General features: G+C 64.7%; 53 protein-coding genes (2 of these 53 cut by a window edge). 20 read left to right on the top strand and 33 right to left on the bottom strand.

Annotation, left to right across the window (positions count from 1 at the left end; translation table 11 throughout):
* A protein-coding gene (ygfZ, locus tag ACS5NL_RS16720) for a CAF17-like 4Fe-4S cluster assembly/insertion protein YgfZ (protein WP_439355009.1) crosses the window boundary here: on the bottom strand, nt 1-857 show its 5' portion. 79 nt of this gene lie to the left of the window's left edge; the window shows 857 of its 936 coding nt (coding positions 1-857); the start codon lies at nt 855-857; the stop codon falls past the left edge of the window.
* Between the two features lie 104 nt (nt 858-961).
* Between ygfZ and mltG the strand changes: the two genes are divergently transcribed.
* The 9 genes from mltG (at nt 962) to ACS5NL_RS16675 (ending at nt 9,194) form a co-directional block, all read left to right on the top strand.
* Nucleotides 962-1,972: an endolytic transglycosylase MltG gene (gene mltG / locus ACS5NL_RS16715; RefSeq protein ID WP_439355007.1), complete on the top strand. Its 1,011-nt coding sequence runs from the start codon at nt 962-964 to the stop codon at nt 1,970-1,972.
* Between the two features lie 7 nt (nt 1,973-1,979).
* Nucleotides 1,980-2,669, top strand: coding sequence for a dTMP kinase (tmk, locus tag ACS5NL_RS16710; protein ID WP_439355006.1), 690 nt, complete (start codon nt 1,980-1,982; stop codon nt 2,667-2,669).
* A complete protein-coding gene (locus tag ACS5NL_RS16705; protein ID WP_439355005.1) occupies nt 2,666-3,700 on the top strand; it encodes a DNA polymerase III delta subunit-related protein in 1,035 nt (344 codons plus the stop codon). The genes tmk and ACS5NL_RS16705 overlap by 4 nt, the downstream gene beginning before the upstream one ends.
* Nucleotides 3,701-3,743: 43 nt before the next feature.
* Nucleotides 3,744-4,115 (top strand): PilZ domain-containing protein, encoded by a 372-nt coding sequence (locus tag ACS5NL_RS16700; RefSeq protein ID WP_411364466.1) that lies wholly within the window; start codon nt 3,744-3,746, stop codon nt 4,113-4,115.
* Nucleotides 4,116-4,178: 63 nt separating this feature from the next.
* Nucleotides 4,179-4,988 carry a TatD family hydrolase gene (locus tag ACS5NL_RS16695; protein ID WP_439355004.1) on the top strand — a complete coding sequence of 270 codons (810 nt, stop codon included), beginning with the start codon at nt 4,179-4,181 and terminating at the stop codon, nt 4,986-4,988.
* A 38-nt stretch (nt 4,989-5,026) separates the two neighbouring features.
* Nucleotides 5,027-5,659: an ankyrin repeat domain-containing protein gene (locus ACS5NL_RS16690; RefSeq protein WP_439355003.1), complete on the top strand. Its 633-nt coding sequence runs from the start codon at nt 5,027-5,029 to the stop codon at nt 5,657-5,659.
* Nucleotides 5,660-5,763: 104 nt separating this feature from the next.
* Entirely contained in the window at nt 5,764-6,252 is a 489-nt protein-coding gene (locus ACS5NL_RS16685; protein WP_439355001.1) for a tripartite tricarboxylate transporter TctB family protein, read from the top strand.
* A gap of 13 nt (nt 6,253-6,265) precedes the next feature.
* Nucleotides 6,266-7,777 carry a tripartite tricarboxylate transporter permease gene (locus ACS5NL_RS16680; RefSeq protein ID WP_439354999.1) on the top strand — a complete coding sequence of 504 codons (1,512 nt, stop codon included), beginning with the start codon at nt 6,266-6,268 and terminating at the stop codon, nt 7,775-7,777.
* Between the two features lie 145 nt (nt 7,778-7,922).
* Nucleotides 7,923-9,194 carry a putative Na+/H+ antiporter gene (locus ACS5NL_RS16675; RefSeq protein ID WP_439354998.1) on the top strand — a complete coding sequence of 424 codons (1,272 nt, stop codon included), beginning with the start codon at nt 7,923-7,925 and terminating at the stop codon, nt 9,192-9,194.
* A 44-nt stretch (nt 9,195-9,238) separates the two neighbouring features.
* Here the strand turns inward: ACS5NL_RS16675 and ACS5NL_RS16670 are convergent, their stop codons facing one another.
* Nucleotides 9,239-9,679: a hypothetical protein gene (locus tag ACS5NL_RS16670; RefSeq protein WP_439354997.1), complete on the bottom strand. Its 441-nt coding sequence runs from the start codon at nt 9,677-9,679 to the stop codon at nt 9,239-9,241.
* Between the two features lie 336 nt (nt 9,680-10,015).
* Here ACS5NL_RS16670 and ACS5NL_RS16665 point away from each other — a divergent pair, with 336 nt between their 5' ends.
* From ACS5NL_RS16665 to ACS5NL_RS16640, 6 genes are all read left to right on the top strand, one after another.
* Nucleotides 10,016-10,885 carry a transporter substrate-binding domain-containing protein gene (locus ACS5NL_RS16665; protein ID WP_439354996.1) on the top strand — a complete coding sequence of 290 codons (870 nt, stop codon included), beginning with the start codon at nt 10,016-10,018 and terminating at the stop codon, nt 10,883-10,885.
* 29 nt (nt 10,886-10,914) lie between these two features.
* The gene (locus ACS5NL_RS16660; protein WP_439354995.1) at nt 10,915-11,616 is read left to right on the top strand and encodes an ABC transporter permease; all 702 of its coding nucleotides are present in this window, start codon (nt 10,915-10,917) and stop codon (nt 11,614-11,616) included.
* Nucleotides 11,616-12,332, top strand: a complete 717-nt coding sequence (locus ACS5NL_RS16655) for an ABC transporter permease (RefSeq protein ID WP_439354994.1) — start codon at nt 11,616-11,618, stop codon at nt 12,330-12,332. The genes ACS5NL_RS16660 and ACS5NL_RS16655 overlap by 1 nt, the downstream gene beginning before the upstream one ends.
* 21 nt (nt 12,333-12,353) lie before the next feature.
* Nucleotides 12,354-13,475: a succinylglutamate desuccinylase/aspartoacylase family protein gene (locus tag ACS5NL_RS16650; protein ID WP_439354993.1), complete on the top strand. Its 1,122-nt coding sequence runs from the start codon at nt 12,354-12,356 to the stop codon at nt 13,473-13,475.
* A 16-nt stretch (nt 13,476-13,491) separates the two neighbouring features.
* Nucleotides 13,492-14,259, top strand: coding sequence for an ABC transporter ATP-binding protein (locus tag ACS5NL_RS16645; protein WP_439354992.1), 768 nt, complete (start codon nt 13,492-13,494; stop codon nt 14,257-14,259).
* 130 nt (nt 14,260-14,389) lie between these two features.
* Nucleotides 14,390-15,274 carry a hypothetical protein gene (locus ACS5NL_RS16640; RefSeq protein WP_439354991.1) on the top strand — a complete coding sequence of 295 codons (885 nt, stop codon included), beginning with the start codon at nt 14,390-14,392 and terminating at the stop codon, nt 15,272-15,274.
* A gap of 18 nt (nt 15,275-15,292) precedes the next feature.
* On the opposite strand, the gene ACS5NL_RS16635 is transcribed toward ACS5NL_RS16640, so the two are convergent.
* Nucleotides 15,293-17,767, bottom strand: coding sequence for a penicillin acylase family protein (locus ACS5NL_RS16635; protein WP_439354990.1), 2,475 nt, complete (start codon nt 17,765-17,767; stop codon nt 15,293-15,295).
* Between the two features lie 81 nt (nt 17,768-17,848).
* Entirely contained in the window at nt 17,849-18,793 is a 945-nt protein-coding gene (locus ACS5NL_RS16630; RefSeq protein ID WP_439354989.1) for an FHA domain-containing protein, read from the bottom strand.
* A gap of 378 nt (nt 18,794-19,171) precedes the next feature.
* On the opposite strand from ACS5NL_RS16630, the gene ACS5NL_RS16625 reads away from it, so the two are divergent.
* The gene (locus tag ACS5NL_RS16625) at nt 19,172-19,504 is read left to right on the top strand and encodes a hypothetical protein (protein WP_439354988.1); all 333 of its coding nucleotides are present in this window, start codon (nt 19,172-19,174) and stop codon (nt 19,502-19,504) included.
* 31 nt (nt 19,505-19,535) lie between these two features.
* Here the strand turns inward: ACS5NL_RS16625 and ACS5NL_RS16620 are convergent, their stop codons facing one another.
* The 27 genes from ACS5NL_RS16620 to ACS5NL_RS16490 form a co-directional block, all read right to left on the bottom strand.
* The gene (locus tag ACS5NL_RS16620; RefSeq protein ID WP_439354987.1) at nt 19,536-20,465 is read right to left on the bottom strand and encodes an LD-carboxypeptidase; all 930 of its coding nucleotides are present in this window, start codon (nt 20,463-20,465) and stop codon (nt 19,536-19,538) included.
* A 20-nt stretch (nt 20,466-20,485) separates the two neighbouring features.
* A complete protein-coding gene (gene tadA / locus ACS5NL_RS16615; RefSeq protein ID WP_439354986.1) occupies nt 20,486-21,859 on the bottom strand; it encodes a tRNA adenosine(34) deaminase TadA in 1,374 nt (457 codons plus the stop codon).
* A 34-nt stretch (nt 21,860-21,893) separates the two neighbouring features.
* Nucleotides 21,894-22,472 (bottom strand): 2'-5' RNA ligase family protein, encoded by a 579-nt coding sequence (locus ACS5NL_RS16610; RefSeq protein ID WP_439354985.1) that lies wholly within the window; start codon nt 22,470-22,472, stop codon nt 21,894-21,896.
* Between the two features lie 328 nt (nt 22,473-22,800).
* Complete coding sequence (locus tag ACS5NL_RS16605) at nt 22,801-24,570, bottom strand: hypothetical protein (RefSeq protein WP_015014573.1); 1,770 nt, start codon at nt 24,568-24,570, stop codon at nt 22,801-22,803.
* Between the two features lie 28 nt (nt 24,571-24,598).
* Nucleotides 24,599-26,323, bottom strand: coding sequence for a hypothetical protein (locus tag ACS5NL_RS16600; RefSeq protein ID WP_015014574.1), 1,725 nt, complete (start codon nt 26,321-26,323; stop codon nt 24,599-24,601).
* A 46-nt stretch (nt 26,324-26,369) separates the two neighbouring features.
* Nucleotides 26,370-27,461 carry a hypothetical protein gene (locus ACS5NL_RS16595; protein ID WP_043565461.1) on the bottom strand — a complete coding sequence of 364 codons (1,092 nt, stop codon included), beginning with the start codon at nt 27,459-27,461 and terminating at the stop codon, nt 26,370-26,372.
* 216 nt (nt 27,462-27,677) lie between these two features.
* Nucleotides 27,678-29,660, bottom strand: coding sequence for a DUF3732 domain-containing protein (locus ACS5NL_RS16590; RefSeq protein ID WP_015014576.1), 1,983 nt, complete (start codon nt 29,658-29,660; stop codon nt 27,678-27,680).
* Nucleotides 29,660-30,154: a three component ABC system middle component gene (locus tag ACS5NL_RS16585; RefSeq protein WP_043565464.1), complete on the bottom strand. Its 495-nt coding sequence runs from the start codon at nt 30,152-30,154 to the stop codon at nt 29,660-29,662. The genes ACS5NL_RS16590 and ACS5NL_RS16585 overlap by 1 nt, the downstream gene beginning before the upstream one ends.
* A 2-nt stretch (nt 30,155-30,156) precedes the next feature.
* On the bottom strand, nt 30,157-31,263 hold the full coding sequence (locus tag ACS5NL_RS16580; protein WP_439354984.1) for an ABC-three component system protein: 1,107 nt from the start codon (nt 31,261-31,263) through the stop codon (nt 30,157-30,159).
* 360 nt (nt 31,264-31,623) lie between these two features.
* Nucleotides 31,624-31,902: a DUF2274 domain-containing protein gene (locus tag ACS5NL_RS16575; protein WP_015014579.1), complete on the bottom strand. Its 279-nt coding sequence runs from the start codon at nt 31,900-31,902 to the stop codon at nt 31,624-31,626.
* The gene (locus tag ACS5NL_RS16570) at nt 31,899-33,161 is read right to left on the bottom strand and encodes a TraB/TrbI/VirB10 family type IV secretion system protein (protein ID WP_015014580.1); all 1,263 of its coding nucleotides are present in this window, start codon (nt 33,159-33,161) and stop codon (nt 31,899-31,901) included. Before ACS5NL_RS16570 ends, ACS5NL_RS16575 begins: the two co-directional genes overlap by 4 nt.
* 2 nt (nt 33,162-33,163) lie before the next feature.
* Complete coding sequence (gene trbG, locus ACS5NL_RS16565) at nt 33,164-34,156, bottom strand: P-type conjugative transfer protein TrbG (protein WP_015014581.1); 993 nt, start codon at nt 34,154-34,156, stop codon at nt 33,164-33,166.
* Entirely contained in the window at nt 34,153-34,857 is a 705-nt protein-coding gene (trbF, locus tag ACS5NL_RS16560; RefSeq protein WP_015014582.1) for a conjugal transfer protein TrbF, read from the bottom strand. The genes trbG and trbF overlap by 4 nt, the downstream gene beginning before the upstream one ends.
* A gap of 18 nt (nt 34,858-34,875) precedes the next feature.
* Nucleotides 34,876-36,219, bottom strand: a complete 1,344-nt coding sequence (gene trbL, locus ACS5NL_RS16555; RefSeq protein ID WP_015014583.1) for a P-type conjugative transfer protein TrbL — start codon at nt 36,217-36,219, stop codon at nt 34,876-34,878.
* Nucleotides 36,220-36,231: 12 nt separating this feature from the next.
* On the bottom strand, nt 36,232-36,960 hold the full coding sequence (gene trbJ, locus ACS5NL_RS16550) for a P-type conjugative transfer protein TrbJ (RefSeq protein ID WP_015014584.1): 729 nt from the start codon (nt 36,958-36,960) through the stop codon (nt 36,232-36,234).
* On the bottom strand, nt 36,957-39,395 hold the full coding sequence (gene trbE / locus ACS5NL_RS16545) for a conjugal transfer protein TrbE (protein ID WP_015014585.1): 2,439 nt from the start codon (nt 39,393-39,395) through the stop codon (nt 36,957-36,959). Before trbE ends, trbJ begins: the two co-directional genes overlap by 4 nt.
* A 10-nt stretch (nt 39,396-39,405) precedes the next feature.
* Entirely contained in the window at nt 39,406-39,702 is a 297-nt protein-coding gene (locus ACS5NL_RS16540) for a VirB3 family type IV secretion system protein (RefSeq protein WP_015014586.1), read from the bottom strand.
* A complete protein-coding gene (locus ACS5NL_RS16535) occupies nt 39,699-40,082 on the bottom strand; it encodes a TrbC/VirB2 family type IV secretion system protein (RefSeq protein WP_043565466.1) in 384 nt (127 codons plus the stop codon). Before ACS5NL_RS16535 ends, ACS5NL_RS16540 begins: the two co-directional genes overlap by 4 nt.
* Entirely contained in the window at nt 40,079-41,116 is a 1,038-nt protein-coding gene (gene trbB, locus ACS5NL_RS16530; protein ID WP_439354983.1) for a P-type conjugative transfer ATPase TrbB, read from the bottom strand. The genes ACS5NL_RS16535 and trbB overlap by 4 nt, the downstream gene beginning before the upstream one ends.
* The gene (locus tag ACS5NL_RS16525; RefSeq protein WP_015014589.1) at nt 41,113-41,577 is read right to left on the bottom strand and encodes a ribbon-helix-helix protein, CopG family; all 465 of its coding nucleotides are present in this window, start codon (nt 41,575-41,577) and stop codon (nt 41,113-41,115) included. Before ACS5NL_RS16525 ends, trbB begins: the two co-directional genes overlap by 4 nt.
* Nucleotides 41,574-43,574 carry a conjugal transfer protein TraG gene (locus tag ACS5NL_RS16520; RefSeq protein WP_015014590.1) on the bottom strand — a complete coding sequence of 667 codons (2,001 nt, stop codon included), beginning with the start codon at nt 43,572-43,574 and terminating at the stop codon, nt 41,574-41,576. Before ACS5NL_RS16520 ends, ACS5NL_RS16525 begins: the two co-directional genes overlap by 4 nt.
* 217 nt (nt 43,575-43,791) lie before the next feature.
* A complete protein-coding gene (locus ACS5NL_RS16515) occupies nt 43,792-44,022 on the bottom strand; it encodes an EexN family lipoprotein (protein ID WP_015014591.1) in 231 nt (76 codons plus the stop codon).
* Nucleotides 44,023-44,047: 25 nt separating this feature from the next.
* On the bottom strand, nt 44,048-44,962 hold the full coding sequence (locus ACS5NL_RS16510) for a LysR family transcriptional regulator (RefSeq protein WP_015014592.1): 915 nt from the start codon (nt 44,960-44,962) through the stop codon (nt 44,048-44,050).
* 17 nt (nt 44,963-44,979) lie between these two features.
* A complete protein-coding gene (locus ACS5NL_RS16505; protein WP_015014593.1) occupies nt 44,980-45,912 on the bottom strand; it encodes an electron transfer flavoprotein subunit alpha/FixB family protein in 933 nt (310 codons plus the stop codon).
* Complete coding sequence (locus ACS5NL_RS16500) at nt 45,913-46,662, bottom strand: electron transfer flavoprotein subunit beta/FixA family protein (protein ID WP_015014594.1); 750 nt, start codon at nt 46,660-46,662, stop codon at nt 45,913-45,915.
* A gap of 24 nt (nt 46,663-46,686) precedes the next feature.
* Nucleotides 46,687-48,468, bottom strand: a complete 1,782-nt coding sequence (locus ACS5NL_RS16495) for an acyl-CoA dehydrogenase (protein WP_108625260.1) — start codon at nt 48,466-48,468, stop codon at nt 46,687-46,689.
* 24 nt (nt 48,469-48,492) lie between these two features.
* The gene (locus ACS5NL_RS16490; protein WP_012436225.1) at nt 48,493-49,860 is read right to left on the bottom strand and encodes an MFS transporter; all 1,368 of its coding nucleotides are present in this window, start codon (nt 49,858-49,860) and stop codon (nt 48,493-48,495) included.
* A gap of 92 nt (nt 49,861-49,952) precedes the next feature.
* On the opposite strand from ACS5NL_RS16490, the gene ACS5NL_RS16485 reads away from it, so the two are divergent.
* Entirely contained in the window at nt 49,953-50,405 is a 453-nt protein-coding gene (locus tag ACS5NL_RS16485) for a transposase (protein WP_015014596.1), read from the top strand.
* A gap of 188 nt (nt 50,406-50,593) precedes the next feature.
* Here the strand turns inward: ACS5NL_RS16485 and ACS5NL_RS16480 are convergent, their stop codons facing one another.
* Nucleotides 50,594-51,643: an MBL fold metallo-hydrolase gene (locus ACS5NL_RS16480; RefSeq protein WP_015014597.1), complete on the bottom strand. Its 1,050-nt coding sequence runs from the start codon at nt 51,641-51,643 to the stop codon at nt 50,594-50,596.
* A 335-nt stretch (nt 51,644-51,978) separates the two neighbouring features.
* Entirely contained in the window at nt 51,979-53,019 is a 1,041-nt protein-coding gene (locus ACS5NL_RS16475) for an AraC family transcriptional regulator (protein WP_439354979.1), read from the bottom strand.
* A 194-nt stretch (nt 53,020-53,213) separates the two neighbouring features.
* On the opposite strand from ACS5NL_RS16475, the gene ACS5NL_RS16470 reads away from it, so the two are divergent.
* The 3 genes in view from ACS5NL_RS16470 to ACS5NL_RS16460 are tightly spaced (at most 2 nt apart) and all read left to right on the top strand, a layout consistent with a single transcriptional unit that may run on beyond the window.
* Entirely contained in the window at nt 53,214-54,359 is a 1,146-nt protein-coding gene (locus ACS5NL_RS16470; protein ID WP_015014599.1) for an acyl-CoA dehydrogenase family protein, read from the top strand.
* Nucleotides 54,360-54,361: 2 nt separating this feature from the next.
* Nucleotides 54,362-55,438: a CaiB/BaiF CoA transferase family protein gene (locus ACS5NL_RS16465; protein ID WP_015014600.1), complete on the top strand. Its 1,077-nt coding sequence runs from the start codon at nt 54,362-54,364 to the stop codon at nt 55,436-55,438.
* Nucleotides 55,435-56,786, top strand: partial view of a long-chain fatty acid--CoA ligase gene (locus ACS5NL_RS16460; RefSeq protein ID WP_015014601.1) — the 5' portion only. The gene runs 316 nt beyond the window's last position; only the first 1,352 of its 1,668 coding nucleotides appear in the window; it begins with the start codon at nt 55,435-55,437; its stop codon lies beyond the right edge, outside the window. Before ACS5NL_RS16465 ends, ACS5NL_RS16460 begins: the two co-directional genes overlap by 4 nt.

Raw genomic sequence — 56,786 nt, 5'->3', positions numbered from 1 at the left:
CCACCTTCGGTCGCGCTGATCTGCATCGAGACCATGGCGTTCCAGCGGCCATCGGGCGAGGCGGCGGCGGCCACGACCGTGCCACAGGGCTGCGACGGATCGCTGTCGTGGAACACCTCCTGGCCGGCCTGCATCGGGGCATCGCCCTGTACCGGGTAGGCGCGGCGCTTGAGCGTGCCGCGGAACTGGCTGCGCGCCACGACCTCCTGGCCGGGGTAGCAGCCCTTCTTGAAATTGACGCCGCCGACCGACTCGAGGTTGATCATCTGCGGCACGAAGGCCTCGACCACCGGCTGGCTCAGCAGCGGCACGCCGGCCACCACGTCCAGCCAGTCCCAGGTCGCGGCGTCCAGCGCCGGGCCGGTGGGCAGCGCGGCGTCGGCCGGCGCCAGCCACAGCGCACGGGCCACGGTACCCGCCGGGTAGAGGCGCACGATCTGTGCGCCATCCGCGTCGAGCTTGCTCCAGGGCACGGCCGGCAGCGCCGCCGGAACGGCATCACCCGCCAGTCCCCGGAGCTGGAAATCGGCGCTGGCATCGCTCAGCTTGACCTTGGCGCGCAGCACGAACATGGTCAGGCGCTTGAGCGTCGCGGGCAGCAGGTCGGCGTGGCAGACCAGCAGGATTTCGTCGTGCGTGCGCTTGAAGCCGATGAAGCTGGCCAGCAGACGGCCCTTGGCGGAACAGAACCCGGCCAGCCGTGCTTCGGACAGGCCCAGCAGCGAAAAATCCTGCGTGAGCTGGCCGTGCAGGAACTTCGCGGCTTCCTCTCCCTGGGCGCGGATCACGCCCAGGCGGGGCAGGGCGGCGACGCCGTGAAGGGTGTTCGGATCGATGGGGGCGAGGGGGGTGGACATGGTCGGAAGCGGGTGCCGGGGGCGCCCGGAGGGGGGTGTTCGGTCGATTATCATGCGCCGTTCCCCGACGCGCCGCCCGCGTTGCCAAGTCCTACCCTCCCGCTGTGAAACGTCTTTTCGCCTGGCTCCTGCTGGTTTCCCTCTTGCTGGCCAGCCTGGGCGGCGCAGGGGTTTGGTGGTGGCTCGACCAGCCGCTGGCGCTGCCGGCGCAGACCACCGCCGAAGCGCCGCTGGAAGTGCAGGTTCCTCCCGGATCGGCCGCCCGGGGCGTCACCGCTGCCCTGGCCGATGCCGGCGTGCAGACCTCGCCGCTGCTGCTGCAGGCCTGGTTCCGTCTCTCCGGCCGTGCGCGCGACATCAAGGCCGGCACCTACGCCCTCAAACCCGGCGCCACGCCGCGCAGCCTGCTGGACCAGCTGGTCAAGGGCGAGCAGGCGCTGCGCAGCCTGACCCTGCTCGAAGGCTGGAATTTCCGCGAGCTGATGGCTGCGGTGCGCGCCTCGCCCGACCTGACCCAGGACCTGGAAGGCCTGGACGGCGCGGCCGTGATGGCGCGCATCGGCTTCGCCGGTCGCCACCCCGAAGGCCGGTTTTTCCCCGACACCTACCGCATGGTGCGCCAGGCCACGGCCTCCAGCGTGCTGCGGCAGGCGGCGCTGGCGATGGAGCAGCGGCTGGCGCTGGCCTGGACGCAGCGCGATCCGTCGACGCCGCTGCGCTCGCCCGACGAAGCACTGATCCTGGCCAGCATCGTCGAGAAGGAAACAGGCACGGCCGCCGACCGGGCGATGGTGGGCGGCGTGTTCGCCAACCGGCTGCGCATCGGCATGCGGCTGCAGACCGATCCGACCGTGATCTATGGCCTGGGCGAGCGCTTCGACGGCAACCTGCGCCGAGCCGACCTGCTGGCCGACACGCCCTACAACAGCTACACCCGCGCCGGCCTGCCGCCGACGCCGATCGCCATGCCGGGCTGGGCCTCGCTGATGGCGGCGGTGCGGCCGGCCGACACCCGGGCGCTGTATTTCGTGGCGCGCGGCGACGGCAGCAGCCAGTTCAGCGCCACGCTGGACGAGCACAATGCGGCGGTGCGGCGGTTCCAGCTGCAGAAATGATTCCCCCATGAGCGACACCAGCGTTTCCCGCGGACTCTTCATCAGCTTCGAAGGCATCGACGGCGCCGGCAAGTCGACCCACATCGAGGGGCTGGCCAAGGCCTTCCGCGACCAGGGCCGCACCGTGACCCTGACGCGCGAACCCGGCGGCACGCCGCTGGCCGAGAAGCTGCGGGCGATGGTGCTGGGCGATGCGATGGACCCGCTGACCGAGTCGCTGCTGGTGTTTGCGGCCCGCCGCGACCACCTGACCACCGTGATCGAGCCGGCCCTGGCGCGTGGCGAGGTGGTGCTGTGCGACCGCTTCACCGACGCCACCTTCGCCTACCAGGGCGGCGGCCGCGGCTTCGACCTGGACGTTCTCTCGACGCTGGAGCGCTGGGTGCAGTCCACGCCCGCCGTCGCCAGTGGCGCCCTGCGCCAGCCCGACCTGACGGTCTGGTTCGACCTGCCGCCCGAGACGGCGGCCGCGCGACTGGCCGATGCGCGCACGCCCGACCGCTTTGAGGCCCAGCCGCTGGAGTTCTTCCGCCGCGTGGTGGGCGGTTACACCGCCCGCGCCACGGCCGATCCGGCGCGCTTTGCCCGCATCCAGGCCGACCAGACCCGCCACCAGGTCTGGCAGCAGCTGACCGCGACCTTCGTGCGGCGCGGCTGGCTGTCCATCATGGTCGCGGCCAACAGCGGACCGCAATGAGCGAATCCACCATCGAAGCCCCCTGGCTGGTGCGCCAGCGCGAGCGCCTGCTGGCGCAGCGCGGTCACGCCTGGCTGCTGCAGGGCCCCAGCGGACTCGGTCAGTACACGCTGGGCCTGTCGCTGGCGCAGGCCTGGCTGTGCCAGCAGCCGACCGCAGCGGGTGCCTGCGGCGTCTGCGACAGCTGCCACCTGATCGGCAGCCGCTCGCACCCCGACCTGGTCGTGCTGATGCCCGAGACCGAGATGCTCGAACGCGGCTGGCCGCTGTCGGAGTCGGCGCAGAAGGAAATCGACGACAAGAAACGCAAGCCCAGCAAGGAAATCCGGGTCGAAGCCATGCGCGACATGGTCGGCTTCGCGCAGCGCACCAGCGCCCGCGGGCGCGGCACGGCGGTGCTGGTCTATCCGGCCGAGCGCATGAACACGGTGACCGCCAACGCCTTGCTCAAGACGCTGGAAGAACCGGCCGGCGACACCCGTTTCGTGCTCGCCAGCGAGTCGGCGCACCAGTTGCTGCCGACCATCCGCAGCCGCTGCCAGTCGCATGTGCTGACCTGGCCATCGGAGGAAGAAGCGCTGATCTGGCTCCAGAACAGTGCACGCGATGCCGGCCTGCGCGAGTCCGGCGCCGATGAGGCAAGGGTCTGGTTGCAGGCGGCCGGTGGCCGGCCGGAGGACGCGCTGGACTGGGCGCGCACCGGGTTGACCGCCGCGCGCTGGTCACAGCTGCCGCAGGCCCTGGTCAAGGGCGACTGGTCGATGTTGGACGGCTGGCCGGCCGCGGCACAGCTGGCCACGCTGCAGAAGCTGTGTCACGACCTGATGGCGGTGGCGGCCGGCGCTTCACCGCGCTTCTTCAGTGCCGCCAGTCTGCCGCCGGCTCCGCGCTGGGGCGCGCTGGCGCGCTGGTCCAAGGCGCTGATGGAAGCGGCGCGCACGGTCGAACACCCCTACAACGCCGGCCTGATGCAGGAAGCCTGGGTCGCCGCCACGCGACAGGTGCTCACGCGCACCGCCGCGCGGGCCTGATTGGCCCCATGCACCCCCGGGTTTGCCGCTAAACTTGCCGGCCATGAGTACCAGCCCCGCCGCTTCACCCGCGTCGTCGCGCCCGAGCGTGATCCAGCTCTCCATCAAGGAGAAAGCGGCGCTTTACGCGGCCTACATTCCCCTGTTCACCGAAGGCGGCATCTTCATCCCTTCGTCGCGCGACTACCGCATCGGCGACGATGTCTATGTGCTGCTGAGCCTGCCCGACGATCCGCAGCGGTACCCGGTCGCCGGCAAGGTCGCCTGGGTCACCCCGGCAAAGGCGCAAGGCGGCCGCACGCAGGGCGTGGGCATCCGTTTCCCGGCGGACGAGAAGTCCAAGCAGCTCAAGCACAAGATCGAAGAGATCCTGGGTTCCGCACTGGCCTCCGACAAGCCGACCCAGACCATCTGACCGCACCGGGCGGTCTGACGCGGCGCAGGGCCTGGTTGCATTGCGCCGTTTTTCTTTTTTCGCATGTTCACCGACTCCCACTGCCACCTGAGTTTTCCCGAACTGTCGGCCAATCTGCCCGACATCCTGAGCGCCATGTCGCAGGCGCAGGTCGACCGTGCGCTGTGCATCTGCACCACGCTGGAAGAGTTCGAGGCGGTGCACGCACTGGCCCGCGACCACGCGATGCTCTGGTCGACGGTGGGGGTGCACCCCGACAACGAGGGTGTGACCGAGCCCTCGCTGGACGATCTGCTGGATCGAGCCGCGCGGCCCCGTGTCGTCGGCATCGGCGAGACCGGGCTCGACTATTACCGCCTCAACGGGCGCAGCATTGCCGACATGGAGTGGCAGCGCGAACGTTTCCGGGTCCACATCCGCGCCGGGCGCCAGACCGACCTGCCGCTGGTGATCCACACCCGCAGTGCGTCGGACGACACGCTGGCGATCCTGCAGGAAGAGGGCGGATTCGCCGGCGGCGGTACCCACCCCGTTTCGCGCGGCGTGTTCCATTGCTTCACCGAAACCGAAGCGGTGGCGCGGGCGGCGTTGGATCTGGGTTTCATGATCTCGTTCTCCGGCATCCTGACCTTCCGCAACGCGGCCGACCTGCGCGAGGTGGCGCGCTTCGTGCCCCTGGACCGGATGCTGATCGAAACCGACAGCCCCTACCTGGCGCCGGTGCCGTACCGCGGCAAGACCAACAATCCCGCGCTGGTGCCGTTCGTGGCCAGGCAGATTGCCGAGATCAGGGGCCTGGCGGAGGAAACGGTGGCACAAGCCACCAGCGAGAATTTCGACAGGCTCTTCACCAGGGTGGTCTCAAGTTCATGAAACACCTTAAAAATCTCAAAAACCATATTGTTCTCAGTATGGTTTTTCTGTTTTGCAATCTGGCGGCCGCCGGCACGTTCGACGACTATTTCAAGGCGGCTTCGATGGACAACGAGTCGGCCATGGTGGGTCTGGCTCTGCGGGGCTTTGACCTCAACACGCGCGACGACAACGGCGATCCGGCCCTCACGGTGGCCTTGCGGGAGGGCTCGCTCAAGGTCGCCAATTTCCTGCTGACCCAGCGCTCGGTCAAGGTGGAGCTGCGCAACACCGCCGGCGAGAGTCCGCTGATGATTGCGGCCATCAAGGGGCATTTGGACATCGCAAAGACCCTGATCCAGCGAGGTGCCGAGGTCAACAAGCCCGGCTGGACGCCGCTGCATTACGCCGCCTCGCGACCGGAGCCCGACAGCCTGGACATGGTGCGCCTGCTGCTGGAGCGCCATGCCTACATCGATGCCGAGTCGCCCAACAAGACGACGCCGCTGATGATGGCGGCCATGTACGGCCACGCCGACGTGGTGCGGTTGTTGGTGGAAGAGGGCGCGGACCCTTCGCTGCGCAACCAGCAGGGTCTGACCGCGGTCGACTTCGCGCGCCGGGCCGACCGCCAGGATCTGGCCGACCTGATTGCTGCGCGCCTGCGCAACGCACGCCCCGGATCGCGCTGACGCCAGCCTCGCGCCACCACGCTGCTGCGTAGGTGTAACCCACATGAATCGCCTAGCGAATGCCACGCAGAATGCCGTGTGTTTCAACTATAAGGAGACGTGTTGTGGCTTTAGCCAGTCAAAAGGACTTTTTCTCAGGGCTGATGTTCATGGCGGTCGGCGCCAGCTTCGCCTGGGGTGCCACCAGCTTTGAGGTCGGCACGGCCGCCAAGATGGGGCCGGGGTATTTCCCGCTCATGCTCGGCATCCTGCTGGCCATCCTCGGCTTGATCGTCACCGTGCGCTCGCTGTCCAAGGGTGGACCGGGCGGCGACAAGATCGGTGCCTTCGCCTGGCGACCGCTGAGCTTCGTGATCGGCGCCAACCTGGCGTTTGGCGTGCTGCTGGTTGGCCTGCCTTCCATGGGCATCCCGGCGTTCGGGCTGATCGTCGCCGTGTACGCGCTGGTGATCATCGCCAGCCTGGCGCAGCCCGGCTTCCAGCTCAAGGCCACGCTGGTCCTGGCGACCATCCTTGCCGCTGGCAGCTACCTGGCCTTCGTGAAGCTGCTGAGCCTGCAGTTCCCGGTGTGGCCGTCCTTCCTGACCCACTGAGCCCGGAGCGAACATGGATCTGATCAATAACCTGTCGCTTGGTTTCAGTGTCGCGTTCACACTGCAGAACCTGCTCTACGCCTTCGTCGGCTGCCTGCTGGGCACGCTGATCGGCGTGCTGCCCGGCATCGGCCCGGTGGCCACCATCGCCATGCTGCTGCCCGCCACCTACGGCCTGCCGCCGGTGGCCGCGCTGATCATGCTGGCCGGCATCTACTACGGCGCCCAGTACGGTGGCTCGACCACCGCCATCCTGGTGAACCTGCCCGGCGAGTCCTCGTCGGTGGTGACCGTGATCGACGGCTACCAGATGGCGCGCAAGGGCAGGGCGGGTCCCGCGCTGGCCGCCGCCGGTCTGGGATCGTTCTTCGCCGGCTGTGTCGGCACGCTGATCCTGGCCGCGTTCGCGCCGCCGCTGACCGAACTGGCGCTGAACTTCGGCCCCGCCGAGTACTTCTCCCTGATGATCGTGGGCCTGATCGGCGCCGTGGTGCTGGCCTCGGGTTCGCTGATCAAGGCGCTGTCGATGATCCTGCTGGGCCTGCTGCTGGGTCTGGTCGGCACCGACGTGAACTCCGGCGTGGCCCGTTTCTCGTTCGACATTCCCGAACTGACCGACGGCATCGGTTTCATCACGATCGCCATGGGCGTGTTCGGTTACGGCGAAATCATCAGCAACCTGTCGCAGCCGGAAGAAGACCGCGAAGTGTTCACCGGCAAGGTCGACGGGATCATGCCGACGATGGAGGACTTCAAGAACATGATTCCGGCGGTGATCCGTGGAACGGCGCTGGGTTCCGCGCTGGGCATCCTGCCCGGTGGTGGTGCGCTGCTGTCGTCGTTCGCGGCCTACACGATCGAGAAGAAGACCAAGCTCAAGCCCGGCGAAGTGCCGTTCGGCCAGGGCAACATCCGCGGCGTCGCCGCGCCGGAGTCGGCCAACAACGCCGGTTCGCAGACCTCGTTCATCCCGCTGCTGACGCTGGGCATTCCGCCCAACGCCGTGATGGCGCTGATGGTCGGTGCCATGACCATCCACAACATCCAGCCCGGCCCGCAGGTCATGACCAGCAACCCCGAGCTGTTCTGGGGCCTGATCGCCTCGATGTGGATCGGCAACCTGATGCTGGTGATCCTGAACCTGCCGCTGATCGGCATCTGGATCAAGCTGCTCACGGTGCCTTACCGCTGGCTGTTCCCGGCCATCGTGCTGTTCTGTGCCATCGGGGTCTACTCGACGAACAACAACAGCTTCGACATCTGGATGGTCGCGATCTTCGGCCTGATCGGCTACCTGTTTATCAAGCTCGGCTGTGAACCCGCGCCGCTGCTGCTGGGCCTGATCCTGGGGCCGATGATGGAAGAGTACCTGCGGCGCGCGCTGCTGATCTCTCGCGGCAACTGGTCGGTGTTCGTGACCCGTCCGCTGTCGGCCTCGCTGCTGGCGGTTGCCGTGGTCCTGCTGGTGATCGTGCTGCTGCCGTCGATCAGCAAGAAGCGGGAAGAAGCCTTCGTCGAAGACTGACGTGCCACGCTGATCCCCGAAACCCCGGTCTGGTGCCCGCCAGACCGGGGTTTTTTGCTGGATTACACTCCTTGGCGGGTGTTGGCACATTGCCTGTCAACAGGTTCATGCGTCGGTCGGGCCGCCACGCAGATCAAGGACGACCATGAACCCGACCCAGGAACCGGCGGTGCAAGTCACTGCAGCCATCCTCTTCGCCATCGCACTGATCCACACGTTCGCTGCCAGGCAGTTCGAGCGACTGGCGCACAAATACCCCCGACATGCAGGACTGTTTCACCTCCTCGGTGAGGTCGAGGTCGTGTTCGGGTTCTGGGCCATGGTGCTCGTCGCCGCCATGGCGCTGATCGCCGGTGGGGGCGGGGCGCTCGCCTATGCGGAGTCGCGCAACTATACGGAACCGCTGTTCGTGTTCGTGGTGATGGTGATCGCCGGCTCCCGGCCGGTGTTGAACACGGTGATGCAGCTCGTGCGCCTGCTCGCCCGCGCGATGCCCATGCCCACCCCGCTGGCCATGGTCTGGCTGGGCCTGACCGCGGTGCCCCTGCTGGGCTCGGTGGTGACGGAGCCGGCCGCGATGACCATCGCGGCGCTGATGCTCGCCCCGCAGATCTTCCGGCCGGACGTGCCGGAGCGCGTCAAGTACCTGGCGCTCGGCGTGCTCTTCGTCAACGTCTCCATCGGAGGCACGCTGACGTCCTACGCCGCGCCTCCGGTGTTGATGGTGGCGTCCACCTGGCAGTGGGACAGTGCCTTCATGTTTGTCACCTTTGGCTGGAAAGCGGCGCTGGCGGTGGTGGTCAATGCGACGGCCTGCGCCTTCGTGCTTCGGCGCCACGTGATCTCGGCGTCTTCGCGATCGGGCGAGACGGAGGTGAAGGCTCCGGTGCCTTGGGCGGTGATCGCCGTGCACCTGGCTCTGCTGGCGGGCGTCGTGCTGCTGGCACACCATCCGGTGGCCTTCCTGGGACTGTTCCTGATGTTCCTCGGTTTCACGCAGGCCTACGAGCGCCATCAGAGCCCGCTGATCATCAAGGAGGCTCTGCTGGTCGCCTTCTTTCTCGCGGGTCTTGTGGTCCTCGGGGGCATGCAGAGCTGGTGGCTGCAGCCCATCGTGTCGGGCCTGCAACCCCTGGCCCTGTTCCTGGGTTCTCTGGGGTTGACCGCCATCACCGACAATGCGGCCCTGACCTACCTCGGCTCGCAGATCGTGGGCATTTCCGACGGGTCGAAGTACATGCTGGTGGCCGGCGCGGTCGCCGGTGGCGGGTTGACCGTGATCGCCAATGCACCAAATCCGGCGGGGGTGGCGCTCCTGCGGAGGGGGTTTGCCGACGAATCCATCGGCGCCGGCGGCTTGCTGCTTGGCGCCGCCGGTCCTACGGCGATCGCGGCGGCGGCATTCCTCTGGCTCTGAAGGCCGATGAAGCCGCGGCCAACGCACACTGTGCAGTCAGTGCGTCATTCGCGCGTCAGCGTGATGCGCCCGTTTCGGGTGGAGGCGGGCTGCCCTGGGCATTGGCTGGCGAGCTTGCACGAGCCTCGCATCTGCTCATCGAACAGGGTGGCAAAGCAGTTCAATTGGACCTCGCAACTGCTTCGCACCTGGGCAAACGAAAACGCCAGGTCGTATCCGAACACCGTTCCGCTGATCGGCTGGCTTCCGTATTCGTTCTCGACCGTTCCCTTGACCAGATCTCCGTTCTGCTCAAGACGAAGCAGGCCCACGACCACATCGCCCGAGCTCACCCAGGAGCCGGACAAATCCACCGGAATATCGGTGGTGGGGGCCGCCGTGGACTCGTCCTGTTCCGGCTTGTCTCCGCCACCTCCGCAGGCTGCCAGGGCCGCAAGACAGAGCGCGGCAGTCACCCACCTTGCACGCAGTTTCGATGAAATCATGGGAGCCTCGACAGCAAATGACCGGGGGAACCGATGGCGCCGGCGAGGATACAGGAGAGCGGTGCTTTCGTGGATCGGTGCGGGTTCTCGGGCTGCGGGGCTTCTTTCTTGGTGAAGTCTTGATATTCCACGATGTATATTATGTTAAGTTATATAGACGGGCGGCACACAGCCTTTCGGGCGGCCCGAATGTTGCTCTGATCCACGTCAAGCCGGCCGACGCATCCGGGGAAACACCAGCTTGGTGCATCGGGCAATTGGACTGCCCAGACCTACAATGTTGCCCACCGGCGGGAGTCCAATCCGGCCACCCCATTCAACTTTTCAAGGACATTCATGAAGCATCTGTTCCTGTCCCTCAGTCTCATTGGCGCCGCCAGCCTGGTGGGTTGCGGCAAGACCGAAACGCCGGCACCGGCCGCGCCTGCTGCGCCCGCTCCCGCTGCTGCGGCACCGGCCGCCGCGCCCGCACCGGCCGGCCAATGGCCTGAGCTGCGTGTTGCCATCGACCCGACCTACAAGCCGTTCACTTACAAGACCGACGCGGGCGAACCTGCCGGTTTTGACGTCGATGTCGCCAAGGCCCTGTGCGATCAGCTCAAGAGCAAGTGTGTGTTCGTGGAGCAAGCCTGGGACGGCATGATTCCCGGCCTGCAGGCCAAGAAGTACGACGCGATCATCTCGTCGATGTCCATCACCGAAGAGCGCAAGCAGGCGGTGGACTTCACCGGCAAGTACTACAACACGCCGTCGTGCGTGGTGGTCAAGTCCGACCTGAAGCTGGGTGCCGAAGCCGCCGGCTTCAAGGGCAAGAAGATCGGCGTGCTCAAGGCTTCCACGCAAGAGAAGTACGCCATGGGTGAGCTCAAGCCCGCGGGCGCGACCATCGTTCCCTACGACGCACAGGACCAGGTCTATCTGGACATCAAGTCCGGCCGTCTGGACGGCACCGTGGCCGACGTGGTCGAAGTCAACGGCGGCTTCCTGTCGACTCCTGACGGCAAGGCCTACAGCTGCGCCGGCACCCGCATCCCGGTGGAATTCGATGCCAAGTACTTCGGCAACGGTGCTGGCGTGGCCATCCGCAAGGAAGACACCGCCCTGCGCGACGCGTTGAACGGCGCCATCAAGGCCATCCGTGACAACGGCAAGTGGAAGGAACTGGCCGACAAGCACGTTCCTGGCGTGGACATCTGGGGCTCCTGATCCCACTGGGCTGACCTTCGCGAGCGCCGATGACGACCTACCTGATCAACATCCTCCAGGGCCTTCTGGTCACCATCGGCGTCTCGCTGGGCGCCCTCGTCGTCGCCGCCGTGCTCGGCCTGGCCGGGGCGGCGGCCAAGCTTTCTCCCTATCGCTGGCTCAACTGGGTCGGCGATATCTATTCCACCGTGATCCGGGGTGTCCCGGATCTGGTCTGGATGCTGCTGCTGTATTTCGGCGGGCAGATCCTGGTCAACGACATCGCCGAACGGCTGGGCTACCGCAGCGGTCCCCAGATCAACCCCTTCGTGGCCGGCGTGCTGACCATCGGCTTCGTGTACGGCGCGTACATGACCGAAACCTTCCGCGGCGCCATCATGAGCGTGCCCAAGGGGCAATCGGAGGCCGGCTGGGCCTTCGGCATGAGTCGCTTCTACACCTTCCGGCGCATGGTGCTGCCGCAGATGGTGCGTTTCGCCTTGCCCAGCTTCACCAACAACTGGCTGGTGCTGCTCAAGGCCACGGCCCTGGTCTCGGTGATCGGTCTGGCCGACATCACCAACCTGGCCAAACAGGCTGGCGCCGCGGCGCGTGGCCAGATTCCGGGCGCGGCCATCATCTTCATGGCGTTCGCCGGCTTCCTCTATCTGCTGATTTCTTCCGTCAGTCTCTATCTCCTGCGCAAGGCCGAGACCCGCTACTCGGCGGGCGTGAAGCGGGGAGATTTCTGATGGACAAGTTTGCGATCATCTTTCAGCCGCAGAACCTGCAGCTGTACTGGACCGGTTTTCTCGCGACGATGGAGCTGCTGGCGATCAGCCTGGTGGCCGGTGGTCTGCTGACGCTGCCGCTGACCCTGATGCGGGTCTCGCGCAACCGCTGGGTGTCAGTGCCGGTCTGGCTGTTCACCTACGTGGTGCGCGGCACGCCGCTGCTGATCCAGGTCTATTTCATCTACTACGGCATCGCCCAGCTCGAATGGGTGCAGGCGCTGTGGGACACGGTCTGGCCCTGGACGCTGTTCAAGGACCCGTTCTTCTGCGCGGTGGCGGCGTTCTCGCTCAACACCTGCGCCTACACGGTCGAGATGCTGGCCGGCGCGATCAAGGAAACTCCCGCGGGCGAGATCGAAGCGGCCCAGGCGGCCGGCTTCGGCAAATGGAACATGATGTTCCGCCTGGTGCTGCCCAGCGCCCTGCGCCGCACCCTGCCCGGCTATTCCAACGAGGTCGTGATGATGCTGCACGCCACGTCGCTGGCCAGCGTGGTGCCCGCGCTGTACGACCTGACCAACGCGGCGTATGCGATCTACAAGACCTATTACCTGGCCTTCCAGCCGTTCATCGTGGTCGCGGTGCTGTATTTCATCCTGACCTTCGCCCTGGTCTACGTGTTCCGGTTGCTGGAGCGGCGTTTCCTGGCCTACCTGCGCCCGCGCACGCACTGACCCCGTTTCTCCCTTCTTCGGATGCGACAGCTCCACCACCCCCTGCTTTCTCCGTCGCTGGGCACCCAGCGCCAGATCACCAGCCTGCACTTCGGTCAGGCCGCCAATGGCCGCAAGGCCTACATCCAGTCCAGCCTGCACGCCGACGAGCTGCCGGGCATGCTGACCGCGCACAAGCTGCGTGGCCTGCTCGAAGCCGCCGAAGCCTGCGGCGAAGTTCCTGGCGAGGTGGTGCTGGTGCCGGTGTGCAACCCGATCGGCCTGGACCAGAGCCTGATGCACCACCAGCTCGGCCGCTTCGAGCTGCTGACCATGGAGAACTTCAACCGGAACTACCCGGACTTCTTCAATCTGGTCAAGGACAGGATCGCTCCCCAGCTGACACCAGACGCCGAAACCAACAAGGGCATAGTGCGCGCGGCCATGCACGCGGTGCTGCAGGAGCAGGCCGTCACCACCGAGCTGGAGAGCATGCGCCGGGTGCTGATGACCCTGTCGTGCGACGCCGATGTGGTGCTGGACCTGCATTGCGACTTCGAGGCCATTCTTCACATGTATGTCGAAGAGCCGATGCTGCCGCTGATGGAGCCGCTGGCCCGCCTGCTGGGCGCACAGACCCTGCTGTGGGCGCGTGGCTCCGGCCCGTCGATCTCGTTCGACGAAGCCCTGTCCGGTCCGTGGTGGCGGTTGCGCGACCACTTTGCCGACCAGGCGCCGATTCCGCTGGGCTGCGCCAGCACCACGGTCGAGCTGCGCAGCCAGACCGATGTGTCCGACGCGCTGGCCACCCAGGACGCGCAAGGCATCATCGGCTACCTGCGCCATGCGGGCGTGCTCGCCGGCCCGGCCCCTGCCCTGCCCGAGGCGCTGTGTGCGCCGACGCCGCTGGCGGGCACCGAATCCCTGCACGCGCCACACCCTGGCGTGGTCGACTTTGTGGCCAACGTCGGCGAGCGGGTGGCCGCCAACCAGTTGCTGGCGCGCATCGTCGATCCGCTGACACCGCGCGAAACCGAGATCCGCAGCAGCATCGACGGCATCGTCTACGCCCGCCACAACCTGCGCTGGGCCACGACCGGCATGGAAGTCTGCCGTGTCGCCGGCGACACCCCGATCCGCTTTGGCAACCTGCTGAGTCCCTGAATTCCAAGAACGCACCATGACCACCAAACTCGAAGCGATCGACATCCGCAAGAGCTACGGCTCGCACGAGGTGCTCAAGGGCATTTCCCTGACCGCCAAGGCGGGCGATGTGATCAGCATCATCGGCTCGTCCGGCTCGGGCAAGTCGACCTTCCTGCGCTGCATGAACCTGCTGGAGCGCCCGCAGCAGGGCCGCATCGTCGTGGCCGGCGAGGAAATGAAGCTGGTCACCGCCAAGGACGGCATGCTCAAGGCCGCCGACGACAAGCAGCTGCAGCGCCTGCGCGCCAAGCTGGCGATGGTGTTCCAGCACTTCAATCTCTGGTCGCACCTGACCGTGCTGGAAAACGTGATCGAGGCGCCGATGCATGTGCTCGGCAAGGGCAAGGACGAGGCCATCGCCACCGCACGCAAGTACCTGGAGAAGGTCGGGCTGCGCGATGTCGAGGGCAAGTACCCGGCCCACATGTCCGGCGGCCAGCAGCAGCGCGTGGCGATCGCGCGCGCGCTGGCGATGGAGCCCGAGGTCATGCTGTTCGACGAGCCGACCAGCGCGCTCGACCCCGAACTCGTGACCGAGGTGCTGCGCGTGATGCGCACGCTGGCCGAAGAAGGCCGCACGATGGTGGTCGTGACCCACGAAATGGGCTTCGCGCGAGAGGTCAGCAACCACGTGCTGTTCCTGCACCAGGGCCGCATCGAGGAACAGGGCAACCCGCGCGAGGTGCTGGTCAACCCGCAGTCCGAGCGGCTGTCGCAGTTCCTCTCGGGCAAGCTCAAGTAAACGAGCGCCGGCGGCGCCAATCGGGCGAACAGCGGGTTTTCCTCCCCGCTGTTGTCTTTCTTTCCGGGGTTTTGTTTGCGGGACCATTGGTGCGTCCCGGAAACATCCGCCGCCTGAAAGGAACCCCTCCATGAGCACCGTCCACACCAGCAACAGCAGCGCCTGGTCGCAAACCATGTCGTCCATGAACGGCGCCCTGTCCTCGCACCTGCAGGACAAGATGCTCAAGAAAATGGACACCGACGGCAGTGGTGGCGTGGACCAGAGCGAGTTCCAGGCCGCACTGGAAAAACTGGCCGGCAAGCTCGGCATCGAGGTCGGTGAAGGTGGTTCGGAGCTGTATGCCTCGCTGGACACCGACCAGGACGGTTCGCTCAACGGCAACGAGGTCGGCGCCATGATGCAGAGCATGCTCGGCGCCATGGGTGGCACCCAGGCATTCGTGCAGTCCCGCGGTGACGAGGCCCGGTTTGCCGAGCTCGACGCCGACGGTGACCACATGATTTCGATGGAAGAATTTGGCATCGCGCCGGCCGGCACGACCGTGGTCACGACCACCACCACGACCACGACGACTTCGGGCGAAGGCGCCCTGGCCGACGGCGGCGGTGGAAGCTCGTTCTCCGACATCGCCGGCTCGCTGCTGGCGGCGGCCATTGCTGGCGCCATTTCCGGCGGCAGCGACGGTGGTGGTGGCGAAGAAGTCGCTGCGGCCGAAGAAGGTGGTGGTGAGGAGGCGGTGTCCGAAGTCGTGGCCGAGGCCTCGACCAATCCGCTGGGGAACACCGCCGTCTCGTCCAAGCCACCGTCAGAGAATTCGCGCATGGATGCGGTGATTCAGGCCGCCGACAAGGACGGCAATGGCCGGATCTCTTCTGGCGAACTCCAGACGCTGGTGGCCAAGATGGGCGCTCAGCAGTCGGGCGCTGCGAGCCGTCGCTACAGCGATACCGCCCTGGCCCAACTGGGCGCCGCCCAGCGTCCGGCCCACAGCCGGCTGAACGCCACCGCCTGACCTTTCGCCGCTGCGCCCTCAGGGGTGCAGCGTGAGGCTGCTGCGCCAGGCGCCTGGCGCCATGCGCAGGGGCCGGTACTCGACGGCCACCCAGCCGTCGGCCATGTCGCGGTAGCGGCCCGACAACGGGTTGCCGCTCTGCCCGGTCTGGTAGATGAAACGCGAGTTTTCCGGATCGGCCAGATCGTAGATCGCCCGCATGCTGGCCGCGTGCCGGTTGGCGTACGGCGCATCGGCCTTGTCCAGGTGGTACTGACCCACGTTGACCGTGAACGGGTCGCCGCCGGTTTCGCGCCGCACCTCGAACATCGGCGCCAGCGCGCCCACATTGCTGAACGGCCGGTGCACCGACAGCGCTGGATGCGCCACGCCCCAGCGCCAGCCCGGCACCTCCCTGCCCTGCTGCGCCGCGATCTTGTCGAGCGCACGGTCCAGTGCCGCGCCGCTGGCCGCCGCGCAGCCCTGCGCGCCGCACCAGGCCTTGTCGTCGCGCGCCAGGATGCCCTCGACCGCGCTGCGGAACAGGCGCTTGCCGTAGAGCTTCTCGAACTTCTCCTTGCCCAGCCGCCCGCCGATCACCCCGCGCGTGAACTCGTCGACCCAGGCGCTGAAGATCAGCGGCGCCGCGGCGTTCGCCGACATGTCGCCGGCGAAGCCCTTGAACTGCGCCTTGGCGGCGTCGGCCAGCGCATGCGTTGACGGCGCCTTGAGCAGGTAAGGCACCAGCAGCAGCGTCGCCTCCGAATGCTGGTCGGCGTGGATGGCGCGGAAGCTGGCCATGTCGTGCCTGGGCGTGGCCGCCAGCAGGCTTTCGATGCGCTGGTGCCGGTAGGGTGCGGCCCAGTCCTGGGTAAGGAAGTGCGGATAGTCGGCCGCATGGATGCGCTGGTTGGCGGTGGCGATCCAGCCCCGGCGGCCATCGTCCTGCGGCGTGTCGTCGTAGGGCAGCCAGCCGGTCCAGTCGTAGCGCACGTCCCAGCCGGGCGACGGCGCGATGCCGCGGATGTCATTGCCGGCTGCGCGCACCGGAACCCGGCCCACCGCCTTGTAGGCGATGCGTCCGCTGCGGTCCGCCATCACGGCGTTCTGCATCGGCGAATGGAAATCGCGGAAAGCCTCCAGCAGCTCGGCCACCGAACGGGCGCGGTTGGACGCCGCGGTCGCCTGCACGTTGCGGTTGTCGGCGTCCAGGGCGGTCCAGCGCAGCGCGACGGCATAGCGCCCGGTGTCGACCAGTTCCTGCGTCCGGCCCGGAACGTCGCTGAGCACCGGGCCGTGGCGCGTGCTGCGCACGGTGTGGGTGACGTCGGGTCCGCCCTTGACCTTGAAGGTTTCCACCCGTTCGGTGAAGGTCGCCCAGGCTTCCTGCCCGGCCGGCGCTGGCAGGCGGTAGCGCTTCGGGTCCTTCGGGTCGATCTGTTCGAGGTAGAGGTCCTGCACGTCCGGTCCGGTGTTGGTGAAGCCCCAGGCCACATCGGGGGTGCGCCCCAGCACCACGAACGGCGTGCCCGGCAGGGTGGCTCCGATCACGTCCATGCCGCGCAGCCCTGCCACGTCCGGCGCTTGCAGCCGCGCGAAGTACCAGATGGCCGGCGCGCTCAGGCCCAGGTGAGGGTCGTTGGCGAGCAGCGGCTTGCCGCTGGCGCTGTGTGCGCCGTCGACCACCCAGTTGTTCGAGCCCTTGCTGTCGACGTGGCCCAGCGTGTCGACCCACTCGCGAATGCCCTGGGCCAGCCGGTCGCCGGTGGGTGGTGCGGTCAGGCTGACGGCCGGTGTGGTCCGGAACACCCCCAGCTGCCGGTACAGGGTGGCCAGATCCGCCGACGCGGCCGGCGTTTCGCCCGGGTACGGCGGGAACAGTTCCCACAAGGCCTTGGTGTCCAGCACCTGCAGCGCCGACAGGCGGGCCAGTTCGTTGCCCCAGTTGCCGCCCAGATCGAGTGCCATCATCAGCGACCAGCCGGCGCTGTCCTCCGGTTCCCAGTAGCGGCCGGCCGCGGCCTCTTCCCTGGGGTCGATGCGCAGTATCTGGAACTCGGGAGGCAAGGTTCCGGTCCGGTGCGCGAAGAAGGCGTTCACCCCGTCGCTGTAGGCCTGCAGCGCCTGCCGGCTCGGCTCGTCCAGGCCGGCGATCTGCGCCCGGGCCGCCTGCCGGATGCCGAGCGTGCGCATCAGCAGGTCGGTTTCCAGCGTGGATTTGCCAAACACCTCGGACAGCTGGCCGCGCATCAGGCGCCGGTTCATCTCCAGCTGCCAGCCCCGTTCCTGCGCGTGCACATAACCCAGCGCCATCCAGGCGTCCCGCGGGTCCTTGGCATGGATGTGGGTGATGTCGGCGTCGTCGCGCTGCACCTGGACCGGGCTGCGCAGACCCGGCAGGGCCAGTTCGCCGTCCATCACGGGCAGGCTTCGCAAGGCGAGGTAGGCCAAGGCCACCAATACCAACATCAGAAGGGCTGCCAGCCCTTGAGCGGAACGCTTCACCCAACGCATGTGTGTCTCCTGACCATGCGCCATCGTAGCGGCCAGCGCCGCCGCAACATCACCGGGAAAGCGTGTAGCGGAGGACCGCGATCAGGTCCGCAGGGGACCGTGGCCGAGCACCATCTGGCCGTCGACCAGGCGGAAGCTCACGGTCGGGGCGCTGATGTCGGTGAACGGAGCGCCCATCGCAAACTCGCCGTCGCTGTGCAGCAGGCACTCCTGGCGGCGCAGCGCGATGGCGTTGTCGGCGCCGGCGAAACGCACCCAGGTGCCATAGCTGCTGGTGTCTTCGAGCAGGTAGTTGCCCGAGCGGATGTCGATCGCCGCGTGCATGCGCGAAACCCGCGGATCGTTGACCACGAAATCGGCCTCGGGCACCCGGCCGATCTTCAGCGGCAGGTCGGTGAGGTTGAACGACTGACTGGCGTCCAGCCAGCCCAGCTCGATGCCGCCGAACACCGATTCGGTGGTCTTGCGCAGCGCATGCAGGTCGGCCGGCAGGGTCAGGAACTCCGACAGCATCTCGGTCTGCCACTCGATGCGGAAGACCTCTGCCGGCTCGACCCGGCCCTTGATCCGGATCGGCCCCAGGCTGCGGCTGCGCACGTGCTGCCCCTTGCCCAGCTTGCGGATCACTGCGTCGTTGCAGAGGATCTGCTCGGGCCCCGCCAGATCGCTCAGGCGCGAGGCCACGTTGACGGCATCGCCAAAGCAGTCGCCATCGACCTGCACCACCTGGCCACGCGCCATGCCGATCTGCATCATCAGCTTCAGGCGGTTGGGCCACTGGGCCACCCGCTGCGAATGCTCCAGCTGGATGGTGCTCATGCACTCGACCGCCATCCGGTTGTTGGTGAACGACAGCAGCACGCCGTCCCCCAGCATCTTGACCACCTTGCCGTGGTGCTCCAGCCCCATGGAGCCGATCCACTGGGTGAGCTTGGTCACTGCCTTGGCCGCGCGGTCATTGCCCAGCGTCTCGAACACCGAGACGCTACCGGTCAGGTCCACAAAGGCAATCGTCAGTTCGGCCATGAAGTCAAAACAATGTTCCGGTGCGACACCCTATGAGAGCAGAGGGCAAAAAACCGGCCCATCCAGGCCGGAGATCGTGTGGTTTATCACGAACCGTCTTTTTCCATCGACCAAGAAGAGGTATTTCTGAAGCGCTGTTCGCGCTTTTCGGGTAGCTGCGTCCAAAGGTTCTAGCTTTTCGCCTTGGTGCAACCAAGCCGTGAAGACGAAGGATCACGGACCGCCTCAGCCTGTACACGCAATATCTTAAACAGTCTTTCTAAACGATTGATTTGGCTGTTGTTTTATTGACTTCTATCAAGATCGGACCCTTGCTCGAGCGGGGTTCGGAGTCGTATCCTGAGCCCATAAAACACATTAGTCGTTGAGGAATTGCCCATGCGCTGGATCAAGCCCTCCCTTCGCCACAGCATCTCTGCCTTGCTGGGCAACGAAGTCCGGAAGCACTCGCCCGAGTCGCTGGAACCGGTCAGGCAGGCCATGCTTTCCGCGCTCGGCGAAGAAGGCGCGAAAGCCAATCCGCGCCTGAAACACCGGCTCATGTACGTGCATGACGCCCACGCACTCTGGTTTGCCCGCGCCGAGATGGTGGCGGTTCTGAGCCGGGTGCATGGCGAGGCCAAGGCGGTGGATCTGGTGCGCAGCCTGTCGCCGGCTTTCCAGGGCCTGCTGCCCAAGAGCCTGATGGAATCTGCCCGGCAGATGCGCTGAGCCGTCGGCCACGCGCAGTCTCACCGCACCATCACCCCCAGAAGATCAGGGCATCGCGTCCCTGCACCAGCAGTTCCACCTCCTGCCCCACGGGCAGCAACACCTTGGTCGGCACGTGCCCGAAGGGCAGTCCGGTCAGGACCGGTGTCCTGGTCTGCGTCCGCAGCCAGTCGATCACGGTCTGCAGCTTGAATCCCCGATCGTGGGGCACCGTTTTGAAGCGGTTGAAGCTGCCCAGCAAAATCACCTTCTGACGGTCCAGGATGCCCGCGTGCAGCAACTGCGTCAGCTGACGCTCGATCCGGTACGGATGCTCGTTGACATCCTCCAGGAACAGCGCGCCGCCCTTGACCTGCGGCAGCCAGGGCGTGCCGACCAGCGAACACAGCACCGACAGATTGCCGCCCCAGAGCGTGGCCTTGCGCAGATGCAGGGTGGCGCCCTCCCCGCCCTTCGCCGCCGGCAGGCAGGGCAGATCCTTCTTCGGCAACTGCCAGCCACTGCCCTCGCCCTGCCCGTCGGCAAGATCGTCGAAACAGGCTTCCATGATGTCGTCGGGTTCTTCAGCGCCGAAGTCTTCGCCAAGCGCCGGCCCGGCCCAGGTCACGGCCCCCGTCTTGGCCAGCAGCGCGCACTGCAGGGCGGTGAAGTCGCTCAATCCCACAAACTGCGTGCCGCGCTCGACCGACTTGGCCAGGGCCTTGTACGGCAGCCCCGGAAGGATGCGGGTGAGGCCGTAGCCGCCGCGCGAAATCAGTGCCACGTCGGCACCGCTGGCGGCGGCCCGGCCGATCGCCGCGATGCGCGTGGCGTCGTCGCCGGCAAAGCGCAGATGGCTGCTCAGTGCTGCCTCGTCGATCTCGACCTCATGGCCCAGGGCCTGGAGCCGCTTCACGCCACGGCGAAAAGCGGCCTTGTCGCGCACGGCGCTGGACGGGGAATAGATGTAGATGTGGCTCATGAATGGCGATGGATGGAGATTCAACGGGAAAAATGTTCGCAGGCCAGCACGGCGATGCGCTCGCCGTGCTCCTGCACGAAGTGTCCTGCCTCGGGCAGCAGTATCGGTGCCGGGCAGCCGCGGATGGATGCGGCGAGCTGGCGCATCACCGGCTCGCCCAGCACCGGGTCCTGCGTGCCGATGGCCATGAGGGTCTGGCCCTGCCAGCGATGGCGCCAGAAGTCGCGCGCTGCACGCGAGAGGGCTGCGCCGTCGTCGTCTGGCTGCTCGGGCACCATCGCCGGAAAGGCGCGCAGCGCGGCGCGGTGACCGCGGTCGGGGAACGGGGCCGAATAGGCCGCGCATTCGGCGGGGTCCATGTGCCTGTTGCCCCGTGCGAACAGGCGCGCCAGGTCGTAGTCGGGCTTTTGGGCGCACATCTCCCGCCAGGCGAGAAAGCCCGGGGTCAGCGGCGCATCTCCGGTGGCGAGCATGGTGTTCATCGCCAGCAGCCCACGGTAGCGCGCCGGCGCCGCCATCGGCAGCGTCAGGCCCAGCAGTCCGCCCCAGTCCTGCACCACCAGCACCACATTGCGCAGGTCCAGCCGCTCGACCAACTCGAGCAGCACATCGCGGTGCCAGCCGAAACGGTGGAACGTGTCTTTCTTCGGCTTGTCGCTCTTGCCGAAGCCGATCAGGTCGGGTGCGAGCACGCGGTCGCCGGCAGCGAGGAAGACCGGGATCATCTTGCGGTAGAGATAGCTCCAGGCCGGGTTGCCGTGCAGGCACAGCCAGGTGCGGGGCGCATCCTGTGGCCCTTCGTCGAGGTAATGCAGGCGAAGGCCGGCCAGCGAAGGGAGATCGCTCACGTGGCGCGGCGACCAGGGGTAACCGGGCAGCCCGTCGAAACACTTCTCTGGCGTGCGCAAGGCATCCTCGCGCAGCGGATGGGCCTCACGGCGCTGCTGATCACGGCGCGTCTTGAAGAAGCCGCTCAGCAGCGTCCCGCACTCCTCGGCCCGCACGCCGCCCTGCACTAGTGTCTGGTGGTTCAGCTGCGCCTGCCCGAACAGGTTCACCACCGAACCGGCAGCCCCCGTCTTGGGGTCGCTGGCACCGAAGACCACCCGGCGCACGCGCGCATGCAGCATGGCGCCGCTGCACATGGCGCAGGGCTCCAGGGTGACGTACAGCTCGCAGTCGTCCAGCCGGTAGTTGCCCAGGGTTTGCGCCGCAGCCCGCAAGGCGACGATTTCGGCGTGGGCGGTCGGGTCGTGGGCACCAATCGGTGCGTTGCGCCCGACACCGACCACCCGCCCCTGGTGCACCACCACGGCGCCGACCGGCACCTCGCCCGCGGCGTGTGCGGCCACGGCTTCCGTCAGGGCCAGGCCCATGTAGTCGGCGTCGTTCATGGCGCCATTGTCCCGCACCGGCTTGGCCGCCCCTTCAGTCGAACAGCGACGGCTGCCGGTTCCGCAGTGGCCAGCGCCCCAGTACCTCGTGGTATCCCTTGCCGTAGTGGCTGTCGACCAGGAGAAATTCGACCACCTCCCACACCAGCGGCTCGATGCGTCGGGCGCTGACCGGTTTGTGTTGGTAGTCCACGGTGATGTGCGGGGTGAAGCCGGGCCGTATCCATTCGGCGGGCCAGCCGACCTTGAGCAAGGCGGCGACCAGTTGCCGGCGCAGAAGGACCAGGGGCCGCACCCCGGCGCCATGTCCCGCCAGTTCGACCGTGCCGACTTCGCGCTGTGGACCGCGGGATTGCAGCGTATCGAAACAGACCGGGAACGGTGCTTCCTCCAGCAGCGCTCCGGCGCTTCGCGCAAGCCGCAGAACCTCGGGAGGAATCCGATGTTGGTACGACCCCAGCGGCACGAGCGTGGCGTGCAGCCTGTCCAGGGCCATGGGTTTCGACGGGCCGTGGTACGAAGTATTGAGCTGCCGCTGAAGGCGCCCGACCACCTGGGCGACCGCCGGCGGCAGGTGCAGCATCAGATAGAAATCATGACGTTGGGGATCCATGCAACACCTCCTCGGGCTGCGTTTGCGGATTCCCATTCTGCACAGATACTGTTTATTTGAACAGTACCGGCGCGACCGGCGGCGGTGTCTCAGGCGCCGCGCCGGCTCACTCCCACTCCATCATCAACAAGACGCCCAAACCCGCGTGGTTAAAGGGATTGACTGTGATCAACATGGGGCCTTACCGTCACTCTTACCGTCAACACCGCACATCTTTTGCTGACGCGGGAAATGGAGCGATTCGCGGGGAAGCAACTCTTGCGACACCATCGTCAATCAGGACATAGGATACACAAAACGCAGTGTCCTTTGCCAGCTGATTGGCTGTCTACGGCAGCTTCAACAGCTTACCGAGTGCTACGGCCACTGTCTCCAGAGCATTGATGACGCCGTCCATGACGAAATCGAGGGCCCGACCGTAGCCTGCGTTGACGTTCGCTGTGTCGAAACCAAGGCGCTGCAGGGTCGCGAGGCACTGCTCCACGGTTTCGTGAGCGTCGGCGATTCGAAGGTCGTTGTTGAGGAACAGGGGCGCCATGGCTTCACTGCGGTCGCGCCAACCTTCCGGCTCTGTCGCCGAGGCAAAGGCATCGCTTGCCTCCTCGTGAGCATTCAGTCTTTCGATGACATTTAGAAGCGCCTGCAGCAGCTTGAGGCTTCCGAGATCCCTGACAGCAGTTCTCGGACATCCGGCGCCCTCCAACAATGACTTGAGGTAGCCATTTGGAACGCGTTGCCATACCTCGTGCAAACTCTTGCAGCGAGCCAAGAACATCTGTTGTGACAGGTCGAATGGTGCGACCTGGGCCAACCGACTGAGCGTCGGATAGGCCATCCAACCATTGGCCACAACCTCTGCACGATCAAAACCAGTCAGTTCTACTGCCGACTTGTTCAGCCCCACAGTCACGCCTAGTGCGGAAAGACCATCGCCCAATCGTAGAAGCACATCGAGCAGCCGCTGCACCTTGGCAACCACATGCTCTTCGTTCAGGTCTGCATAGGCAAGGTCGGCCGGATCGACTGCAAATGATCGGGCGTGAATGACCTCGCGATCCGGCTTCGGCTTGTACAGCTCACGCATTGGCACTTGGATCAAATTTCTTCCGACCCGACGGCATTCGGTGAAACTCCACTGCCCTCTATATGACGGACTGCAGTACCACTGTCCCCCAATACGAGTCGGAGTCGTGTCGTAGAAAGTGCTCTGTTCGTACTTCTGGAGGAATCGATCATGGAGGTAGACCGGATCCACCCCCAGCAGGGCATTCGCACGCGCGTGAGTCATGGCCTGCGCGTCACCAGGCCACAGAATGCCCTCAGCAGTCTGCTCTTGACATAGTTCCGGCATCACCGCTTCGACGGAAGCCCAGAGCTGGACCAGAAGCCCACCTTCGTGCTCGCGGATATCCAAGTCATACCAAGCAATCCCGTCAGCGGGCTTGCGGCTCACATGAGTCTCCCCTCCCATGATCGCGCGTACTTCAGGTAGATCTTGCAACTGGGCTGAATAGTAGAAAGCTCGCACACCCCGCGCACCACGCAGCCAAAGGTAGCGGCGAAGGTATTCATTCGACATGTGCCAATTGACCGACCTCTTCAAGTTCCAGTGGTAGTCACTGGACACCTCGCCCTCGGCCACGCCGAACTCCGGAAGCCCCAAGTCATCGTAGACAAGGCGTTGCTGATCGTTGCCGACACAACGGGGAGTCAATCCAAGGGTCATCCAGACTTTCTCGGCTAGGTTGAAGGTGTAGAACGAGCTGTCACCCCAAGCCGCAACGATGTAGTCATAACCCGATATCGACGGAGAAAAGTCGGTCGAGCAACCACGCATGTCGCCGGTAGGAACAGAGAACTCGACCACGCCATCGCCCGCCTCAGAAAGAACTTCGATGGGGCCATCCTCCACTCCGGGAACCACTGCCATCAGCAAATGCAGATGCTCAGCTTGCCCTACATGCGCATCGGATTCCTGCATCGCGGCCACCTCCACAGCTTGGCTAGGCGACAAGCCGACAGGTTCCAGCAGGCCACGCAGCCTTGGTGGCAAGGCATGAGCCGGGATGGGAAATGCTGCTAGATAGTCAAACGGCATGATTCTTTTTGTAGGATTTTCAAAGTGATCAGGCTCTCTGCGCCTGCGCATCTTCTGCGGCAGGCAGCATGATGTCGTGCCAACGAATCGGAGAAGCGAGCAACAAATTCGTCTCGGCCTCCAACAGCCCAGGATGTCCGGGGTGGTTCTCCACAGCTAGCGCAACGACTTCGCGACATCCCTCCATGTCGCCAACGCCCCGAAGTCGCTCGGCCAACTCCAGGGCAAGCGCAGCCTCAAACAGCCGCGGGAACCTCAGACCGTTTGCGGCAGCACGCCGACGCAAGTAGTTGCTCAGTGCCGCTCGATGGGCTTCCAACGACCAAGGTACAGTTTGTCCAGAGACCGCGTGAGCAAGTAGCGCTTCCGAGGAAGGCTCTCCAAGCTCCTCTTGAATCAGCGCCTCGATTGCCGAAGACATCTCGGCCAAATCCTGTCTCGCAACATGCATATTGAACAACGCATGCAAAGCCAAGTACGGCAATCTGAGGCGTTTCTCCAGGCGCGGGACAAACTCACACGCAGCGCGCAGCACAGGCCTCAAATCAGTCACGACAGCATCGGGCTCCTTCAGAAGACAAGATGCAAGTTGCTGCAGAAAACCCTCCAGCTTGTCACGTCCTGCTTTCGTGATGTCACCTTCGGCACGACCGACCCAGAACTGAGGTGCCATGCGCACTTGAACAACGCCGCTTCGTTCCATGTGATAGTTATACGGCTCACGCTCCACTGAAGGCTGGCGCAGAACAAACTCAATGATGACACTACGCATCAAACGCGAAAGTCCCTGCAGGGTCAGATGCGTGGTTCGACCTTCGATTGCGATCTCGCCATGACCATGTCCCAGGGTCACGGCATCCGGTAGCCGCCGGAGCTGATGTACGTACTTGGATCGCGATTGATAGGCCGTACCGAGCGCCTCCACAAGGTCCGACCTACCCAGCAGAAGGCCATTCCCAGCACTGAAAGTCTGACGAAAATACGCGGGCGTGATATTGGCAACTGCGAACTCTCTGAAGCGCCGAGCCAGTGCGACATGCTCTACTCTTAGTAGGGCTTCCCTGACACGTTGAGCAATCGTTTCCTCTGCCCCAGAAAGCGCCTCATCGACCGCCTTACGCTTTCGCTCATCAAACGAATCCCAGTCGCTTTCATGACCGTCGAAGTCCTGGGCCAGTGACTCTACGGACGCAACGAGTAAGGTGTAGGCCAGTTCCAAATCATCAGCAATGCGATGCATTCCGTTGACGTACGTCCGAAGCGCGCGCATGACCCCTAAAAAGGTATGTCGAGGGAGGCCAATGAGCTTCCCAAGAAATTCTGCCAGAAAGGTCAGTTCATCCGGCTTGCACCAGATCTCCCCATCGAAGAATCGGTGGACCAGCGTTTGAGGAGCGACCCTTGTAGCCAATCCACGCTGCCCCGTCGTCAGCCTCCGGGCCAGATCAACGTCGGGCGTACAAACACAATTCAACGCAAATGAAACTGCCACAGAATAGTCTTGAAGATAGGGTTCGACGCCCGAGGAGACGAGCACTCCCGGCCCCTGCTCTTCTGCTTCCATGCGCTCAGTGAGCTCATAGACCAAGACCGTTGGACGTATCGAATAGCTCGATGACGCAGACAGTCGCCCTGCGACTGTTTCGACAGCCTCCTCTCTAGCGAGGATGGCATTCGTATAAAGCATGCCTCGCAGGAGGTTTTCCCTACCGACGGGTCTAGCAAACAGTTTTCCAGTGGAAATTTGCAGCACGCTTCCTCCAATTCAATTTCAGCACACTCGCGTCGAACAACCGCCCCTACTCGGACAGGAATGCGAGGAAGTCGCTGCGGCGCGCAAAGACCGGCTGAAACACCTGGTCCTCGGCTTTTGCCCTGCCATTCCAGAGCAACAACCCCTGGGCAACCAACTGCGCGAGGTAGCCATGAAGTGCAGCCCGCGTCTGGTTAAAACCATTCCGAGTCCGCTCATCAGGCTTGGACCACACGCAGTCAGGCAGTGCGATTTCAGCCCAGGCCGCAACCACATCCGAACCGAAAGCCTTGTCACCAAGGCCGAAGGCAGCGAACACGGGCAGTTGCCACGCGTAGGGATGATGCTGCATGCCAAGCTGTACCCGCTGAGCGAAGAATACGGGAAGGTCCTCCGGCTGCAGTTCCATCGCAGCGCAGGCTACAGCGAAGCGATCGGTAAGTTCCAACGCGCCAAGCGCCTCCGCTCGTTCCCTCTTGGAACTCCAGGCCAACTTGATCCTTGCGAGTTCGCCTTTTGCCCACACCAAACGCTTTTGTGCCTGCCGTAGCTTGGCTGCCGCGACCGGCTTATACGGCATAGCCCGAGTGAAGAAGCCGATGTCGACCCTCCACTCCTTCAGTTCCCAGGATAGCCGGTTCCTGAAGCGTGTTTCAGCTTGGCGATGCTCCATCCAAGACACCCATTTCCAGCGGTGACGCTCTTTCAAAGCTTGATCGAGCTCAGACTCCGTAATGCCTGCCGCCGGTAGGTCCGACACGTCAAACTCGATGGCATCTTTGAACAGAGAGCGCAGACGTTCGCCCTTAGCAGCATCGACGGCGTGGGTCTTGCGAACTTCGAGAGCGAGATCCCACCGACCTGGAATCGTGAACACTACGTCCGGTTGCAAATCACCTACGGGGTGCTCTGACTTGCCTTCGCTGAACTCGTACACCCGGTCTTGGATCTCCACGAACTCCGTTCTGCGAGTGCCCCACACGTCTGCAACGACCTCGACCGCTCCTCCCGGCAGCCAGAGCTGGCGGCGCTCAGCCAGACGATCGCGTACAAAAGCATGCAGGAGTGTCATCGGCTGCGGGTTGCAGTTTCCGTCATCTACATCGTGCTGGAAGTGCCAGGCCTTTGACTCGCCCATGTGGGCTTGGAGTGCCCGGCCGCATCCGTGGCAGACACAGCCGCACAGCCTGCCGCGATGGATGGCCGGATCCAAGTCCCGGATATGGGTCCATTGGCCGTTACGGCGGCCGTATACGAACTGCGCAGGCATCTATGTACCCTGCCTCAGAAGGGCAGCGCGTCGCCAACACAGGCTGGGCAAATAAAACTCATGATTAAGGGCGCAGGACGTGCGCTAAGCCTCATCAATCCACTCCATTGGAACTAGCTTGGTTCCGCCACGCCATTCCGGCAAGCCGACGACTTCGTCGATGCCCCCCCACACTTCGCTTGATGCGTGGTCCAGAACGATGAGTTGGAGCCTCCCCTTTTCACTACGCACGACGCTACCCATCACTTCGAACGCCTTGCGAACGGCATCCACGTCTTCGTCGCGCACCTTGGGGTCTTCTTCCACCTCAACGTCCTTGGAGACCACGTGCTTGGGAAAGTAGACTTGGCTCGGTTGGTCAAGTACGAGAAACGCGGGGACAGGACTGTTCTTTTGACTCAGATAGAACTGATGAAGAGAAAGCAGCACGGCTAGGTGATAGGAGAGCCAGTTCGACCCACTTCCGATCTCCGACAAATAGTCATCCCGCTCAGACCCAAGTACCTTAATGGTCAGGTCGTTGGTCTCCAGCGAGATGGGATCGTTCGGATTCTCGATATCGAGATGCGGCAGGAGCTTTCCGGCATTGGTGTTGACAGTCCGCAGAGCTCGGCGCTTCCGAGCTTCGACATCCTGTCCGCGCAGTTCTCCTTCCAGCGCCAATACCGTTTCCTTGAGCGTTCGAACCTCTTCGACGAGCTCGCTGTCGCTGCCCAATTTTCGATGGAGGCCCAGTGACGACTCGAGATTTCCTATGAAACGCTCCGTACGCTTCGCGGAAAATTGCTGTTCACTAGCTTCCTTCGATCTGCCCGTCAGCGCTCGCTTGCGAATCTGAACTGCGCGCAGACGTTCGGTCGCATTCCCAACATCTGTTGTGACTCGCTGCAACTCTCGATCGAACGCTGCTGGCACTTCTCTGTCTTTGTCTGCGCCCGCTGCCGTCTCCACCTCTTCCAGACGCTGGGCTAGAACCTGCAGTTTTCGTTTGGCCGAATCCGTGTGGCTGCCGCACATGGGGCAATCCGACTCATCGCTTGCATGCGAGACCAGCCAACTCGACAGCTGCAACCGACCTCGTTGCACCGAGAGCGCAGCTTCGTACTGCTCGACGCCGACACGCATCCTGTTCATTTCTTCCAATCGATGGCGCAAGGTGGTGAGTTCGCGGGAAACTTCACGCTCTTCGCCCTCCAGGCTGTTCAGCTCGCGCAACGCTTCCGAAATTGTTGTGGTGCTGACCGCCAAAGTTAGGTCGGTTCTTGTGATGACTTCCTCAAGCAACTCGATCATTTGCTCCCGAGAAATGTCCTCCTCCAGCTTCGGAATCAGCCCAAGTTCTTGAGCCTCGCTGAATTTGGACCTCAAGTCGGCAAGCCACCGCGCCGAGACTTCCTGCGCGTCCTTAAGCTCCTTCTCTTTCCGACGCAAGATTTGCCGAGTGCGGTTCAACTCGAACTGCTTCGCCATCAATGTCGGAGTGACCGCACCGAGCACGTAGGGGAAAATTTTTCTCAGCTTTTCCCGGTGCTCGTAAGTGTTGGTCTTGAAGAACAGGACGTCTGGATTGGCGACCACGTTCTGGGGTTGGAACGTGAAAGCAGCCAAATCACGGAAAGCTGGGCGCCCGTCGAACCCTGAAGCCTCCTCCCCGCCTGAAAAGTCCAGATTGGAGAGGTTGGCTAGATCATCGAGCAATCTCTTGACTGCAGTAGCGTTGGTATTCTTGGTGAGGCGATTGGGGATCTTGGATATCTTCTCGGCTTCCAACAGAAACATTTCGTCGGTGCTGCGCTGAGCCCCCGGTTCCTTTCGAGCCAATAGCTTTTCACCTTGAGCCGTCGCTACAACGACGCCAAACCACTCGCAGTATTTGCGGATTGTGTTCACAGGAATCGAGCACGTGCTGGAACCGAGGCAGTAATCGATGATAGGAATGACTGCTGATTTTCCAGTCCGTGAGGCGCCACTGATGACATTGACTTTCCCAAGCTCAAACTTCAACGTCCGCGGTTCAAATTTCCCATTGCGCGGCCAGAGCACGATCCCTCGAATCTGAAAAAACATTAGAGCTTCACTTTCAGCGTTGTCACGATCTCGTGCACTGTGAGTTCACCGAACCAGGCGCCGAGTTTTTCCGCCAGGTCCATGAGGTGCTTTACCTCGTCTGACAACCCTCTCGCCTTGGTTTTCGACAGCGGAATGGCCTCGCCGTTGTCGGCGAGTTTGAGCAGGCTTCCCGCGACGGCGAGCTCGATGGATTGCAGGCTGAGCTTGCGCCATCGAACTGAGCGGTCATGGATCTGAATCAGCAGATCCTGTTTGGACACTGACGAATCTCCGAACTTTGCGGCGAACGCCCGCAAGCCCGAACTCTTGTAAGTGCGCTTCACAAATTCCGAGGTCGCCTGATGCAGAATGATAGGCAGCACAAGAAAGAGAAGCGGCAACGGCGGCGGGGCGTTGACGCGATGAGCCTCGACGTATCCACAACAAAATCGCCATACGAGCGCAGCACCCAACGCAGGGTTTTGGACGTTTTGGGCCTCTCTTGCCAGCATCGTCACGCCACCTTCTTGAGCTTCAGGTGTGCTTCATAGTTCGGGTGCCAGCCTACGAGCAAGTCGTCGGCCAGCATATGGAAGCAACCGGGGATGAAATGGCTCGGGGGCGACATCGCCTGAACTGGCGCAGTGAACTGCATGCAGTCAAAGTACAGTGCCTGCCCTTGATGCTGCTCGGATCTGCTACCGTGATTCAATCCACAGGTTCGCTGCTTGTTCTTCCACGCTCGCTTCAGGACACCGTCCAGGTCGTCAAAGGAGGTCTCGTCAACTTCGCCCCGGGCAGCCCAATCAGTCCGGTCGAACGAGGCCATGAAGTAGTCGCTCGCAGCCCCGAGCATCTCTTCGAATGACAACCCAATGATGTCCAGTTGCCGGATGAAATTGTCGGGGAGATATCCCCGCGACACCGCCTCCGACGGAGCCGGAGCACGACTCGAAAGCACTGTCTGACGGTCAATCTTTTGGACGTAGGACGTGTACCAGCCATGGAAGTCATCGCGCGCGATGACAGCCGGTTTTCCGACCTCAAGCAATAGATCGATGTGACGCTTTACCACTCCGCAGAGGTGATTGGTGATGTCCTGGACCTTAGAGGGTGAAACGGGGTGGCTTCGGACGAGCGCTTCCAGATCAGCCTGGGGACTGCCACTGCCCAGGGTCAGTCGGAAATTGCAGATGAGTCGTTCCAAAAGACTTTGATCGGCAGTGAATACCTTCTCGACGTACGAAGAAATCTCCGCAGCGACTCCCGGCTTCAGGTCAAACTCCGGAGGGCACCCCCACAGCTCAGTCCGTGCCTGTGCAATGGCCGCTCGGGCGCTTTCCAGCGTATTCGCTCGGGCGAAACCCCCAACGATCGTTCCTTCGACCGGACGAGAAACGTAGAGTTCGAAAATCGCTTTTTCTACTTCGAACCCTGGGGTCGCCGCAAGCTCGACCCAATTGGAAAGAGTTTTCCATAGCGACTTTGCGCGGTCCGCGACAGGATTGGCCGTAAGCGCGCTCTTGCTTTGGACCAGCTTGACGGCACCAGCACCGTCATCCTGCGCTACATCGTCAAGAAGTTCGAGGCTGCAAACGCTCCCCTCCGGTGCTTGAAGCAACAGATGAGTGAGCCGCGTAAATTGAAGGCTGTACCCTAATGCCTGCCCCGGAACCTCGGTCTTCCGCTTAGTCCGGGATGGGCCTTTCGCTTTTGATGACGCCATTCGGTTCCCCCGATAGAAATCCCCCCAACCAATCCTGTTACATCTTACAAGAAGCAAGTGGTTATCTACCTGGTACCCGAGGCTGGGGCAACCGTGCCAGAAAGCCTTTTTCAAAAGCTGCAGATCGTGGTATGTAGCCCTGCCCTTGCATATCAACGCATGGGGCTGCCAGGTTCAAGTAGCCCCATAGGACAAGCGTTGATGGGCATGTAGTTCAACTTATCCGCGGCATCGATAGAAAGTTAGCGGGTGAAGTCATTCCGGCACACCACCAGCACTGAGCGACGATTTGGCATAGGCGACGGAAGCTTTTCGCCTGACGTTCGCTCGCCGGAATCCTCGATCTCCGGCCACGAACGCCTCCAGCATGTGTGGGATCAGCGTGACCGCATCGACCGCTTCGCCGTAGGTCTGCGCGTGCAGTGCGGCGTAGCGATCGAGTTCAGCCTTCAGGCTGGTCGGACAAGAGAACGTGAGCTTCGTGCTCTCGGTTTTGGGCAGCGGCCCAAGACGCAGCTTCTTGGAGGTGTTCATCTCGCGGTTCCCCGGTTGAAGAACAGAGGCTGGTACGGCCGCAACACCAGGTCGCGGTTGACGATGATCCGCACCGGCAGGCCCGGCCGCTCTGTCAACGTCGGCTGAATGCTCATGTTGCGCCGGGTCATCTCCTGGCCCACCTGATTGATGCTGTCCTGCGCGCTGTCACGCCCAGCGATCACGATGCGATTGCCGTTCTGCCGGTTCTCCGGCTCGGCTAGCTCTGCGCCCACGCCCAGCAGTGTCGTCAGCGCCGCACCGGCAAAGACGCGATCCCAGTGCCAATCGACGCCATCCTCCAGGCCGGAGTAGCCGGCCGGGTCAGTGCCCGCGGGGTTGTCGAGCTTCAGCGAAGACGTGTCCGGCAGGATGATGCGGCTCCACACCACCTGCACGCGGCTCTGCCCGTAGCTCACCTGGCTGTTGTACTTGCCCAGGAGGCGCGAGCCCTGCGGGATCAGCAGGAACTTCCCCGTCGCCGTGTCATACACCGGCTCTGTCACCGTGCCAATCACGTCGCCTGGCAGGTCAGATTTGATGCCCGTCACCAGCGCCCCAGCGATCACCGTCCCGGCCATCACCTGGTACGGCGAGGACGGCATTTGCAGATTGCCGGAATTGCGGGTTTCTGTAGAACCGCCTTTCAGGAAAGCCTCTTTCTGGTCTTGCCGGTTCTGCACGGCGGTGGGGTCGGATGGCTGGGCCGCCGTCGAGGCCGGGCCAGCGGCCAGCGGGTCGAAGCCCGCCAAAGCCGATGCCGGGCCAGCCGCTTGCGCAGTCGCTGGCGCTGCGGTCTTGCCGGGAGTGCCCGAACGGAAGAACACCGAGGAACCCGCGGCTGCTTCGGCTTCCTTGCGCCGAGCATCGTCTGGGTCGTGGCCTGGCGGCGCATACGTCGGCGTCACCGGCTGCTGTGCCTTCACGATGGCCGGGCCCAGGTCGCCCGGCAGCGGCGGCCCCAGCTCGGGCACCTTTCGCGGCAGCTTGGAGTAATCCGAAGGCAGGCCATCCAGCCCTTCGGACTTCGAGACGCGATCGACGTTGTAAAGCTCGGTCTGCTCGCCCGCGCCGCGCCGATACGGCTGCAATGACCAGATCGTGGCCCCGAGCACGGCGACCGACAGGCCGCCGATGAGCATGGCCAAGGTGCGCCGATTCAGGCGCGTGACGGCGCGCGGCTGGGCGCGCAACGCCACCGCCTCGGGCGCAACCTTGCCCGCCTGCGCCGCAAGATCAGGGGAATCGTCCTGGCTCATGGTCAGTTCCTCCGCGTGCCGTCCGTGCGCTCGATCCGCACCACGTCGCCCTTGTCTCCGCCCAGACGCAGCTCGGCCGCGCCGAACAGGCGATCCACGATGTAGTACGGCGAGCGGAAGCGGTAGTTCACCAGTTGCCCGTCGCCCTGCGCGCCGACCACGAACAGCGGCGGCAGCTCGCCCTGGGCGATGCCCGGCGGAAACTGGATGTAGACCTTCTCCCCGTCATCGAAGGCGCGCAGCGGCTTCCACGGCGGATTGCTGCCGCTGACCGCATACCGGAAACGGATCTTCTCCAGCGACAAGCCGACATCGACCGGCGCGGCGGCGCTGGCCGCTTGCGCCTGGCGCTGCAGGGCCAGCATCTTGTCCTTCGGATACTCCCAGGACACCGAGGCCATCCACGTCTTCTCGGTCGAGGTCAGCTCCAGCAGGTAGGTGCGTCGGCTGGTGGTGACAACCAGATTGGTCTTGAGGCCCGAGCGGATCGGCTTGACCATCACATTGACGCGCAGCGCATCGCCGCTGCCGCTGGACGTGTCCCCGACGATCCAGCGCACCGTATCGCCCGCCGCCACCGTCACCAGTTCCTCGCCCGGTTGGAGCGCGATCACGGTCACGCGGCCCACGGCCGCATAGACCTGATACAGCGCGCCATCCGTGAAGGGCCACACCTGGATCGCATTGACGTAGCCCTCGCGTGTCGGCGCAATGCGCGCCTCGGCGTTGGCGCGGGACACGCGCACGGTTTCATCGGCGGGCTCTGCGGCGGGCTTGGCATCCGGCACAGGTTTCATCTGCGCCGGCATCGGCAGCACCTGCGGCACGGCCACCACTTCGACCGGTGCAGGTGGCTCCGGCAGCGGCTGGGCCTGCACCGGTTCATCGAGCGAAATGGACGGCGGCGGCTTGCCCTGCGTAGCGCAGCCAGAGAACAGCACGGTCGAAGCCAGCAGCATCACCGGCAAGACGGATTTACGGAAAAGATCATTCATGGCTTTGCTCCTTCGTTTCCTTCCAGTTCGCGGCTCCACGACAGCCCGTTGACGTAGATGCCCAGGGGGTTCTTGCGCACGCGCTGCTCGGTGCGCGGCGTCTGCTGCACGATGGACACCACGGCGTTCCAGCGTTCAGTGCGATCCAGCGCACCGTTCACAAAGCGCGTCTCCGTCCAGCGCACGTTGAAAGACGTGTCGCTGGCGCGGGTCACGCTGGTGATCTGCACCGTCACCGACTCCTTGCCGATGCGCGCGAACGGGTCATTGGTGCGGGCGTACTCGTTGAGCACCACGGCGCCCTTGTCGGTCGTGTAGTCGTAGGCATCGAGCCAGTTCTGCCGCACCACGATCGGGTCGATGGACAGCGAGCGCACCAGGCCGATGAAGCGGCCCAGGTGGTAGGCCATCTGCGCATCGCTGGGCCGGTACGGCGTGGCGGCTTCGCCGACAGCGCGCACCTGGCCCGCGTTGTCCACCTCAATGACGTAAGGGGTGACGATGGATTGCGCGGAGCGCCAGACAAGCCCGCCCGCCATCAGCACGGCCAGCGTGAGGCAACCAAAGGCCATGAAGCGCCAGTTCCTCGCCTGCACGCGGGCCGAGCCGATGCGGTCGTCCCACACCTGGGCGGCGGATTGGTACGGGGTAGCAGGCTGCGGCGTGTCGGCGTAGCGCACCTGCGGTCGTTTGAATCGCATGGGAGTTCTCCTTCAAGATCAGGAATCGGAATCACGCAGGCTTGGCCCCTGGCTGGAGCTGCCGCCGTCGCCGCCGCGCAGCGTGTGGGCGGCGGTGGTTGCGGCATGGGTGAGCTGCTGCCTGCGATGCAGGCGCTTGGCCCAGGCGGGTTGTTCGGTGGATGTGGCTGTGGCGGGAGACTCGCTTACGGCCTGTGCGGCGCCGCCCCCCGACGCCGATCCGGCGTCATCGGGTCGAAAAGCCGCTGCCATGCGCTCCTTCATCGAGCGCGCTCCATTGGCCACCTTCTGCCCCGCCGCCTGCGCGCTGGTCTTGGCCACATTGCCCACGCCAGCAGCGGCGCCCTTGAGGCCGCCACCGGCCGAAGCGGAGCCCGCCTGGTACGCCGACCGGGCGCTGCTGGCGGTCGATGCCATCGAGCGGGCGGCGGCAGGTGCCATGCGTGCCCCGGCCGCCACGGCGCTGCCGACGCCCGTAGCAGCGGCACCAACCGCAACAGCGGTTCCGGCTGCGCCGATGGCAGCACCGGCCATCGCGCCTGCACCGAGCTGCGGCCCACCGGACACCAGCCCGGTCGCAATGCCCGGCCCGAAGATGCCCAGGGCCAGCAGGGACAACGAGGCCAGCATGATGACCAGCGCCCGGTCGATAGACGGCTCGGAGCCCGCCGGAATGTTGAACTCGGAGAACAACCCCGAGCCGATGCCCACGATCACGGCCAACACCAGCACCTTGATGCCCGAGGACACCACGTTGCCCAGCACCTTTTCAGCCAGGAACGCCGTCTTGTTCCACAGGGCGAACGGCACCAGCACGAAGCCCGCCAGCGTCGTCAGCTTGAACTCAATCAGCGTGACGAAGAGTTGCACCGCCAGCACGAAGAAGCTGACGATGACCACCAGCCACGCGAAGAACAGCACGACGATGGGCGCGAGGTGGATGAACACCTCGGGGAAGCCCGACAGCTCCTTGATCTGGTCGAGGATCGGGGCCGCTGCGTCGATACCGGCCTTGGCCAACCGTCCCGGCTGCAGGAAGTTGCCCATGCTCAGGGTCGAGCCGCTGGCCGTCAGGCCCAGGCCCGCGAAGGAGCGGAACACCACGCTGGCCAGCATGTTGAAGTTGCCGATGATGTAGGCGAAGGCACCGACGTACAGCACCTTGCGGATCAGTTTGGCGATCACGTCCTCGCCCTGGCCGGTGGCATGCCCCATCGCCCAGAACAGCCCGGCCAGCGTCATGTCGATGACGATCAACGTTGCGGTCAGGAACGCCACCTCGCCTTGCAGCAGGCCGAAGCCCGAGTCGATGTAGCGCGAGAAAACGTCGAGGAAGCGGTCAATGACCGAAACGTCGTTCATGGCCCGGCTCCGTCAACGGCTGTAGAAGTTCACGGGCTGCGGCGTGTACGGCGTACCGGTTCCCACGAAGCGCCGGTTTACCTCGCGGCCACGCTCCACGGCGGCGGCCTGCCGCGCGAATTCCAGCGAGGCCGCGCGGTCCTGCGTGATCTGCAGCCGCTGCGTCTGTATGGACTGCTTGGCTTGCAGGGCCAGCAACTGGTTCATGGCCTGCATCGCCTGCAAAGCGCCCACGGCCGACTGGCTCTTGCCCACCAGGTCGGCCAGCACGCCTTCGTCGTCGCTCAGGTTCTGCGAGGCCTGGGCCTGCATCTGCATGGTGGTCTGCAGGCCATTGAGCGTGTTCTTCCAGCGCTCCTGCGCGTCGCGGTACATCTGATTGCCGCTCACCGTGGCAGCGTATTGCTCCGGATACAGGCGCCGGAACTCCCGATCCAGATTCGTCACGTCATAGGCCAGGCCCCTGGCCTGAGCGATCAGCCGCTGGGTGGTCGCCAGATTGGTGCGCAACTGGCCCACCACACTGGACGGCAAGCTCGTCAGATTGCGCGCCTGGTTGATGAGCATCTGCGCCTCGTTCTGGAGCTGCTTGATCTGGTTGTTGATCTGCTCCAGCGTGCGGATCGCGGTCAGCGTGTTCTGCACGAGGTTCGTGGGGTCGATCACGACCCACTGCGCCTGCACGGCGGTAGCGGTGCAAAGCATGGCCGCGACGGCGGCGGCGACAAGACGCTTTTTCATGATGGGTTCTCCTGGAGGTGGGTGGACGGGAACGAGGACAGCAGGTCGGCGGCCCAATGCAGGCCGCGATGGCGCAGCCAGGTGGCTGCGAAGGGAGAGGCATCGGAATGCGAGGCGGCAAGCACCGCGTCGATGTCGCGCTGGTCTTGCGGCGTGGACGCACCCGCGAAGGCCAAGGTCGCGGCGCCCAGGTCGAGATCGAACAGGCGATTGCCGAGGCGCGATTGGTAGTAGTAGTCGCGCTTGGGCTGCGCGGTGGCGACGATCTCGATCTGCCGGCTGTTGAGGCCGAAGCCCTCGTAGATCGTTCGAATCTGCGGCTCGGTCGCCTGCGGGTTCGGCAGGAAGATGCGGCTCGCGCAGCTCTCGATGATGGCCGGCGCGATGCTCGAATCCTTGATGTCCGCCAGGCTCTGCGTGGCGAAGATGACGCTGACGTTCTTCTTGCGCAGGGTCTTCAACCACTGGCGGATGCGTGCCGCGAACACCGGGTCATCGAGGAACAACCACGCCTCATCGAGGATCAGCAGCGTCGGCGCACCGTCGAAGCGTTCATCGAAGCGCGCAAAGAGGTAATGGAGCACGGCCATGACAGCGGCCTTGCTGTGCATCAGTTCCTCCATCTCGAAGCACTGCACGGAACCAGCTCCCAGGCGATCCGAATCCGCATCCAGCAGCTTGCCGTGTGCGCCACCGAGCACATAGGGCGCGAGCACCTGCCGAAGTGCGTTCGATTGCAGCAGGACGGAAAGCCCCGTCATCGTGCGCTGCTCCACGGGCGCGCCGGCGAGACTGCCGAGCGCCGACCAGATGGCCACCTTCTCATCGGGGCCGACGGCCACACCCTCATGCCGCAGGCGTCCTTCGATCCATTCGGCCGCCCAGGTGCGGTAGCCCTCACGATCGATGCGGGCGAGCGGCTGGAAGGCGATGTCGCCATCCATCCCAAGGTCGTAGTGCTCGCCGCCCAGGCCCAGGATGGTGGCGCGCATCGAGCGCCCCATGTCAAAGACGAAGATGCGCGAGCCACGGTAGCGGCGGAACTGCATCGCCAGTGTGGCGAGCAGCACCGACTTGCCCATGCCGGTCGGGCCGGCTACCAAGGTGTGCCCCACGTCACCGATGTGGGTGACCAGCCGGAACGGCGTCGCGCCCTCCGTGCGGGTCACGATCAGCGGTGGGCCGTCGAGGTGGGCATTGCGCTCGGGGCCAGCCCATACGGCGGACACCGGCATGAGGTGCGCCAGGTTCAACGTGGAGACGATGGGCTGGCGGACGTTGGCGTAGGCATGGCCCGGAATGGACGACAACCACGCATCCACGGCGTTGAGCGTTTCGGGGATGGTGACGAAGCCACGCCCCTGGATGACGCGCTCCACCATGCGCAGCTTCTCGTCGGCCACGGCGGCATCCGCGTCCATGACGGTGACGGTTGCTGTCAGGTAGCCAAAGGCGACTTGATCGCTGCCCAGTTCCTGCAAGGCCGCATCGGCGTCGGCGGATTTGTTGCTGGCATCGGTATCGACCAGCGGGCTTTCCTGCTGAAAGATGGTTTCGCGCAGCAAGGCGATGACGTTCTTGCGCTTGGCGAACCACTGGCGGCGCAGGCGGGCAAGTTCTTTTTCCGCATCGGCTTTGTCAAGGCAGAGAAAGCGCGTACTCCAGCGGTACGCAAAGCCGAGGCGGTTGAGGTCGTCCAGCATCCCTGGCCAGGTGGAGGTCGGAAATCCCCGTACCGTCGCCACGCGCAGATGCTGGTCGCCCAGCATCGGTGCCAGGCCACCGATCAGCGGCGCGTCGGCCAGCAGTGCATCGAGGTGGAATGGCACCTCGGGCACGTCCACGCGGTAGCGTCGCGTTGACACGGTGGCATGCAGGTAAGTCAGCGTCTGGCTGTCGTCGAGCCAGGCGATCTCCGGCATCACGCCATCGAGCAGGTCAAAGATGCGATCCGTCTCCGCGACGAAGGCAGTCAGCCGCTCGCGCCAGTCCACGCCTTCGGTCGGACGGTTCTCGTACAGCATTCCGGCCGCACGGGCGCGGGCTTCCTCCGGCGGCAGGTACACCAGCGTCAGGTGATAGCCGCTCTCGAAGTGGTTGCCCGAGTCCTCAAAGGCGGCCCGTCGCTCCTCGTCCACCAGCCACGACAGCGGCTCGGGAAACTCCGAGTGCGGGTAGTTGGCGGCGGGCCGGCGCTCGGCCTCGATGAACAGCGCCCAGCCCGAACCCAGCCGGCGCAGCGCGTTGTTCAGCCGCGCCGACGTAGAAATCAGCTCGCCCTGCGTCGCGCTATCGAGGTCTGGCCCCCGAAAGCGCGCCGTGCGCTGGAACGAGCCATCCTTGTTCAGCACGACGCCCGGCGCGACCAGCCCGGCCCACGGCAGCCAGTCAGCGAGCAAGGCCGGGCGTTGGCGGTATTCGGCAAGGTTCAGCATGGCATTCCCCTCACACGTCCAGCAGCGGCCGGTGCTTGATGTGGCGGGCGAAGACCTGCATGAACTGCGGATCGACGCGTGCGCCCCAGACCGCCAGCGCATGGCCGACGATCCAGAGCACGATGCCCGGAATCCACATCTGCAAGCCCAGGCCCACGGCAGCGGCCAAGGTGCCGTTGGTGATGGCCACGGTGCGCGGAGCACCGCCCATCAGGATCGGCTCGGTCAGAGACCGATGCAGCGGAATCTCGAAACCAGGGGCGAAGCCGGAAGCGAACCCCTGCACGCCATCGTGGGCCGTGTTCATACGACGGCCCCACCCGAGAAGCTGAAGAACGACAGGAAGAAGCTCGAAGCCGCGAACGCGATGGACAGGCCAAAGACGATCTGGATCAGCTTGCGGAAGCCGCCCGAGGTATCGCCGAAGGCCAGCGCCAGGCCCGTGGCGATGATGATGATGACCGCGATGATCCGGGCCACCGGCCCCTGAATGGACTCCAGGATGGATTGCAGCGGGCCTTCCCAGGGCATCGAGGAACCCGCGGCCTGCGCGGTGCCCGCGAGCAGCAGCATTAGCGCCGCGAGCATCAAGCCCTGCATGGCCGGGCGAGCCAGGCTCTCCAGCTGTGCGGGCCGGCGAAGAGGATTTGCGGAAATACGGAAAGCAGGAACGATCATCTGCGTCATGGCAGTTCTCCAGGGTGGTTGAGGGACAGGGAGGAAAGGTCGGACTGCGGCAGCAGCTCGGGAAACGGCGCTTCCAGCGCATCCGCCAGTTGGTAGCCCACGCCATCGAAGCCGACGACGCGGGCGATGCTCTCGATGCGGCGCTTGCGCCCGCGCCCGGCGATGTGGATGACCACGTTGACCGCTTCCGCGATCAGCGCACGGGGCGGATTCACCGCCACTTCGAGAATCAGTTGCTCCAGGCGCAGCAATGCGCCCAGCGCGGAGCCGGCGTGGATCGTGGCAATGCCGCCCGGATGGCCGGTGCCCCACACCTTGATGAGATCCAGCGCCTCGGCGCCGCGCACCTCGCCGACGACCACGCGATCCGGGCGCAGACGCATGGACGAGCGCACCAGCTCGGTCATGGACACGACACCCTGGCGCGTGCGCAGCGGCACGTGGTCGCGGGCCGCGCATTGCAGCTCCACCGTGTCTTCGAGCACCAGCACGCGGTCGCCGGTGGCGGCGATCTCAGCCAGCAGGGCATTCGCCAAGGTGGTCTTGCCGGTACTCGTTCCACCCGCGATCAGAATGTTCTGGCGCTCGCGCACCGCACGCACCAGCAGGCCCGCCTGTGCAGCGGTCATCATTCCGTCCTCGATATAACGCGACAGCGGGATCACGCCCACGGCGCGCTTTCGCAAGGCGAAGGCCGGCCCCGGAGCAGCGGGCGGCAAGATGCCCTCGAAGCGTTCGCCCGTCTCGGGCAGCTCTGCCGTCAAGAGCGGCTGGCCGCGATGTACCTCGGCGCCGACGTGGGCCGCGACCAGCCGGATGATCCGTTCACCGTCCGCTTCGGACAGCTCCACGCCCATCGGTGCACGGCCCAATGAAAGCCGGTCGATCCACAAGGTTCGATCCGGGTTGAGCATGATTTCCACCACGTCCGGGTCTTCGAGCGCGGCGGCGATCAGCGGCCCCATCGCCGTGCGCAGCATTTGGATGCGGCGATCCAGCGACGTGGCGGTAAAGGAGGAAGCCGAGGTGCTCATAACGCGCGCTCCTGCGCTTCGGCCGGGGTTGGCGCGTCGTCCGTCCGCATCGGATCGGGATTCAGCTCGTCCACCACGTCGCGCACCAGGCTGCGCCCGCGCAGCAGGTGCCGGCCCAACTGCTCCACGAACTGCTCGAAGCGCGCCTTGCCTTGAGCGCGCGCTGCGTCCTGATGCGCCTCTGGCACGGGTGTGCTCACGGTCAGGAAGTAGCGGATGAACAAGGCCAGTGTTTCGATCTGGATGTTCTGGTCGCGCTCCAGGCGCTCGGCGTGGCGCGACAGGCGATCCAGACGCTTGGCAATCGCCGCCTCGCGCTGGTCGGCCGCGTCGGGCGACAGCCAGGATGCCAAGGCCGCCGCAACGATGCTGGACTTGGACACGCCTTTCTTGGCAGCCAGCTCATCGAGCCGCTTGGCGTGCTCGGGCTGGATGAAGAGATTCAAGCGGTGCTGGCTCATAGCTCGATTCCGTCGTCAGGGTCGAGGGATGCCAGCCGGGACGTGCGCTGCAGGGTCGGATCGAGCTGGCGCGGTAAGGGAAGCGGCATGTCGTCGTCATCGAGCAGCCCGAGGTCGGCGACAGGCACAACCAGGTCGGGGTCGTAGGCGACGGCTTCGGAGAGTTCGGGTTGGCGACGCGGGCCACCGTCGTCAGCGGCAGAGGCGAAGCCTTCAACGGCTTCGGTTGCAGGCGCCACCGGAACGGGAGGAACCGTCAGCCCGCTCCAGTCGTCGGGCCGTAAGGAAGGCACGTCGGCGTAGCGCCCCGCAATGAGCACAGGGGGCGGCAGCACGCGCCGCTGGAAGTTCGCGTCAGAGTAGTAGCGCACCTTCTTGGCCTTGATCGGCGCGACGCTGGAAACCATCACCACCGCCTCGTCGGGCGGGAGTTGCATCACTTCGCCTGGCGTCAGCAAAGGTCGGGCGGTCTCCTGTCGCGACACCATCAAGTGCCCCAGCCATGGGGCGAGCCGGTGACCCGCGTAGTTGCGCTGCGCGCGCAACTCAGTGGCAGTGCCAAGGGTTTCGGAAATCCGCTTGGCCGTGCGCTCGTCGTTGGTGGCGAACGTCACGCGCACATGGCAGTTGTCGAGGATGGAATGGTTCTGGCCATAGGCTTTGTCGATCTGATTGAGCGACTGCGCGATCAGGAAGCTACGGATGCCATAGCCCGCCATGAAGGCCAGCGCCGTCTCGAAGAAATCCAGGCGCCCCAGCGCCGGGAACTCGTCAAGCATCAGCAGCAGCTTGTGGCGGCGCTCGATGCCGTCGCTGCCATCGAGTGATTCGGTGAGGCGTCGCCCGATCTGGTTGAGGATCAGGCGAATGAGCGGTTTCGTCCGCGAAATGTCCGAAGGCGGCACCACCAGGTACAGCGACACCGGATGCTCGGCCGCGATCAGGTCGGCAATGCGCCAGTCGCAGCGCGAGGTGACTTCGGCCACCGTGGGGTCGCGGTACAGGCCGAGGAATGACATGGCGGTGCTCAACACGCCGGAACGCTCGTTGTCCGATTTGTTCAGGACTTCGCGCGCTGCCGATGCCACCACCAGATGCGGCCCACCACCGATGTGCGGCGTGGTCATCATCCGATGCAGGGTCAGCTCGAAGGGACAGGCCGGGTCGCTGAGGAAGTTGGCGACTCCGCGCAGCGTCTTGTCTTCGCCTGCGTAGAGCACGTGCAGGATGGCCCCAACCAGCAGCGCATGCGAGGTCTTCTCCCAATGGTTGCGCCGCTCCAGTGCTCCTTCGGGATCGACCAGAATGTCTGCGATGTTCTGCACGTCGCGCACTTCGTGCGCGCCGCGCCTCACCTCCAGCAGTGGGTTGTAGGCCGCCGACTTCGCATCGGTCGGGTTGAACAGCAGGCAATGCGAGAAGCGCGAGCGCCAGCCGGCGGTGATGCTCCAGTTCTCGCCCTTGATGTCGTGAATGACGGCCGATGCAGGCCAGCTCAACAAGGTGGGAACCACCAGGCCCACGCCTTTGCCCGAGCGGGTAGGCGCGAAGGTCAGAACATGCTCCGGGCCTTCATGTCGCAGGTACTGCTGGCGATGCTGGCCGAGGAACACGCCCGCAGGCTGGTCAAGCCCCGCCTTGCAAATGTCCTCCGCGTTGGCCCAGCGAGCCGACCCGTAGGTCGTGACCAGCTTGGACTGGCGCGAGCGCCAGATCGACATGCCGATGGCAACCACCACCGCGATCAGGCCGCTGCCTGCGGCAATGGCACCGCCCACGTCAAAGACATGCGGCGTGTAGGCGTCGAAGAAGAACCACCACTCGAACAGGCGCCAGGGGTGATAGACCGGCGTGCCGAAGAAATCGAACCACGGCGAGCCCAGGCGTAGCTGGTAGCCCAGGGCGGCGGCCGTCCATTGCGTAGCGCTCCATACGCCAGCGATCACGATGCCGAAGACAACGGCAATCTGACCGAACAGCACGTTCGTTCCTTGCATTGATCAACCTCCCACTACGGCACAGGAACGTGCCGTAGTGCCGAGGATCAAGGCGAGCGTGCAGGTCGGTCAAAGACCGTTGTGGCGGGGATTCAGGCCAAAAGAGCCAGACTTATTGCTGTGGCGAAGACAATAAAAATGCCGCATGCGCGAGCGCGCTGCGGCGTGATGAGGTAACAGTGAGACCTTCGTCGCCGCGCCGCGACGGAGGGGTGCCCTATTGAGGCTTCTGCTCCGGCCGATCACCGAAGAAGCGGCGATTCGCGGCCTCGGCGGCACGTCGGCAGAGTTCTTCGCCGGCCTTCGCGCGCTCTTCCTTGCACAGGCGCTGGACTTCCTTGAGACGCTCAGGATGGGCCACGAGGAAGTCCACGGTTTCCGTCGGTTGGGATGGCCCACAGGAGGCTGTCAGTGCAGCGGCCATCAGCAGCGGCAGGAATCGGGGCATGGCTTGGGTCCTTTCAGCAGGTGGATCAGGAGTCCTCGGCGGCGCTGGAGCCATCCGCCGAATCAATGGAGTCCACTCGTGCGATGAACCGAGCCAGCATTTCGGAGGGCTCCACGTCACGGTGCAGCAGATACGTGGCCAGCATCTGCGACTTGCCCGCCAAGCGCCGGGCCACAACACCTGGCCCACGGCCGGATGCAATGTGCGCGGCGCCCGCCAAACCAAGTGCCAATCCGGCGGAGACTAAGGTCATCATCACCTCATAGGACGCCACGCGCTGGGCGATCAGTGGCTGTTGCTCGTAGCGCTGCAAAACGCGATCAACTTGGCGTGCATGGCCTTCGCATATCGCCGGATCGCATAGCGCCAGCGGATAGCGCAACACTTCTTCCAACGGAACGTGCTTGTGGGCCAGCACAGGATGGCGAGCTGGGACCGCCACCATCAGCTCGTCTTCCCACGCAGGCCTGACCACAATGCCGTCGCCCACCTCTTCGGCCATCGAAAAGCCGACGTCATACAGGTCATCGTGCAGACCCTTGATCTGTTGGTCCAACGGCACCTCAAATAACCGAATGTCAATCTCTGGATCTTCCTCTCGGCTCCGTGCCAGCAGCGTCGGCATTCGCGAGGGCGTGATGCCATCGGACAAAGCGATGCGCAACTGTCCCTGAAACCCACTGGCGGCGGACTTGACGCCGTCACACGCCTGTTTCAGAGCTTCGAAGATTCGCGGCACCCGCTCCAGGAATGCCATTCCGGCAAAGGTCAGGCGGGTGCTTCGCGTGGTTCGCGTGAACAGTTGCGCCCCGAGCTCTTCCTCTATCTCCTTGATGGTGCGCGACAAAGGGGACTGATCGATGTGCAGCTTTTCCGCTGCGCGGCCAAAGTGAAGTTCTTCGGCCACCGCTATAAAGCAACGCAAATGCCGAAGCTCCATGGTGTATCTCATCCAAGTTAAAAGGCCTTGACGAGTTCCGGCACAGCCGCGAACAGGTCCGCCTCCAGCCCGTAGTCGGCCACGCTGAAGATCGGCGCCTCCGGGTCCTTGTTGATCGCCACGATCACCTTGGAGTCCTTCATGCCCGCCAGGTGCTGGATCGCCCCCGAGATGCCCGCCGCCACGTACAGCTGCGGCGCCACGATCTTGCCGGTCTGGCCCACCTGCAGGTCATTGGGCGCGTAGCCCGCATCCACCGCCGCGCGGCTCGCGCCGATGGCCGCGCCCAGCTTGTCGGCCAGCGGGGTGATGACTTCGTCGAATTTTTCCTTGCTGCCCAGCGCACGGCCGCCGGAGACGATGATCTTGGCCGCCGTCAGTTCGGGCCGGTCGCTCTTGGCGATTTCGCTGCCCACGTAGCTGCTCTTGCCGGTGTCTGCCGCTGCGGTTGGCGTTTCCACTGCTGCGTTGCCTCCGGTCGCCGCTGTGGCGTCGAAGCCGGTGGTGCGCACGGTGATGACTTTGGTGGCGTCGCAGCTTTGCACGGTAGCGATGGCATTGCCGGCGTAGATGGGGCGTTCGAAGGTGTCGGCGCTCACCACCTTGGTGATGTCGCTGATCTGGGCGACGTCGAGCTTGGCGGCCACGCGCGGGGCCACGTTCTTGCCGCCGGCCGTGGCCGGGAACAGGATGTGGCTGTAGTTGCCGGCGATGGCCAGCACTTGCGCGGCGACGTTCTCGGCCAGGCCGTTCTTCAGGCTGGCGCCGTCGGCGTGGATGACCTTGGCGACGCCGGCGATTTGCGCTGCGGCCTGGGCGGCTGCACCGGCGTTTTCACCGGCCACCAGCACGTGCACGTCGCCACCGCAAGCGGCTGCGGCCGTCACGGTGTTCAGGGTTGCGCCCTTGATGGATGCGTTGTCGTGTTCAGCAATAACGAGTACCGACATTTAGATCACCTTCGCTTCGTTCTTGAGTTTTTCGACCAGGGCGGCCACGTCAGCCACCTTCACGCCGGCGCCGCGCTTGGCGGGTTCGGTCACCTTCAGGGTCTTCAGGCGTGGGGCGACTTGAACGCCGAGGTCTTCGGGCTTGATGGTGTCCAGCGGCTTTTTCTTGGCCTTCATGATGTTGGGCAAGGTGACGTAGCGCGGTTCGTTCAGGCGCAGGTCGGCGGTGATGACCGCGGGCAGCGTGAGGCTGAGGGTTTCCAGGCCGCCGTCCACTTCGCGGGTCACGGCTGCCTTGTCGCCGGCGAGCTCGACCTTGGAGGCGAAGGTGGCTTGCGGCAGACCGGCCAGCGCCGCCAGCATCTGGCCGGTCTGGTTGCAGTCGTCGTCGATGGCCTGCTTGCCCAGGATCACGAGGCCGGGCTGTTCCTTGTCGATCAGGGCCTTGAGCAGCTTAGCCACGGCCAGCGGCTGCAGTTCTTCATTGGTCTCGACTAGGATGCCGCGGTCGGCACCGATGGCCATGGCGGTGCGCAGCGTCTCCTGGCATTGAGACACGCCGCACGAGACGGCGACGATCTCCGTTGCCGCGCCTTTCTCCCTGAGCCGCACAGCCTCTTCGACGGCAATCTCGTCGAAGGGGTTCATGCTCATCTTGACATTGGCGATGTCCACGCCGCTGCCATCGCTCTTGACGCGGACCTTGACGTTGTAGTCAACCACCCGCTTGACGGGAACCAGGATTTTCATGGGAGGGTTTCCTTTCAGGATCATTCAGAGTTGATCGTCCGCCAGGGCCAGCGTGCTGGCGGCGCCGCCCGTGACGATGTCGCGCAGCATCGGCGCCTGCACCAGGACATGCGCCGCGTAATGGCTGGCTGTGGCGCGCTTGGTACCGAGAAAGCCCGCATCGCCCGCGCCCGCCGCGAGTTGCGCGGTAGCGGCTTCGGCCATGCGCGCCGACAGCCAGCCGCCGATCACGGTGCCCGCCAGCCGCAGGAAGGGCACGGCGCCCGCCGCGCACTGCGCGGGTTGACCGTCGTGGGCCAGCAGCCAGTCGGCCGCTTCGTCCAGCGCCTGGGCAGCGGCTGCCAACGCGCGGCCGATCTGCGCCAGCACTGCATCGGGCGATTCGACCAACCGGCGCGCATCGCCGTCGATGCGGCCCAGCAGCGCCTTCAGCGTGCGCCCGCCCTCGCGTGCCAGCTTGCGGCCGATCAGGTCGTTGGCCTGGATGCCCGTGGTGCCTTCGTAGATGGTCGTGATGCGCGCGTCGCGCATGTGCTGCGAGGCGCCGGTTTCCTCGACGTAGCCCATGCCGCCATGCACCTGCACGCCGTCGGACGTGATGCCCTGCGCGCTGTCGGTACACCAGCCTTTGACCACCGGTATCAGCAGGCCGACCAGGGCCTGCGCCTGCGCGCGCTCCTGCGCATCGGCGTGGCCCGCGGCGCGGTCCATCTGACCGGCGCAGAAGTAGGCCAGCGCGCGCATGGCCTCGGTGCGGGCCTTCATGTCCATCAGCATGCGCCGCACGTCCGGGTGGCCTGCGATGGCGGTGCTGCCGCTGATCAGCGGCTTGCCCTGCACCCGCTCCAGCGCATAGGCGCGTGCGCGCTGGTAGGCGCGCTCGGAAATGCCCACGCCTTCCAGGCCAACGTTCAGCCGCGCGTGGTTCATCATGGTGAACATGCAGGCCAGCCCCTGGTGCGGCTCGCCGACCAGGTAGCCGATAGCGCCGCCGCTGTCGCCAAAACTCATCGACGCCGTGGGGCTGCCGTGGATGCCCATCTTGTGCTCAATCGACGTGCAGGCCAAGTCGTTGCGTTCGCCCAGGGTGCCATCGTCGTTGACCAGGTACTTCGGGCACAGGAACAGCGAGATGCCTTTCACCCCCGGTGGCGCATCGGGTAGGCGCGCCAGCACCAGGTGCACGATGTTCTCGGCCATGTCGTGCTCGCCCCAGGTGATGAAGATCTTGTTGCCGCTGACGCGGTAGTGGTCGCCCTCGTGTACGGCACGGCTGCGCAGCGCGGCCAGGTCGGAGCCGGCCTGGGGCTCGGTGAGGTTCATGGTGCCCGTCCAGCGGCCCTCGACCATGGGTGCCAGGAAGCGGCGCTGGAGTGCGTCGCTGCCATGGTGCGCAATGGCCTCCACCGCGCCCAGCGTGAGCATCTGGCACAGGCTGAACGCGAGGTTGGACGACTTCCACATCTCCAGCACGGCGGTGGAGACCAGCGTGGGCAGGCCCTGGCCGCCCCATTCGGTGGCAGCGGGCATGCCGTTCCAGCCGTTCTCGCAGAAGCTGGCCCAGGCTTCGCGAAAGCCGTCGGCGGGCGTGACCCGACCATCGTGCCAGCGCGCGCCCTGCACGTCGCCGGGGTGGTTGAGCGGATCCAGCACGCCAGCGGCGTAATTAGCCGCCTCCTGCAGGATGGCCTCGACCAGGTCGGGCGTGGTTTCTTCATGGTCCGGCTGGGCGCAGATCGCGTCCAGGCCGCCGACCTCTTTCATGGCGAACAGCATTTCGCGCAGGGGGGCTATGTAGACAGACACAGCGAATTTCCTTGATGGCTACGATCAGGCGTTTTGCGGCGTCTGTTGCGACGGGCGCAACTCGCGTGCAGCCTCTTGCGGGCCCACCGACGCCGGGCCGCCATGCCTGATGAACGCCAGGGCGATCGAGCCGATGATCCCGAAAGCCCCGATCACCAGGAAGTTCTGCTCCAGCGGCAGCTCAAGCGCAACGATCTGGCCGATTAGCAGCGGCGCCGCGATCGCGCCCAGGCGCCCCACGCCGGAGGCCATGCCGATGCCGGTCGAGCGGATGGACATCGGGTAAAACTGCCCGCAGTAGGCATAGGCCACCAATTGCGCGCCGGTGGTGCAGGCGCCGACCGCGCCGATGATCAGATAACGCAGCTCGGTCGAGGTCTGGAACGTCATCAGGTACAGCAGCACGCCGCCCAGCGCATACATCCCCACCAGCACCCACTTGATGTTGAACTTGTCGGCGAGCCACCCGCCTCCCACGGCACCGATGATGGCGCCAACGTTCAGCGCGATCACGAAGCTGAGGGCAGACCCCAGGCTGTAGCCAGCCATAGCCATCAGCTTGGTCAGCCAGCTGCTGAGCGCATAGACCATGAACAGGCCCGAGAAGAAGGCGATCCAGAACAGCACCGTGCTCGGGCCTCGCCCGTCCTGGAACAGCCGGGAGACCGGCGCACCCGCCACGCGGTCGGCGGTGGGCACGACGAACTGGGCGTCCGCCGGGTGCTTGACTCCCGGCTGGAGATTACGGGCCACTTCGGCCAGTTCGCCGTTGCGGCTGCGCGAGATCAGGTAGGTCATTGATTCCGGCACCAGCTTCAGGATGAACGGAATCAGCAGGACCGGCACACCCGCTGCGATGAAAACGACCTGCCAGCCGTACTCGCCGATCAGCTGCTTGCCGAGCACCGCGGCCAGGATGCCGCCCAGTGCGTAGCCCGAAGTCATCAGCGCCGTCATCAGGCTGCGGATCTTCTTGGGCGAGTACTCGACCATCTGTGCCACGATGACCGGCAGCACACCGCCAATCCCCAGGCCCGCGATGAAGCGCACCACGCTGAAGCTGATGGGATCCTTGGTGAATCCGGCGGCCGCGGTGAACACGCTGAACAGCATGACGCCAATGGAGAGGGCCCAGCGCCGACCAATCCGGTCGGACAGCGTGCCCAGAACCATGGCGCCGAACATCATGCCGAACAGGGCCGAACTGGCCATGAAACCGGCAGTCGATGCGTTCACGCCCATCTGCTGCATGATGGACGGCAGGGCGATGCCCACCACGGCGATGTCATAGCCGTCGATGATGAGAATCAACAGGCACCACAGAAGCACCTTGGCATGAAAGCGGTTGAAGCGAGCGTCGTCGGCGAGCTTCTGCATGTCGATTTGGCACACGTGTTTGTCTCCTTTGGGTTAGGCTCTGGATCGTGGGGCGGCGGTCATCGCCGCTCCGCTACATGTCGTCCAGCGCACACAAGGAATCCTAGGTGCCGGTGCTGCGAGCCGCGATGACGAAGCGCCCCGATCGAATGACAAACGGCCCCTTTCTGAGAGCACTGTTCAAGTGCGCCAAGAGGTCAGGCGTCAAGCTGAATATGGTCGCCCGTGCGGCTGATATTCCAGCACGAAGGGCGCTTCTGCCTGCTGGGAACACCCCGGCAGTGTTGGGTGCCCAGGGGCTCACGCCCCATCGTCGGCGCACGCCTCAACGCCAGACCCTGTACGCCTTCGCCGCCGTCAGCACGCACGATGGCGTGATTGACTCTCTGGTGCTGCCCTGGGCCAACGCTGAGACGATGCAGGTGTTCCTGGCCGAGATGGCGCGACGCCATGCCGTCGAGTTCATCATGATGGTCATGGATCAGGCGGGTTGGCACATCGCGGGTCACTTGGATGTGCCACAGAATATGCGCCTAGAGTTTCTGCCAGCCTTGAGCTGAACCCGGTCGAGCATCTGTGGAAGGTGCCGTGCCAGGATTGGTTTGCCAACACGGTGTTCAAAGAACTGGAGGCCGTACACGACGCGCTGGTGCAAGGACTCATTGCTCTCGAAACACATCAGCAAAGAACCCAGTCAATGACAGGCTTGATTGGGTTACTTCTATATCCTTGAGGGCAAATTAGTGCATCAGGCGAGCCGATAGCGCATTGCACCGTCTTCGTCTTCTGCAGACACGATTTCCCCACGCTGGTCGAGATAGTTTAGGTGGGCGAGCGTCTCTCCGGTCGCGAGGTTGAGGTGCATTTGCTCCGCAACAATGGACGAACGGTACAGGGCGCGAACCAGGTCGATGACCCTCAGAGGCTGCACAAGTTGTTGCCTGACGCGGTCGGTGCCTCTGACGGTGCTCGCACGCAGTTGCTCCAACCGTAGGTGCAGGCCATGGAAAGGTTCGTTGTGGGCAGGCAGAATCAGGGCGCTCCCAGGTACGCGTTGCATCAACCGGTCGATGGAATCGAGCCAGCCCTGCAGAGGATTCGCATGCGGCTCGGTGGCGTACACGGAGGTATTGGAACTGATCCTGGGAAGAACCTGATCCCCCGATATCAGCAAATCCAGTTCGCGCGAGTAGAAGCACGCGTGCTCGGGGGAATGTCCTGTGCCGACGATGACTTCCCATTCCTGGTCCCCGATCCGCAACATCTGGCCATCCGTGAGCCGCACAAAGCTGTCAGGCAATGGATGGATCATCTTACCGAAGTCACCGAACCGGGTGCGGTACTCATCCACCTCGGTGTCGCTCCATCCGGCCCTCCGATAGAAGCGAACGCCATCGACTGGCGCTTCCCGCCCCGTATCGGCAAGCATCACCCGACAGCTCAAATACTCGTCTCGTGTCATCCAAAGCGCGCATTCGAAGCGACGTGTCAACCATCCCGCCATGCCCACATGATCCGGGTGCATGTGCGTCGCTATCACACGGGAGATGGGACGGCCGGCTAGCGGCCCCTGCGGAGCGAGCAAGGCGAGCCACGCGTTCCTGACGTCCACGCTGCGAATGCCCGTGTCCACGACCGCCCAACCAGGACCGTCGCTCAATGCCCAGAGGTTGATGTGATCCAGGGAAAACGGCAGCAGCATGCGCAGCCACAGCACACCAGGCTTGATTTCCGTGGCTTGGCCAGGGAGTGGGAGATCCGAGAACGGATACGAGAGTGCCGGGGCTGCGTCGGTCATGATGCTTGATTTACATTCTGGCAGTGCCGCTCCAAATGGCACACAGCCATCACTCCTATGCAGTGCGAGTTCAGTTTTAGCTTAGGAAGCTTAGAAGTCAGCCTCAACGGGTGGCAATGACGAATGACCTCGATAGGCTGACGGAAAACATCTGCTTCCTGGCGCAGCCTGTCGCTGCGCTGCCGTCGGTGCAACTGCCTCAAGGGCTGCAAACAGTCTCTTGAGCGCACGAGAGCCTCGCTCGATGTGGGCCAAGGCCCGGCAGCTATGAAGGCGCCGATCTTCTCGGTGGTCGGCTACAGCCTCGTGGCCGTGCCGGAATTGGTCGAATGCCTCTATGTAGGGTGCTGCCCGCTGCGCGAGCGGGCGCGGTAGGCTCCCGGCGCGCTGCCGGTCCAGACCTTGAAGGCGCGCTGGAAGGCGGTGCTGTCGGTGAAGCCCAGGTCGGCGGCGATGGCGATGAGCGAGGCTTCGCTGCTGGTCAGGCGCACGATCGCCATGTCGCGCCGCAGTTGGTCCTTCAGTGCCTGGAAGGAAGTGCCCTCGGTGGCCAGGTGCCGCTGCAACGCGCTCACCGACATGTGCAGGCGCTGCGCGGTGACGGCCAGGTCGGGCCATTCGGGGCTGGCCCGCTGCAGCACCATGCGGACCCGCGCGCTGGCGCTGCGCTCGTTCAGGTGCGGACCCACCACGTTGCCCGGCGTGGCGCGCAGGAAGGACTGCAGCGCGTCCCGATCGCGCCGCACCGGCTGTTTGAAGGCGTCGGCGTCGAACCAGGCGGCCGTGCGCGGCTGCCCGAAGCACAGCGTACCGGAAAAGATGCGCCCGTAGCTCATCGCATGGAGCGGCTGCGCAAAATTGAAGTCGAATCGCTGCGGCACCAGCCGGCCGCCGTGCAGCCACAGCAGCAAGCGCCAGAACACGCGCAGCAGATGTGCGTGAAGGAATTCGGCATGTGCGCCCGCGCCGCCGCGCATCTCCAGCGCGAAGCCCCCCAGCGCGCCCTCGGTCACGGGCACCAGCGCCACGTCGTCCTGCAGCAGGGCGAAGGATTCGCTCAGGCGACGCAGGGCGTATGACAACGAATGGGCAGTGAACGCGCTGCGCACCATTAGCGCGAAGCTGCCCGGGCGCATGGGCCGCCCATGCAGGTAGCCCAGGCACTCGTCGTTCAGGCTGTCCTTGACGGCGATAAACAGCGCGTTGAACTGCTCCACGGTTACGCGCGAATCCTCCAGATCCAGTAGCGATTCGCTGATGCCTGCGCGCCCCAGCACGCCCTCCAGCCATTCTTGCGTGGCCAGCCCCTTGCCGCGCGCGCCGTCCAGCAGGCCATGCACGGCGAAGATAGGAGCAGTAAAGACGGGTTGCAGCATGGCGTGTGATCGAAGGGGTCAACGCCGGTCGCACGGGCCGAACGAAGTTATTTGTCAGTTGATTGAGGCAATCCGCCATCGCCCTTGCAGGGGCCAATTATTACGATTGTCGCATCCCCCAAAGCACTTCGGCAGTGGCGCTGTGCGGAACGCCCGGCGCGGGGTCAGAAGCCAACATACAAGGAGACACGCTCATGCTGCCACAGCTGTATCGCCACGCCTGGATGGACGGCGAGATCGACGCCTTTCGCGAGCAGGTGCGCCGCTACGTTGCCGCCGAATTTACTCCCCGGCTCGACGAATGGCGCCGCCAGGGCTACATCCCGCGCGAGGTCTGGCGTCCGTTCGGCGAGATGAGCTTTCTGCTGCCCGAGATGCCCGAGACCTATGGTGGTGCCGGCGCCAGCCTCGCCTACCAGCTGGTGGTGCAGGACGAACTGGCCAAGGCCGAGATGCCGGTCAATATCGCGGTGCACACCATCGCGTCGCATTACATCCTGGACTTCGGCACCGAAGCGCAAAAGCAGCGCTGGCTGCCCAAGGTGACGAACGGCGAGATGCTGGCCGCAATCGCGATGACCGAGCCGGGCTGCGGCTCGGATCTGAAGGCCATCTCCACGCGGGCCCGGCGCGACGGCGACCACTACGTGATCGACGGCGCCAAGACCTTCATCACCAACGGCTTCACCGGAAACCTGCTGATCGTCGCGGCGCGCACCAGTGGCGCGGGCAGCAAAGGGGTGTCGCTGTTCGTATTGGAGACCGAGAACCTGCCAGGCTTTCGTGTGGGCCGCCTGCTTGAAAAGATCGGCATGCAGGCCTCGGACACGGCGGAGCTTTTCTTCGACAGCGTGCGCGTTCCAGCCGACCAACTGCTGGGGGGCGTTGAAGGCCAAGGCTTTGGGCAACTAATGGGCGCGTTGCCCTACGAGCGCATGGTCATTGCAGTGCCGGCGGCGGCCGTCATCGACCGGGCGTTGGAGCTCACCATCGAATACACGAAGCAGCGCAAGATATTCGGCGCGCCTCTGTTCGACATGCAGACAACGCGCCAAAAGCTGGCCGAGATGGCGACCATCGCGCATGTGGTGCGCAGCTTCGTCAACGACTGTACCCAGCGACTGCTGGACGGCACACTCGACAACGAGGCCGCCTACATGGCCAAGTGGTGGTGCACCGAACAGCAGTGCCGCGTGGTGGACGAGTGTCTCCAATTGTTCGGCGGCTACGGCTACATGGCCGAGTACCCGATCGCGCGGATGTATGCCGCTTCGCGAGTGCAGAAGATCTACGGCGGTGCCAACGAGGTCCTGAAAGACCTGGTTTCGAGGAAGCTGTGAACATGCCGCACACGTCGCACACGCTGCAGTTGCCGCTGCACGGCGTCCGTGTGGTGGAGTTTGAGGGCATCGGTCCAGGCCCTCTGGCCGCCAGGATGCTGGTCGACATGGGCGCCGAGGTGATCGCGCTGGCACGGGCCGAGCAGGCTGCTGGGGCGCAGCGGCTGGGCGGGACGGTGGAGAACCCGCTGCACCGCGGTAAGAAGGTCGAGGTCATCGACCTGAAGTCGCCAGGTGGCAAGGCGCGCGCACTGGAGCTGATTGCCCAGGCCGACGCCCTAATCGAAGGCTTTCGCCCAGGGGTGATGGAGCGGCTGGGCTTTGGCCCCGCAGATTGCGCGGCGCGCAATCCCCGACTGGTCTATGGCCGGATGACGGGCTGGGGCCAGGACGGGCCGCTTGCCCAGGCCGCGGGCCACGACCTGAACTACGTCGCGCTGACGGGCCTGCTGTCGCTGTCGGCGCACAGGGGGCAGGCGCCCATCGTGCCGCCCTCGGTACTCGGGGACGGTGCCGGGGCGCTAGGCATGGCTTTTGGCATCGCCTGCGCGCTGGTCGATGCACGGGCCACCGGCCGTGGCCGGGTTGTGGACGCAGCCATCGTGGACATCGTGGCCATGCTGGGCACGCTGGTGCACTGGATTCGCGCCAACGGGCAGATCGACGGCGCACAGCCGAGCCCGTTCCACGATTCGCCGTTCTATGACGTGTACGTCTGCGCCGACGGTGGCTTCATCAGCCTCGGCGCGATCGAGCCGCCGTTCTACGCATTGCTGTTGTCCAAGTTGGGCCTGGCGGACGTGAACCCTGCAGACCAGTACGACACGGCGGCGTGGCCGGCGTTGAAGGAGCGCATCGCGGCCCTCATCCGCACCCAGCCCCAGGCGCACTGGTGCGCGCTGCTTGAAGGCAGCGACGCCTGCTTTGCACCCGTTCTCAGCCTGGCCGAGGCAGTGCGGCATCCGCACAACGCGGTACGGGGCATCTACCAGACCACCTCTTTCGGCGCCATCGAAGCGGCCCCGGCCCCACGGTTCCAGGCACTCAACGCAACCACCACCCAGGAGACAAAGAAATGACTGCTACCACCCACATCGTCCGCGGCTGCCCGTCCACCACGGGCAACGACCGCCAGCTCAACACCACGACGCTGATCCGGCACGCCGCGCGCACCCATGGGGACCAGGAGATCGTCTACCGCACACCCGATGGCGGCTGGGATCGCTACACCTATGCCGACTGCTACGCGCGCGTCTGCCGCAGCGCCAATGCGCTGCGCGCGCTCGGTGTCGAGCCCGGCGACCGGGTCGGCATCCTGGACTGGAACAGCCGACGTCACTTCGAGCTGTACTGGTCTATTCCCGGCCTGGGTGCTGTCATGTTGCAGATGAATCTGCGCCTGGGCCCAGAGGACCTGGGCTACGTGGTCGACCACAGCAAGGTGTCCTACGTTTGCGTGGACGAGTCATTACTACCCATTGCCGAATCCGTCGCAGCGAATTCGCCCCAGATCAAGGGCTGGATTGTCATGACCGACAAGCCGCTGGACCAGATCAAGACCACGCTGAAACCGCTGCTGCACTACGAAGACCTGCTGGCCGCCGCCGACACCCAGATCGACTGGCCCGAGATCGACGAAACCTCGGCCTACAGCGCCTGCTACACCACCGGCACCACGGGCAGGCCCAAGGGCGTGTACTACTCGCACCGCGGCATCTACATGCATTCCACGGGCATGGCCACCAATCTGGGCATGACGCTGGACGACTGTGTGATGCTCATCACCCCCATGTTCCACGGGCAATGCTGGGGCTTGCCGCAGGCCGCCACGCTGCTGGGCGACAAGATCGTGCTGCCGGGCCGCTATGTCGCCGAGGACACCAAGCCCCTGGTTGACGCCATGATCGCCGAGGGCGTGACGGTCGCCAACGGCGCACCGGCCATCTTCCAGCCCATGCTGCAGTACATCGAGACGATGCCGGTCAAGCCGGACTTCAGCCGCATGCGCATGCTGTCCGGCGCCTCCGAGCCGCCGCTGTCGATGATGATCGGTTTCTACAAACTCACCGGTGCCGAGGTGGTGCATGGCTACGGCGCCACCGAAGCCACGACGCTGGTGACGATGAACCGCCTCAAGTCCACGCTCAAGAAGCGCCTGACCGAGGAAGAGCGCTGGAACCTGAAGCGCAAGCAAGGTCTGGTGCTGACCGGGGTGGACATCCGCATCGTCGATGCCGACGACAAGGACTTGCCGCATGACGGAAAGTCGGCAGGCGAGATCTGCGTGCGCGGCCCCTGGATCACGGCCAGCTACCACGACATGCCCGACTCCGCAGACCGCTTCCTGGAAGGCGGCTGGTGGCGCTCGGGCGATGTCGGCACGGTGGACGAGAACGGCTACCTCAAGGTCACCGACCGCATCAAGGA

Origin of the sequence: Hydrogenophaga sedimenti, from assembly GCF_051857515.1 — a bacterium.
Classification (GTDB): Bacteria; Pseudomonadota; Gammaproteobacteria; order Burkholderiales; family Burkholderiaceae_C; genus Hydrogenophaga.
This window is presented reverse-complemented; position numbering and strand designations above follow the sequence as displayed.

Coding starts and splice junctions, on each gene's coding strand:
- ACS5NL_RS16635 (WP_439354990.1), bottom strand. CDS start 17,767: ATGCGTTGGGTGAAGCGTTCCGCTCAAGGGCTGGCAGCCCTTCTGATG.
- ACS5NL_RS16500 (WP_015014594.1), bottom strand. CDS start 46,662: ATGAAAATCCTGGTTCCCGTCAAGCGGGTGGTTGACTACAACGTCAAG.
- ACS5NL_RS16670 (WP_439354997.1), bottom strand. CDS start 9,679: ATGATTTCATCGAAACTGCGTGCAAGGTGGGTGACTGCCGCGCTCTGT.
- ACS5NL_RS16645 (WP_439354992.1), top strand. CDS start 13,492: ATGACCACCAAACTCGAAGCGATCGACATCCGCAAGAGCTACGGCTCG.
- ACS5NL_RS16700 (WP_411364466.1), top strand. CDS start 3,744: ATGAGTACCAGCCCCGCCGCTTCACCCGCGTCGTCGCGCCCGAGCGTG.
- ACS5NL_RS16475 (WP_439354979.1), bottom strand. CDS start 53,019: ATGCTGCAACCCGTCTTTACTGCTCCTATCTTCGCCGTGCATGGCCTG.
- ACS5NL_RS16640 (WP_439354991.1), top strand. CDS start 14,390: ATGAGCACCGTCCACACCAGCAACAGCAGCGCCTGGTCGCAAACCATG.
- ACS5NL_RS16535 (WP_043565466.1), bottom strand. CDS start 40,082: ATGACGCAGATGATCGTTCCTGCTTTCCGTATTTCCGCAAATCCTCTT.
- ACS5NL_RS16520 (WP_015014590.1), bottom strand. CDS start 43,574: ATGCAAGGAACGAACGTGCTGTTCGGTCAGATTGCCGTTGTCTTCGGC.
- ACS5NL_RS16595 (WP_043565461.1), bottom strand. CDS start 27,461: ATGGGCGAGTCAAAGGCCTGGCACTTCCAGCACGATGTAGATGACGGA.
- trbB (WP_439354983.1), bottom strand. CDS start 41,116: ATGAGCACCTCGGCTTCCTCCTTTACCGCCACGTCGCTGGATCGCCGC.
- ACS5NL_RS16515 (WP_015014591.1), bottom strand. CDS start 44,022: ATGCCCCGATTCCTGCCGCTGCTGATGGCCGCTGCACTGACAGCCTCC.
- ACS5NL_RS16510 (WP_015014592.1), bottom strand. CDS start 44,962: ATGGAGCTTCGGCATTTGCGTTGCTTTATAGCGGTGGCCGAAGAACTT.
- ACS5NL_RS16655 (WP_439354994.1), top strand. CDS start 11,616: ATGGACAAGTTTGCGATCATCTTTCAGCCGCAGAACCTGCAGCTGTAC.
- ACS5NL_RS16470 (WP_015014599.1), top strand. CDS start 53,214: ATGCTGCCACAGCTGTATCGCCACGCCTGGATGGACGGCGAGATCGAC.
- ACS5NL_RS16620 (WP_439354987.1), bottom strand. CDS start 20,465: ATGAGCCACATCTACATCTATTCCCCGTCCAGCGCCGTGCGCGACAAG.
- tadA (WP_439354986.1), bottom strand. CDS start 21,859: ATGAACGACGCCGACTACATGGGCCTGGCCCTGACGGAAGCCGTGGCC.
- trbL (WP_015014583.1), bottom strand. CDS start 36,219: ATGAACGACGTTTCGGTCATTGACCGCTTCCTCGACGTTTTCTCGCGC.
- ACS5NL_RS16695 (WP_439355004.1), top strand. CDS start 4,179: ATGTTCACCGACTCCCACTGCCACCTGAGTTTTCCCGAACTGTCGGCC.
- ACS5NL_RS16480 (WP_015014597.1), bottom strand. CDS start 51,643: ATGACCGACGCAGCCCCGGCACTCTCGTATCCGTTCTCGGATCTCCCA.
- tmk (WP_439355006.1), top strand. CDS start 1,980: ATGAGCGACACCAGCGTTTCCCGCGGACTCTTCATCAGCTTCGAAGGC.
- ACS5NL_RS16465 (WP_015014600.1), top strand. CDS start 54,362: ATGCCGCACACGTCGCACACGCTGCAGTTGCCGCTGCACGGCGTCCGT.
- ACS5NL_RS16575 (WP_015014579.1), bottom strand. CDS start 31,902: ATGAACACCTCCAAGAAGCTGCGTCTTGGGCCGCTGCCCAAAACCGAG.
- ACS5NL_RS16690 (WP_439355003.1), top strand. CDS start 5,027: ATGGTTTTTCTGTTTTGCAATCTGGCGGCCGCCGGCACGTTCGACGAC.
- ACS5NL_RS16590 (WP_015014576.1), bottom strand. CDS start 29,660: ATGTTTTTTCAGATTCGAGGGATCGTGCTCTGGCCGCGCAATGGGAAA.
- ACS5NL_RS16525 (WP_015014589.1), bottom strand. CDS start 41,577: ATGAGCCAGCACCGCTTGAATCTCTTCATCCAGCCCGAGCACGCCAAG.
- ACS5NL_RS16675 (WP_439354998.1), top strand. CDS start 7,923: ATGAACCCGACCCAGGAACCGGCGGTGCAAGTCACTGCAGCCATCCTC.
- ACS5NL_RS16665 (WP_439354996.1), top strand. CDS start 10,016: ATGAAGCATCTGTTCCTGTCCCTCAGTCTCATTGGCGCCGCCAGCCTG.
- trbG (WP_015014581.1), bottom strand. CDS start 34,156: ATGAATGATCTTTTCCGTAAATCCGTCTTGCCGGTGATGCTGCTGGCT.
- ACS5NL_RS16660 (WP_439354995.1), top strand. CDS start 10,915: ATGACGACCTACCTGATCAACATCCTCCAGGGCCTTCTGGTCACCATC.
- ACS5NL_RS16610 (WP_439354985.1), bottom strand. CDS start 22,472: ATGGATCCCCAACGTCATGATTTCTATCTGATGCTGCACCTGCCGCCG.
- ACS5NL_RS16650 (WP_439354993.1), top strand. CDS start 12,354: ATGCGACAGCTCCACCACCCCCTGCTTTCTCCGTCGCTGGGCACCCAG.
- ACS5NL_RS16625 (WP_439354988.1), top strand. CDS start 19,172: ATGCGCTGGATCAAGCCCTCCCTTCGCCACAGCATCTCTGCCTTGCTG.
- ACS5NL_RS16705 (WP_439355005.1), top strand. CDS start 2,666: ATGAGCGAATCCACCATCGAAGCCCCCTGGCTGGTGCGCCAGCGCGAG.
- ACS5NL_RS16605 (WP_015014573.1), bottom strand. CDS start 24,570: ATGCCGTTTGACTATCTAGCAGCATTTCCCATCCCGGCTCATGCCTTG.
- ACS5NL_RS16570 (WP_015014580.1), bottom strand. CDS start 33,161: ATGAGCCAGGACGATTCCCCTGATCTTGCGGCGCAGGCGGGCAAGGTT.
- ACS5NL_RS16585 (WP_043565464.1), bottom strand. CDS start 30,154: ATGCTGGCAAGAGAGGCCCAAAACGTCCAAAACCCTGCGTTGGGTGCT.
- trbE (WP_015014585.1), bottom strand. CDS start 39,395: ATGCTGAACCTTGCCGAATACCGCCAACGCCCGGCCTTGCTCGCTGAC.
- ACS5NL_RS16505 (WP_015014593.1), bottom strand. CDS start 45,912: ATGTCGGTACTCGTTATTGCTGAACACGACAACGCATCCATCAAGGGC.
- trbF (WP_015014582.1), bottom strand. CDS start 34,857: ATGCGATTCAAACGACCGCAGGTGCGCTACGCCGACACGCCGCAGCCT.
- ACS5NL_RS16680 (WP_439354999.1), top strand. CDS start 6,266: ATGGATCTGATCAATAACCTGTCGCTTGGTTTCAGTGTCGCGTTCACA.
- ACS5NL_RS16630 (WP_439354989.1), bottom strand. CDS start 18,793: ATGGCCGAACTGACGATTGCCTTTGTGGACCTGACCGGTAGCGTCTCG.
- trbJ (WP_015014584.1), bottom strand. CDS start 36,960: ATGAAAAAGCGTCTTGTCGCCGCCGCCGTCGCGGCCATGCTTTGCACC.
- ACS5NL_RS16540 (WP_015014586.1), bottom strand. CDS start 39,702: ATGAACACGGCCCACGATGGCGTGCAGGGGTTCGCTTCCGGCTTCGCC.